This window comes from Pedobacter humicola, from assembly GCF_056490705.1.
On the sequence record NZ_JBWJIG010000016.1, the window covers coordinates 57,672 to 115,217 of the forward strand.

The window sequence follows — 57,546 nt, forward strand, 5'->3', positions numbered from 1 at the left end:
GTCCTTTGGAAGAGTCAGACAACTCACTGATCAGCGACCTTAAAGCCAGGTGCTGTGCATATAGCTGGCAGGTTATAAATGATAGAATAATTATTGGAACTAAGCATTTTTTGATCATAAAATTCTCTTTTTTAGAGGGGCCTATTTTTTTAGGATTCCCTTTGCAACACTTTCATTTAACAGGTTCTGTATAATTTCAGATGGCCAACGAACCTTCTTTTATCGCCATCTTTTTCTTATAAATGACAGTCTTCTATAACAGCTACACGATACATTTAACAGTTTCCATACCAGCTAGCTCAAAAGTAAGATTTACGGAACGCCCGCCCAGCGGCCTGGTCCGATGCTTCACATTTGCCGGGACCGTGAACAGCTGACCAGGTTTAAGTTCAACAGTACGGTCTTCAAGGTCAATTAACAAAATCCCTTCCGTTACCAGGAAAGTTTCATCGCTATTGGGGTGGTAATGCCAGTAAAAAGGTTCCGTCATGATGCCCGCCCTTACCACATGATCGTTAAAAAATGACAGCGGAATATTTTTGTTGCTATCGAAAGCGTCTGTTTCCTGTTTGATATCAATTACGGTTAGGGGTGTCATCATTTGGGATAATTTGATTAAGAATATTAAAACAAATATAATTAATGAGTGGGGTATTTCAACAAAATGGCCGCCTGTTCCGCACATAAGGTCACTCTGATTTTTCCGTCCGCTTTCAAACATTGGTTTTTGGTAAATGAAAGATCGTTGGTGTGAACTATTCTTCAGTGCTTGTTGAATATTTAGTCAAGCTATCGTTAAAGAATGAATGAATGAAATATAAGATGCCATTGCGGAAGTCGTGACCAAGTCGTTACATTTATGCCATTAATAAATATTCTATGAAAGCATTTGTGGATATGGGCCTTTTGGGCGCTAATTTTGTGAAGGCGCTGCTCCGCAGAGGTGAGCAGGTTCAGGTATGAAGAAAATCACAAAAAAGCGCTGAGTGGATTAAGTTGGTAAAACGGTTAAAAGGTACATCTTTCGATGCACTTTTTAACCATTTAAACATAAGTGCCCAATTATAAGCTGTGTGATTATTAATTATGGTATACTTACTTTAAAAAATCATTCAAATAACCTAATATGGTTTCTGCCTGCATCATCAGGCCTACGTGTGTTTGCCCCGGAACAATGGCCAAATGCGATTTTGGCATGGCACCCATATCGGCAAATTTAACACCGCCCAGCAACTGATAGGTTTTGATCAGTTCAATTTTATCCAGGCCATCATTGTCGCCTGCGATGATCAGTACCGGTGCAGTAATTTTTGCAATATTGGCATCGCCCATGTCGAATGGTATATTGGCAAAAGCAATCATCTGTTCTAAGAACTTAGTCCATTTCGTTTTATCCGGCGCTACCGCATCATAGGCCGTTTTCATTGGGGTATTCGCTAAAAATTCAGGTTTCATTCCTTTAAAGGCATTATTTACTTCGGGCATCCAGCCAGTGGTTTTATAGGTAGAAGAAATAATCACCAATTTTCTTAGCCGTTTAGGACTTTGCATGGCGAACTGATAAGCGATAGAACCACCCATGCTATAACCTACAACATCAGCACTGTCTACTTTTAAATAATTCATCACCGCTTCCACATCGCTTGCCATGGTGGGCTGGTCTAATTTACGGTCTGAATAAGCTGTGTGCCCATGCCCCTGCATTTCAATGGCAATTACCTTTCTTGTTTTTGATAATTCGGGTATGAGTTGTCCCCAGTTTCCTGCGATAGTCATAAAAGCACCATGGATTAATATCACTGGTTTGCCCTCCCCGTACACTTCATAATAAACCTTGGTATCCTTAACAGGTGCGTAACCGCTCTGCGCGGGTTTGACCTGTTGCGCGCTTGATTGCGCTGCTGTAATCGTCATGATTGTAATGATGATTGATTTAACTAGCTTACCGGTTTTGAATAATTTTTTCATATGCGATTAATTTTTGTTGATCTGTATTGACAATACAAATATGGAACCCATTAGAGAATTTAGTACGACGTAAAAACGACAACGTTAGATGTGGATTGCGACATAGCCTCATTCTGAAACTCAAATGATAGCAAGTAGGGGGATACCTGCTGTCAATATATTCCGGCGATCTAGTTTAAACAAAACACATCAATCGACCAGTGAGATCGCCTACGCCCTCGGATTTAAATATCCGCAGCATTTCAGTCGCTCATTTTAACAACATGTGGGCAATTCGCCAAATGAATACCGCTCTTTAAACTGATCGTTTCTTTATCTCATTAAAAAATAAACAAGTGCCTTGCATTTTTGTTGAGTTTACCAAAAGACGAGTATGAAAAATGATGAGCGCCCATATATCATATGTTTAATGATGACCTCCCTGGATGGAAAAATCCTCGTAGAAAAGTGGGGAAATAGTCAAAAGATAGAATTGCTTCGGGGCACCTTTGAGAAAATACATGAAAAAATTGGTATTGGCGCATGGATCGTGGGCAGAACGACCATGGAGAAAGATTTCACCAATTTTGCAAAGCCCATATTGAAGAATGGGCACCAGGAAATCGACCGCCGTGATTTTGTTGCTGAAACTGATGCCAAAACTTATGCGATCGCGATTGATGGCCAAGCAAGGCTGGGATGGGAACAATCCACTATGCAGGGCGACCATGTCATCACGATTCTTACCGAAAGTGTTAAAGATGCTTACCTTGCGCATCTGCAAGAGATAGGCGTATCTTATATTTTTGCCGGAAAAGAAGAAGTAGAATTAAAGGTTGCACTTAAGAAACTGCGAAAGTTATTTGGCATTGAAAAACTCATGCTGGAAGGTGGTGCGCACATCAATGGAAGTTTCCTGAATGAAAGCCTCATTGATGAACTACACCAATTGTTGTTACCCATCGCAGATGGTACCATTGCTACTTCTACATTATTTGAGGTGGACCCAAAAGTTAAAAAAGAAGGTGCAACCTTACTCAAACTGGATCGTGTAGAACGAATGGAGAATGATGTGTTGTGGCTAACTTATAAAATTTAATTCCTGATTAAAAGCTACTGATTTTAGCTGATGGAGGTAATATCATTGAGCATCTTTAACCACGACCTGTCCCGATTTCCAAGAGATAAACGCCCAGCCGAACTCTTTAGGCGGGATATAAAAATCCGTGTTTATCAGCGGCAAAAACATGTAGCTTAATGACATTACTCAAACTTCGCTATTGCTTCCGGACTTTGGGGTGTAAACAGATTTACCAGATTGCCATCAGGATCTCTCAGTAAGAGCGACTTGTTTCCCCAGGGCATCACGGTGGGTTCCTGAACAGCTGCTTCTTTTAAAAGAGGGTTTAATCTCCGAAATTCTTCGTCTACGTCTGCAACAAGAAATTCGATAATCACACTACGGTTGTGTGCTGCTTCAGCTACCGAATTGCCGCCGAAAAATCCTAATGTTCTGGTACTTCCTATGGCAAGTGTAGCCGTTTTGGTTTTTACTTCCGCAAAATCTGCGGTGTAGCGGATGGCAGGGCTGCCTGTTATCCGTTCATAAAAGGTGATCATTTCCTCGATGTTGGCGGTAATGATTCGAATAGATACTAAATTCATCGCTTTAAAATTTTATTTGTACAGCGAAATTATAGCGGCCTTATGACAACAGTTTGTCACTGCTTAAAAATTTTTTTTCTTTTTCCTCCAGAAATTGTTGCAGGCTAAGCTGGTGGGGTGCAAACTTAATCTCCATCGGATAAACCTCGCTGATCCTGTCTAACCGAAACATCCTGAAGTCGTTCCGAAGCCTGCAATAGGCAATCAGTGTCCATTGTTGCTGGCCACTGTAATAAAAGGCAAATGGTTCTACCAGTCGCCCGGTATCTTCTGCTTTTCCTTCCGCCTGGTAGCGGATACGCAACAGGGTAAAACTGGTAAGTGCGTTTTGGATCAAGGCTAATGAACTGCTGGTGGAGGGCTCGATATGCATAGGGCTAACCGCCACCCTTGTAGAAAGGAGTTCCAGTTTTTCTTTTGCAGTATAGTTTAGAACGGCTTTAACCTTGTTTACAACCTGATCGAAAGCGATGATTAATGAACTGTCTTTATTTAGCCTAAGCAATTGTCCGGCGGTAATCAAGGCACTGGCCTCCTCTTCCGAAAACATGATTGGCGGGATTTTATAACCTTCGGCAAGCGAATAGCCCTTTCCTTCACTACTGACTATGGGAACGCCAATCTGTTCCAACACCCTGATGTCGCGGTAAATGGTACGAACGCTGACTTGAAATTTTTCGGCAAGGTGGCCCGAGCTTACCACGCTTTTGGTTTGAAGCTGTAATAATATCGCGCTCAGGCGTGTAAGCCTTTTCATATCGTTTGTACTGGCCATGAGGATATTTTATTGCTCAAATATACAACCTGATGTTTAACTGTTTGAAATAAAATGGAACAAGGGAAGAGTAGGTATTTCATTTTTGGATGGTCTGCTGATATAGATTGTTTACTGACTAAAATTAATACCTTGGCACTAAATTAACAATCATAAACTGCTCACAGCAATCAATGATTTATGAAACTATAGTTTCGTAAATTCAAGCAAGCCATAATTCTGAAAAACCGAACTTAAATAAAAGAAAATATGAAACAGCAATACCTGGTTATCGGAGCTTCGCCTAAAGTTTTGTAGAACCAATTGCACATCCGTATGTTTATAGGCTATGTATTTTAACGAATCTACACCAATAACGCTACCTGGCCCCGAAGTGCTCCGCTTTAAATGTGGTAACCTGCGTATTGCTTTTTTAGCTTTCGACATGGTGTTTTGGATGTTTACATTGGTTTTCCTATTTGCAATAGCGTCGCATAATGGTTATCCGGAACTTGCCCAGCGTGCCAGGGCCGTAAATGATTATTTCGGATCGCATACGGCGGCTTTTATGACCGGGCCCGCAATCATCGGCGCTACGCTATTGTATTTTGCTTATGGCCGCAATACGATCAGCTGGCAAGATGGTCTGCTTATTGATGAGAAGCCAAAGCAAATTTTAGGTTATCAGTTTAAATCATTTTTTGGAGGCGTACCCCTTATTTATCTTTCCACGGCTTCTGGGCAATATATCGTGTATCCGGCAACTTCGCAGGATGGAAGGAAGTTCCCCGATACTAAAATCATGCAAAAAGAAATGGCAGAGAACCAGATTAAAGTAGATCTGTTAAAACAAAAGTTCAGCGAATCTGGTATACCCGAAAGGCGGTTCTGGTTTTTCAGCCGGGATGTGGGCTTTTCTTTTGCGGTTTTCTTAATCGTAACGGTAACTGCCTTTATGTTCTAGTATTGCGGTCTGAGATAATTGAGTATTTTTAGCCATAGATAAAGACAGATTATTATCCCTCCCTACCAGCTAGTCAGGCCCGCAGGAATAAGGTAAAAATAAAGTCCTGAAAGATCTTTTAAAGGAAAGAAAACTGCAATATGTAAATGCCTGTTTTAGCCCAAGGGATGAAGCAAGTGATATGAAATAAAGAAGAAAGCACCATATGAAACCGAATATACAGATCATCGATAAAAACGAAGGAGAATTTCTCGGCATAGCTGGCGGTAATTACAGAATTATCATTTCAGGAAAACAGACCAATGGCAACTATGCTGTGATCGAAATGACGGTGCCACCCGGTGGTGGTCCGCCACCGCATGCCCACCCCGATACCCAGGAAATGTTTCATGTACTGGAGGGCGAAGTAGAGTTCAAAACCGAAGCAGGCAAACAAACCGTTACGAAAGATGGCTTTGTAAATATTCCCTTTGGCGGCGCCATCCATTGTTTTAAAAATACCTCTGATCAAGATGCACGATTACTTTGCACGGTAGTTCCGGCCGGCTTAGAAGCACTATTTCAGGAAATCGGTGTGCCCGTACTTCCGGGCGAGCGTCCACCAATACCCGAATTAACCGAAGAACGGAAACAGCTTTTAAAGGAGATGGATCTGAAATACAATCAAAAAACATATCCTATGGATTTCTTGGGATAGGATGAGGTTTCATAGATATTAGATTGCAGTTAAATCGCAATTACTATTAACAATAAAAGTCCATCTTTCGATGAGCTTTTATTGTATTGCTTAATTAAATGATGTCCGGAAAGCCAAAGGCGAAAGTTGTGTTTTTGCCTTGAATAATTTGCTGAACGATTGTGGATGTTCAAAACCCAGTTGATAGGCAATTTCGCTTACTGACAAATCGGAGGTAGACAATTTCTCTTTCGCCTTTTCAATCAACTTATTGTGAATATGCTGCTGTGTACTCTGCCCAGTCAGTACATTAAGCAAACTGCTTAAATACTTTGCCGATACCGCTAAACTATCGGCAATGAGCTGAACCGTTGGCAAACCCTTTGTTACCAGGTTTTCATTGTTAAAATAATCATCAAGCAAGCTTTCTAGTTTGTCGAGAATTTGATGGTTGGTAATTTTCCTTGTAATGAACTGCCTTTCGTAAAACCGTTCCGAATAGTTGAGCAAGGTTTCGATATGCGAAACAATGATGTTCTGGCTAAAACGGTCAATATTTGTATGATACTCTTGTTTGATGTTCGCAATAATTTCGTTAAGGATTACTTCTTCTTTGGTGGAAAGAAACAAGGCTTCATTTACCGAATAATCAAAAAAGTGGTAATGTTTGATGTTTTTGGCAAGTGATGTATTCCAAAAAAAATCAGGATGGATCAGCAGCATATACCCCGATTGTTCGGCTGTTGGGTTCGGTTCGGCTTCTATCCTGAAAACCTGATTGGGCGAAATAAAAAACATAATGCCTTCATCAAAATCGTAAGCCTGTTGCCCGTATTTGATTTTTGCATTCATTCCGCGTTTAATGGAAACAAGATAAAAGTCGAGCACCCAGTTTACTTCGCTAATGTTGGCCGGGCGTTTCATTGTACTGTAATCGATCACACTGATTAAGGGGTGTTCGGGTGCAGATAAATTTCTCAACTTATGGTATTCGATGATCGTTTTTATCCTTTGTGTACGTTTCTGTTCCATGCGCTAATTTAAAATTAGGTTTTTTATTTAATATCTTATCTTTTGAATTTTCAGATATACCCATACTATATCTTTTTAATCCTGAGCATGATAAACCGCTGCAAAATCCTTGGCAAAATCTTTAAGTTTTACTTTGCCCAAAACCGGTTGATTGCGATAATAATCTTCATACAATACGCCACTGCCCTGACTGGCCTGCATTTCTACAAAACCCCTGGCAACCTGTTCGTTGAAACCAATGTTTAACCAATTGGTTAAAAGTTGTTCATCTGGAATTACTTTCCATTGCAGATCAGGTTTGCCAATGGCTTCGCCCAATGCTTTTGCGATTTCGTTTGGCGAAACCTCATCACTGGCCACATAACGGACTGTTCGGCCATCAAAGGGTTTATCCATTTCCTCAGCAATTACATCGGCAATATCTAAAGGCGAAACCCAGGGTTCTTTGCTATCGCCGCCATAATTGGAGATGATTGCACCTTTATATTTGATACTTTGCACAAAGGAGAACATATTGATATAAAAACCAACAGGCCGGATAAATTTAATCGCAACATCATCCGGAAGCGCTTTCAACAGGTTTTCTACCTGGTGATGAAAAATTAAAATACCCGTTCCTTTATCGGTATGCGCGCCAATGCTGCTGAGGTGCACCACTTGTTTTACGCCCGATTGTTCAATTGCTTTTTTATAACTGTTTCCGATTTTGTTGATGCTTCCGATAAAATCTACTTCTTTGTCGAACATATCGCCGGCAGCTTCCATGGTTTCCATGAGGTAAACTAAATCTGCGTCTTTGAATATAATGGATAAAAAATCCGTATCGTAAATATTGCCGATAACTGCTTTTGCCCCCAGTGCTTCTATAGCAGCTAGCCGCTCTTCATTACTGCTGATTACGGTTACATGATGTCCATTTTCTACCAGCCTCTTTGTGAGTGGTTTTCCGATATTCCCCAGGGAACCTGTTAGTATAATTTTCATTATTTTGCTGTTTTTATTTGTTCATACAAAATTGCAGAACAACAGAAAAACAGAAGTAGCCAAATGTCGGTATGTTGTAGTCAAAAAGCAAAACCTATTCAGATCTTAGCATATTGCCAAACCCTATCTGTATCTTATATCAGTTAATAATGTAGTTATAAACAACATAGGCTAACGGTCCAATCACCACACCCTTAAAAAGCAGAATACAGCCAATCTTAGTATTCTGTTCATTCTATTCATTAACTACCTCAACCTTACAACTTTCAGCATTATCAATTAAATTGGTCCTGTATTATAAGTTTGAGCATTGTCGATTTATCCTTTTACTATTCAGAGACCCGAATGATTCTAAATCAAAGCCCTCCCAAGCATTTCCATACCTTTGACGCGATTAGAGGTTTTGCAGCGATAGTCGTTATAATATATCACTGGCAATGTTTTTATTACACAAACGACACTTGGGTAAAAGAAAGCATTGATAAAAAGGCACTTCCTTTTTATCCTTATCTCGCGGCCATTTATAATGAAGGTGCTGTGGCAGTCGATCTGTTCTTTCTCCTTTCGGGATTCATTTTCTTCTGGTTGTATGCCGAGCGCATTGCCACAAAAAAAATGAAATTCGGTAAATTTATGGTCTTTCGCCTGAGCAGGCTCTACCCTGTGCATCTGATTACCTTACTTTCGGTGGCGGTACTCCAATGGCTGATGCTTCGAAACTCCGGTCATTACTTTATTGTCCAATTTAACGACAGTTACCATTTTATATTGAATCTCATTTCGATGCAAAGCTGGGGAATTGAAAAAGGGCCATCATTTAACTCACCATCCTGGTCGGTTTCGGTAGAGGTATTTCTTTATTTGGTATTCTTTGCGATTTGCTACAAAAAATTGGAAAATAAAAAATGGCTGTTATTCCTCCTGATGCCACTGGGTATATTTATACAATATTATTTCTCTCTCATTGGGAAGGGAATGTACTCCTTCTTTTTAGGCGCCCTGGTATATTACGTTTATGTTTGGATGCTTAAAGAAAACAGGGCGAAAAAATACCTCTCAGCCCTTGTTGTTGTCACCGTTTTACTTTGGATATTAATCTCCGCAGAATATTATTTCGACTTTCTACGGGATATTTTCATCAAGCAATACCTGCATACATTCCCCAACAAAACGCTGGTCTCAGCAGAAACAGCTTTTGGGCTGGGCAAGAACTTTACTTTCCGAACCTTGATTTCCCCTCTTACCATCCTTACCCTCACACTTTGGGAAACCAGCAAGGGTGCAATCAGTAAAAAATGGGCTTTGCTCGGCAATTGTAGCTATGCCATGTACTTAACCCATTTTTCGTTACAGATTGCATTCGTACTCGTAGTTGATGCATTCCATATCAACCGTTTGGCATTCCGATCACCAATTATGGTATTGATTTTTTTCCTGATACTGATACCACTGAGCTTAATGATCCACTATTATTTTGAATTACCTGCTCAGGATAAAATAAGAGAGAAATTCTATAAAAATAAACGACCAAAGCTAGGCGTAGCTGAGCTTGAAGCCAAGATATAAATGCTGTAGCGGGAGCCGAATCCTGTCACAGATGAAATAAATGGTAAATGATTGCCTGAGGGTTCCTGCATGCGCAATCGTTTATACAAAACGGCATTAATAAACTAGTGATTACATATGAATTTAAAATTTAGCTTACCATTACTCCTGGCCTTGATCATATGTGCAGGATGTGGTGCCCGAAAACTCACTTACTTTAATGACATTGCAGCGGCCACCGGAACAGATTCCCTTCACCGCATGCAGCAGCTAAAAATACAGCCTGGCGATATTCTGCAGATCACCATCACTACCCTTGATAAAGAAATATCACAGATGTTCAATCCCAATATAGCCACTTCCAGCCCGGCTGCCGGAGGCGGTATCGAACAAGGGTATTTGGTTGATAGTGTAGGCATTATCACCTTACCGTTAATCGGAAAAATTAATGTAAAAGACAAAACAACCGCGGCCATTAACGACCTGGTATCGCTCGAACTGGATAAAACAGTACGCAGCACTTATGTATCTACGCGGCTCGTAAATTTCAGGGTATCGGTGCTGGGCGATGTAGCCCGTCCGGGTTCTTTCCGTATAGGAGCAGAAAGAGCCTCTATACTGGACGCACTGAGTATGGCAGGCGACCTTAATATAAGCGCTAAAAGAGATGATATTATGATTATCCGTGAAGTTAATGGCATCAAAAAGTATACCTCGGTTAACCTGAACAACAGTACAACACTTTCCTCGGATTATTATTATCTCCGAAACAATGATGTGATCTATGTTAAGCCCGGCCCCGACCGCAAGTTTGCCACGTCTAAAACAGTACAGCTCCTACCGGCTATCATAGGCGTAATATCGCTGATTACCACAATTGTCATTTTAAATAAGTGATCCAAGTTATGAATCAACAAAAAACAACAGACAATAAAAACTCGGTAATAGATCTGAATGATCTTTTTCAGAAGATGTTATTCCACTGGCCCTTGTTCATATTGGTGCTCTTGGTAACAACAACCGGTGCCCTGCTTTACATGAAATACAAAAAACCGATGTATATGTCGAGCGCAAAACTATACCTGAAAGATGAAAAAAAGGGAGGTGGAGAAGAAGCCGATGCACTGAAATCACTTTCACTTTTTAACAGTGGTAAAAATATTGAAAATGAAATGGAGGTACTGAAATCTCCTATCCTGGTAGAAAAAGTGATTGCGGCCAATGGCTTTAACATTCGCTATTATACAAAAGGAACTGTAAAAAATGAAGAGATCTATAACCACCTGCCGCTTAGCATCCGCGTACTGAGCGACAGTACTAAAGTAGGCTCCTATGTTTTTGATATCACCAAAGAGAAGAATTTATTAAAAATAAAACAGGTAAATGCTAACGCCAACAGCAGCAGAGAATTGACCGTTAAGCCAGGTGAAGCATTTACGATGGCGAAAGATAAATTCGTGATCACTTATAACCCAGGCCTTACCACCGACCTGGCAAATACTTACCAGATCAAGGTAGATTCGGTACCAGAATGTGCTTACGACAAAATAGAAGAAATAGGCGCCGAGCTTGTAAACCGTGATGCTACCGTGATATTGGTCAGCTACAATGATCCTATACCCGAAAGGGCAGCTAATTTCCTCAATGCCCTCCTCGATGCCTATAATGAATATAGCCTGGACGATAAGAACAGGACTGCATTTAAAGCCATTCATTTTTTAGGCGTTCGGGTCGATTCGTTAAAAGCAGAATTGGCGCTGCTTGAAAAACAGGAAGAAAATTTCAAGATCCAGAGGGGCATCACCGATATTGATGCCAGCTCTAAACTGGCTCTCGAACAGGTAAAGGACGCAGACATTAAGCTTAGTGAAGCCAGTATGCAACTTTCAGTTCTGGATCAGGTGGAAAGATATGTAAACAACCCTTCCAGCAATTATCCTTTTGCACCGGTGCTGGGCAATATTGATCAGACATTAACTTCTATGATCAACCGCTATGAGGAAGCCCTTAAAGAAAAGAAACGCCTGTCGCTCTCTCTCAAACCTACCAGCGAAATCCTGAAAAACATCGAATCACAGATTGCCGATACCCGGAAAACCATCAGCGATTATATTTCCGGATACAGGCGCAATGCGGGTGTGGTACAAAAAGAAACACAACGTAAAGTAAACCAGATACAGGGCAAAATAGCCAATATACCCACCTACGCAAAAGAATATATCAATATCAAAAGGCAACAGGGCGTAAAGGAAAACCTGTATCTCTACCTCTTAAAAAAGAAGGAAGAAGCATCCGTTGCTTATGCCAGCAACGTGGTAGATAATAAGGTAATTGCCCCAGCTTTTGTACCCGAAGACCCCGTTTCACCAAAAAAGACCATCGTATTTATCAGCTTTATCGCCGCTGGCTTAGTACTAGCCAGTGCCTATATTTATTTTAAATATTTCTTAAACCCAAGGGTACTCAGTAAAAAAGAAATCGAACAGGTATTCGATCTCCCAATGGTTGCCGAAATTTACCAACAGGACACCCAGGTACACGATATGTCGCTCCATAACAGGTCGATATTGGTAGAGCAGGCCTTCAACATGCGTACAAACCTCAAATTCCTGCTTACAGGTATTGCGGGCACGCCTGCCATCCTGCTTACTTCAAGCGTTTCGGGTGAAGGAAAAACATTCCTATCGGCCCATCTGGGCAACTCTTTAACGGTAGGCGATAAAAAAGTGGTGTTGGTTGAGCTGGATCTCCGCAACCCCAAGTTATCATTGTTCTTCGGCCTTGATCACAATGTTGGCGTAACCAATTATATCATCGGCAATAAAAACCTGGATGAGATCATTAAAAAAGTACCGGGCACAGAAGAGCTCTATATCGTTTCTTCCGGCGCCATTCCTCCCAACCCAATAGAGCTGATCGAAGGAGAACGTATGGCAGACCTGCTGAAACAGCTGAAGGGAATGTTCGATTACGTGATTGTTGATATGTCGCCCATAGGTATCGTATCCGATGCAAAAAGTGTTGCAAACCTTGTAGACTGTGCTCTTTTCGTGGTGAGGTATAATTTCACATTGAAATCTAAACTAGTAGCAGTATCAGAAAACCTAACAAAAGGATTCTTCAAAAAAATGGGGATCATCTTTAATGGTATTGAACAGGATACGTTCCACTCGTACTACGATCAGTATTCGTATGCAGAAAATAAACAACAAAAAAATTCATGGTCATCATTGATTAAAAAAATAAAACAGCGCATTGTATAAACTATTCGAAAATAGCGGTTGGCTCCTCATTGATAAGCTCAGTAAACTTTTTCCGGGCATTATCATCATGGCACTTATTGGCCGGCACCTGGGTCCTGAAGAATTCGGGATATGGAACTATGCGCTGGCACTCACCACTATTATAGGCAGTGTGGCTATTCTGGGAATGGACAAACTCGCTGTAAAAGAGATTATCAATAATGAGCAAAAACAGGGAACCATTGTAAGCACTATTATTTTAATGAGAATTTGTGCCGGTACAATCTGCATGGCTATTAGTATATGCATCGTACTGTTTGCCAGAAAACACCAGCAGCTTTATTTATACTGCACTATTTTTTCTGCGCTGATCATTATTCTACAATCTTTTGATGTCCTGGATTATTTCTACCAGGCAAAAAACAAGGTAAAAAGAGTAATTATTCCAAAAGTAGTTGTATTCATTACCTTTTGCCTCGTAAAGCTCATCATCATATTTCTTGGCGGTACCTTAACAGCATTTCTATGGGCATCTGTTCTGGAATTGCTCCTCACTTATCTCATCATCATCATGGTATTTAGCCATCATAACAGGGCAGATTTTACCTTTCGGATCGACCGGTCGCTGGTAAAAACCCTATTGGGGCAGAGCTGGCCACTAATACTCTCTAACCTGGTGGTGATATTATTTATGAAAATAGACCTGGTATTGCTGGATGTACTGTCTAATCCTGCAGAGCTGGGCAAATATGTTGGTGCCGCACGGATCTCTGAATTGTGGTATGCCATTCCTACTGTAATATCTGTGGCCATATTGCCTACCCTCCTGCAAAAGAAAAATATCAGCCACGATGCTTACCTGATCACATTAGAAAAGTGGCTCCGCTTATCGTTCTGGCTAAGTGCTGCCATTGCAATATTGGTTACCTTAACTGCACACCTGATTATTCCCTTGCTCTACGGCGAAAGTTACGCGGCAGCTTCCTGGATGCTAATGATCCATGTGTGGGCAGGTATCCCTGTTTTTATGAACATTGTTATCGTGCAATATCTGTTTGTTGAAGGAGAATATAAGATTTATCTCTACGCCCACCTGTACGGCCTGATGGCTAACATCACCATTAATTTCATCCTAATACCTACTTATGGCGGCATTGGCGCAGCCATTTCCACGGTAGTGGCTTACTTTACCGTATACAGCGCTCTGCTTCTGCTCGATAAAAGTGGCCAGGGATACCAGCTTACAAAAAAAATATTTCACCCCGTACTGGTGTTTTCAGACATCAAACAATTAAATAACAGCCTCAAGGATTTTACTGGCAAATTATTCACCAAAAATGTTATATCAAATGAGCAACATTAGAAATATAGCAGGAAGCAAGTTATACGTACAATATGGGAGTGGGCCTTTTTCAGCACCCAAAGGATGGAAAAATTACGATGCATCTCCCACCCTGAAGATCCAGCAGATTCCACTGATCGGGAAATTGCTTGCACCGGTTATGCACGTGTCTTTCCATCCCGATGTACTATTAGGCGATATACTGAAAGGTCTCCCCGGCATACAGGACAACTCCTGCGATGGCATTTACTGCTCGCATGTATTGGAACACCTGGCCTATAAAGACTGTCTTCTGGCGATCAGGAATAGCTTTCGGATGCTGAAGCCGGGTGGCTATTTCCGCTGCGTACTGCCCGATCTGGCTGTTGCCGCCAAAAGATACATCACCCAACTCGCAAATAATGACCCCAAGGCCAATACCGCTTTTATGGAAGAAACATTGCTGGGAAAGCAAGAAAGGATAAGGGGATTTAAACAATTGATACAATTGGCGCTGGGTAACCGCGAACACCTGTACATGTGGGACCATATCTCCCTAACACATCAGCTCGAAGCTGCAGGGTTTAAAAACATCAGGCCTTGTGGGTTTAACGACAGTCCCGACCCCATGTTTAAACTGGTAGAAGAAGAAAGTAGATTTATTAACGCCGTTGCATTGGAGGCAACCAAATAATGTTACATACGCCGATTTTACTTCTGGTATTTAACCGCCCCGAACAGGCAATGCAAATATTCGGGCAAATCAGGCTGCAACAGCCCGAGAGGCTGTTTATTGCCGCCGACGGCCCCCGGGCAGACCGGGCTGGAGAGGCGGCGCTATGTGAAATCACCAGAACCACAATCTTAAATGGCATAGACTGGCCATGTAAAGTAGAAACATTATTCCGTCCCGATAATCTGGGTTGCGGCAAAGCAGTAAGCAGCGCTATCAACTGGTTTTTTAATCACGTAGAAGAGGGTATTATACTGGAAGATGATTGTTTGCCAGACCCCACCTTCTTCTCGTTCTGTACAGCCATGCTCGAAAAACACCGTATAAACGAAAAGGTAATGCACATTAATGGGGGGAATTACCAGGGGGGCATACTGCGTGGTAATGCTTCCTACTATTTTTCGAGGTACGCACATGTGTGGGGATGGGCGAGCTGGCGACGCGCGTGGCAGCATTACGACTTCAGCCTTCAGCGCTACAGGGATGCTTCTACACAGGGCCTCAACTCATTTTTGAAATCAGAACTACAAGCTATATACAAGGGGCAGACAGACACCTGGGATATCCAGTGGTACATGAGCGTATGGTTCAATAAAGGATTGGTGGTTACACCGAACGTTAGTCTTGTTAAAAATATCGGTTATGGTAAAGATGCTACCCACACCCAGCTTGTTCCGCAATGGTTTAACAAAATACAATATGGCAAAATAACAGATATAAAACATCCTGACAATAATAATATTGATGAGGAGGCAGACAGGTATAGTCTTAAAATGCTGTATAGCCCAAACAGAATTTACATGGCGATCAAAAAAATGGCGCAAAACAATACCTGGCTATTTAACCAGTGCAAACGGATTTATAAAATGGTAAGTTAAAATGGAAACCGGATACAGTATTCTTCAAAGCAGTAATTTATTCGTGGAATGTTTCAGGGAAAGCATGCCTCTGGTTGTTGCCATGATACTGTTGTACCTATACTATAACAAACGGATCTCTATTGTAGATACCCTTCTCTATGCTTTTGCAACAGAAGCTTATACCATGCTGGTGATTGGGCCTACCTTTACAGCTACATTTTTTGTTGGCATTTTCATTTTCATTGAACAGGCGCACAAGTTATTTACCGACAGGCAATTCATCCGCAAAGAATACCTCTTTTTATTGGTATTGCCACTCCTATCGAGTATTGTGGTATTCCTGATTACGCAATTTTACAAAGATCCTTTTAATTATCCAGGCGGCAGGTTGTATGCATTTTATACCAAACCGATCTATTTTTACATCAAAACTTATCTGCCTTTTTTTGCCATTGGCGCCAAGATCGTACAGGACCGGAACCAGCTTTCATTTGAAAAATTTGCCAACAGCATAAAAAAAATTGCTGTGATATCTTGTATTATAGCTGCTATCCAGATTGCTGTACAGCTCATTTTCAGGAGTGTAGAACTCAGCGAGCTTTTAGGGCTACAAAACCGTTATCTGTTAATGGAAATCAATGGCCCCCTCGGCATTAGGGTACAGGCCTTGTTTTCGGAGCCTAAAATATTCAGCGCCTTTCTTTCTTTAGCCATTCCTTTTTTCTTGAGAGACCGGAACTACAAGGGGGCAACAGTCATGTTTGTTGTAGGCATACTCACCTCCTCGCAAACCTTTTGGGTTAATATCATGATAGGTGGTCTTTTGTTCTTCTGCCTGCCCAAAGCCTTGCCGGTGAGATGGAAAATAATCAGTACCATGGGTATGATCATTGGTATTTTCCTCGCAGTAGCGGCATCAAAAGAATACTTTATGAAACAATACCTGGCCAACCGCAACCAACCCGTATATCGGTTGCTCCTCGAAAGATCTACTTATCGATATAACAATGATATATGGAGCAAGAACAATGTTATTCTCGGCATTCCGCTTCAGCGCGACATGGAATTACCAGTGGTCGATTTCCTGAGGGATGAGCCCTATCTCTTTATATCCGGTTATGGGGCTGGCAACAGCACATTCATTCCTCCGCGTTATTTTTTCGGGCAGATGAGTTACCAAAACCGGGTGGAAGGCATTGGCGGCCAGAACCTAAATATGCGCTGGTTCTTTATCCTGGCAGAATTCGGTGCCGTTTCTTTGTTCTTTTTCTTTCTGATATTAACCAAAGTGGCACAGAATACTCCGCTCTTTCAACGCAGCTATCTTGCCTTTTTGGCTGCTTGTTTCTTTTTTAGCCAGATCGATCTTTTTCTGGTTATAGTGGCATTACTCTGCGCATATCCTAACGAATCACTAAACGAAAATAGACATGAACAAAGTACGTAATATGCTCTGGGGAGTTCGGTTCCGGCTGTCTTTATTGTATCACTACCTTTTTAATAAAAAGGCAAGAAGCAGAACCGCGTGGTATGAAATGATGTACCATCTGTTTTCGCCACGTATGTATGCTGTAGCCAACGAGAAAGCCACACTTTTAAATAAAGATGAAAAGTATCACTATTATCAGATACAAGGTTACGAAGATACATTTATTTACCCTGCATCCGCACCGTTTTACAGTTTTGCCATGATCATGACGGAAGCAAGACCGCAGCACTGGCATTACTATGAAATTCCGCAAACCGCGGTTTCAGCCGGCGATGTGGTAGTTGATTGTGGCAGTGCAGAAGGCTTCTTTGCCTTCAGACACCAATACACTGCTGGCCGTATTTATGCAATGGAACCGCTGCCCGTATTTATCGATTCCCTGCACAAACTCTTCAGTAAAAAAAACAATATAGAAATCCTACCTGTGGCCGCTGGCGACACGCACGAGAAAGCATATATCAACATTACCTCTGACAATACGATACTGAATGGTACGATCGGGCAACACAGTGCGAATGAAGCCGCCATCGAAGTGGATGTGGTTACCATCGACAGTCTCTTTGCTGAAAAAGGAATCAGTATCGATTACCTGAAGGCTGATATTGAAGGATTTGAAGAAAATATGATCAGGGGTGCGCTGGAAACCATCCGACAAAGCAAACCGAAAATTGCCATCACCACCTATCATGAGGGGCAGGATTATGAAAGGCTGATCACATTGATCAAAAGCGTGGTACCAGAATACAATTACCTCTTAAAGGGGATTCATTACCTATCAGGCAACCCCGTAATGTTACACATGTGGATTTAACAACAATATAAATGATGCAGGTATATCTAGATAATATTGTATTCTCCATTCAGAAAGCCGGCGGCGTATCTGCTTACTGGTATGAGCTCCTGTCTGGCATGTGCAAGAGCGACCTATCGGTCGGTTTTTTAAACGCACGGCCACAATCGGACAATATTTTTGAAAAAAAAATAGATTATAACCGTTTCAATTGTATCCGGGAAAGCCGGATCCCCGATAAATATTTAAGGTACCTGCCCTTGCGTTATTTACTTCCTGCCACAGCCATTTTTCACGGAGGATACCTGCGCGTATCTCCTCAAAAAGATATTCTGAATATCCTTACCGTGCACGACTTTGCACATGAACGGAAGTTAGCTTCAAAGTTTCCGCGCGGACTGGCAAATACCATGCAAAAAGCATATGGCATACGGCGGGCCGATGGCATCATATGCATCTCAGAGAGCACCAGAAAAGAGTTACTTCACTTTTTCCCCGACATTAACCCCACGAAAATAAAAGTAATCCACCATGGTATAGGGAACTTCTTCCCCATGGACAAACAGCAAGCCGTTAACTGCTCGCTTGACATCAACCTTCAGGAAAAATTCGTACTCTATGTAGGTGCACGCAGGAATTATAAGAATTTTCTCATGGCCGTAAAAACGCTGGAACTCCTTCCAACGGCTTTCCGCCTGGTTATAATTGGCGGCGAGCAATGGACTAAAGAAGAAATAACGTTGATGAATGAAAAAATCCCGGGACGTTTCCGCATTTTCTCCACAATAAGCCAAAGCGATTTAAATATATTATATAACCACGCTTTTTGCCTGCTTTATACTTCTGCTTATGAAGGCTTCGGACTCCCACCCGGAGAGGCCATGAAGGCGGGTTGCCCAGTGGTAACCACCAGCATGACATCCATGCCCGAAGTAGTGGGCAAAGCCGGTTTGATGGCAGACATACCTGATCCACAGCTGTTTGCAGAAAAAATCAGATCACTGGAAAATGAGACACTAAAACAACAACTGATTGCCCAAGGCCTGCAACAGGCACAACAATTTACATGGGATAAAAGCGTGCAAGAAACAATTAATTTTTATAAAGACTGCTGGAACCACAAATTTTCGACATGAGCATAATTTTCAAAATCACTTACGCGGCAAAAGTATTCTTAACTTCGGGTAGAAGCCTTAACTCCTTGCTTAAAAAAGGCGCTTCCGTGGCTTCTACACAGATACTCTTCAACTGCAGACATTACATCCCGCAATTGGGTACGATTATAGATGCAGGTGCCAATCAGGGTCAGTTTGCAATAGCTGCCAGTCACTTTTATCCCCATGCATGTATACATTCCTTTGAGCCCCTTCCTGATGTATATCCCATTTTACAGCGCAATACACGCCATGTAAGCAGCATTACTACTTACAACATGGCCCTGGGCAACTCTACCGGAACGCTCGAATTTTACAGCAATGCTTATTCTCATGCCAGCTCTGCCCTGCAAGTATCGGAACTGCAAAAAAACATGCTTCCGAAAACAGCTACCTCCCATAAGATAGAAACACCCGTAGAGCGATTGGACGACCTGTCTAACCAGTTGCATTTAACCGCACCTGTATTACTGAAAATGGATGTACAGGGATTTGAAAAAGAGGTATTGAAGGGAGCTGCGCAAAGCTTAGCACAAATTGATTACCTGCTATTTGAAAGTTCTTTTATTCAGATGTACGATGGTGAACCCTTATTTGATGAAATGCATGATTTTGTGAAAGCACTGGGATTTGAGCTCATCGCACCTGTAGGCTTCCTTCAATCAGAAAAATTACAAATCCTGCAAATGGATCTTTTATATAAAAGAAAAAGCGTATGAAAATTGTAGTTAATGATCACTCCGGCCATGCCTTCACCCTTCAGCTCAGTAAGCAGTTTGCACAGAGCGGACATCGGGTATTACATGCTTACTCCGTTTCGTTCCAATCGCCCAAAGGAAACTTTGAAGACCGTAATGGCCCGGAGTCTAACTTAACTGTACTTCCAATTACCATCAAAGGAATATTCGATAAATATTCTCTCTTAAAAAGACGGAAACAAGAAATTGAATACGCACAACAGCTCATCACTGAGCTGGAAAAATTTGAACCTGATGTAGTGGTGAGCAGTACAACACCATTGTTTGTACAGCAGCATTTGCAAACCTACTGCATCAGGAAAGGAATCAAATTTGTATACTGGTGCCAGGATATCTATTCCATCGCCATTCAGCAAATTGCGAAACAAAAATTGGGCTTTATAGGCTTCCCGTTGTGGTACTACTTCAAAAAGCTTGAAGCTGGGCTGCTGAGAAAAAGCACGCACGTGATCAGTATTACACCAGCCTTTAACCAACTCTTTCAACAATGGAATATCCATCCAGAGCAGGTAACCTGTATCCCCAATTGGGCGCCGCTTCCGGAAATAATGCTTACAGACAAAAAAAATGAATGGGCTAAACGGCATCAGGTGGCCGATAAAACCTGTATTGTTTATTCAGGAACCCTTGGATTAAAACACAATCCATCCATACTGTCTGCCGCTGCAGAACATTTCCGCAGCAATAGAGAAGTACTCTTTATTGTCATCTCCGAAGGTTTAGGAGCAGATTTCCTGCAAAGGGAAAAAGAGAAAAAGCAGTTAGACAATCTCTTGTTACTCCCTTTCCAGGATTTCAAAGATATGAGCCTGGTATTTGGGACCGCAGATATTTTACTGGCTATTCTGGAAAGCGATGCAGGCGCCTATTCGGTGCCCTCGAAGGTACTGTCATACCTCTGCGCAGAAAAGCCCATTGTGTTGGCAATGCCTCCCAACAACCAGAGCGCTGCCATTGTACTGGACAATAAGGCCGGCTATTGCATTACACCGGATAATCTGAAGGGCTTTTTCCAGCAAATTGAAAAACTGGTGGCAGATCCGGTGTTGCGACAGGAAATGGGTATTAATGGCCGCACCTATGCCGAAAAAAACTTCGACATCGCACATATTGAAAATCAATTTATGCAGGTGTTTACTACCAGGCTAAACTGATAAGAATAAGCTGTTCCGTTCATCACTCTCTAAAAACGTTTAATATGAAAACTCACATCCACATTAATTTCCTACTCAGACTCTTATTGGACTACTTCGTTTTGATTTTGGCTTTTTTATGTACGCTTCAGTATACTTCTGGCCTGGGCAACCTCCACTTTTCGTTATTCAACCTATTACTACTGGGTATAAGCATTAGCTCATGGACTGTTATTGGTATGTCTATTCATTTGTATGAAGAATTTAGGACAAGATCGTTCGCCTATGAGTTTATCGCTATTCTCAAAACCACCTTGCTTCACGCCTGTTTCTTCACCTTCCTTTTTTTCTATTGTTTTAAATACTTCCCCTACCCCAGAACATTTACGCTACTACATGCCTTTTTAATCTTTACCGGCATTACCGTGGTTAAATTTTTTGTAAAGCAGTCTTTGCTCCGGCTGAGATCGAACGGCTATAACATCAAAAACGTACTGATAGTAGGCACTGGTAATACCGGAATGAAATTCTATAACACCATTACCTCCAACGATCACTTCGGCTACCGCTGTGTGGGATTTGTAGATGAGCAAAGCAATCCCGAAATCAACGAATATTACCTGGGGAAAATATCCGATCTCTCCGGAATACTCGAAGATTATGAAATAGACGATGTTATTGTAGCCTTGCCAGAAACACAGACTGTTGAAATGGAAAAAATTATTATCGCCAGCGAAAAAGAGGCCAAACGGGTGAGGATTATAGCAGATTGCCATCGTTTCTGCACATCTACAGCCAGTATGAATTTATTCGGTTCATTTCCACTTTTAACCATCCGTACCTCCCCTTTGGATGATTTGACGAAACAAAGGTTTAAACGCATTTTCGAACTTTGCTTCATGACGATACTTTTCTTTACGGTGTTTTGGTGGCTTTTCCCTATCATTGCCGTGCTGATCAAACTGTCTTCTCCCGGTCCGGTGCTGTTTGTACAGGAACGCCAGGGTTTAAACAACAAAAGGATAAGATGTTACAAATTCCGCTCTATGATCAGCAATAGCGCTACCGTAAATGCGAACGGACAATACCTTCAGGCTACGCTCAACGACTCGAGAGTTACCCCGATAGGCCGGTTTCTCAGGAAAACGAATCTCGACGAGCTTCCACAGTTTATCAATGTGTTAATGGGCGATATGGCACTGGTAGGCCCGCGTCCGCATCCCATTCCTTTGCACCAGGAATCGAAAAATACCATTCAAAATTATATGCTCAGACATGTAGTAAAACCGGGAATTACAGGATGGGCACAAGTGAACGGCTACAGGGGCGAAACCAAGCTTTCGGGCCAGATGCAGAAACGTGTCGACTTCGACCTGTGGTATATTGAAAACTATAGTATATGGCTCGATTGCCAGATCATTTTTCAGACATTAATGAATATGATCAAGGGAGATAAAAATGCCTATTAGTTCCTATAAGAGCGCCGAAAGGCGCTCTTATAGGAAAGGTTTAGTTATATAATCCCAGCTCTGCCAAGGAGGCAAACTGTAATCCATCTTGCGCAGAAGTGGCAATTACCTTAAGGTACCTGAACGTTTTGGCACTGCCAAATGCAAAATATTGTACACCCGCAGCGTTCTGTGCAACATAATTATTTACTGCCGTAAAATTTACATTATCGGTACTGGTTAAAACCTGGAAGTTTTTAATCGCCCTGCTTAATCCACTTCTTTGTACTAAACTTAAACCTTTGGCCGATTTGGAAGAACCCAGATCGATCACCACCTGATGCGGATAACTGGTGGCAGAACTGGTCCAACGTGAATGCCAGAAGGTATTTTCGTTGCCATCTATTAGGGTAACCGCTCTACCATTGACAGCACCCTCACCACTGATTTCTTCGGAGCTTACCGAATTGATGCTCCATCCACTTTTACTCAATTCTGTTAAGGGGGCAACATTATCCTGCAGTGTTGATGGATCTGTACCTGGCGCAGGCAAACCTAAAGCAGCCATATCCGAATAAATTTGAGTGGTAGCAGCCGGGCTTGATAGATTCAATCCCCATTTCTGAAAGAAATTACTGAGGTTTTTGCCTGATATATTACAAGCTTTCAACATAAAATAGCGCATCTGGGCATCCTCATTGGCCAATATTGGATTTTCGGTACGCATTTCTTTCGCCAATGTCCTATAAAAATTATCGCCATAAGCGAGCGTTAATTGCTGGAACATGCAGAGCCTGATAAACAGATCGCTTAAAGGATTGGCGTAACCTGTAGCCCCGTTATAATCTTTGGTTCCGGCTGCTTTTCCTAAATAGGCAAAGGCTTTTGGCCAAACGCCATCCTTTACTAACCTGTTAGGGCCGGGTGTAAGCATACGCTGAACATATAAACTGTACAGGTTTACCGAAACTTCGCCCAATGCACCCCAACGCCACTTCATTTGGTGCTGGTGGCCCAGTTCGTGCCATACGCCCCAGCCATCATTTAACGCACTGAGTGTTAAAATGGCGTTTACATCCGAAGTAATGTAGGCCGTACGGTAATCATAGGCGAAAAAATAATAAGCAGGATCCTCATGCTGCGTTAAAAGATAGGTATGCACGCTTTTTGTATGTATGGGTAAGGAATTGTCTAAACCGTTTAAATCATCCTCCAATGCAATGATCTGGGTGATTTTGTTAAGTACGGCATCCTGGTTTTCGCTTTGGTATTGGATGGCTTTTGTCCGCGATACCACTAGCATACAATTGGAACCCTCCAGCACTACATCAGGCGTAGTGTAGGTTTGTAGCTGATTGATCCAGTCTGAATTTGTACTTACGCCAAGCTTGTAATATGGAGCATATTGATAACCGCTGTTAAAAGTCACCTTAGCGGTCGAGCCCGTGGTCGCATTCGTATACCTGATCCACAATAAGCCACCAACTGCATTGCTAATGGTGTTGGTGCCGGCGGTTAACTGTACTGCCGCAGGCTGGGTATTCCAGGTGCCATACCTCGAATAAGTACCGATCAGCAATTTAGGCAGGCGTGTGCCCGCGGTTTGTTGTACGCTTATATTTAAGGTCGCACCAGGTGCCATGTATAAACCTGTAGCCGTAAAATCGGTTAATTGCCAATTGTCTTGTAAACGGTTTCTATCCGCTAATCCGTCTATTTTTTCCGTAACATTAAAGACATTGACCTGGGTGGCAGACTCCACCGTGGCACCATTTGTTGTTTTTGAACTGCTCACAGTTTCTTCGGGCAATACAGCTGCTTTTTTACAGGCCGAAAGGCCTAATGTGGCCAGAACAGTAAAGAGTAATAGTTTCTTTTTCATTGGGTAGGTTTTTAGGTATTTGGTTATAGATGCCAAAAATTCCTGAAGATTAGAATATTTGGATTGATTTAGTAAGTCATGTTTTAGGGGCAACACCGAACCAATGATTTGGCATGAATCAGGTCCCAAAACCTCAGCGTCTGTTTAAATCGTCATTCTAATGTATTTATATTTACAACAGGATACAAAAAAAAAGACTGCGCAAACGTTTGACTATCTCAAGCGGAAATGTACTCATGTCATTATAAGAATCATGATAAACATGAAATAATTGATCCGTTGGATTGGACTTTTCAAACCAGTAAATTTGGACTTTATAACCTAATTAGCTTTATCTTTAAGCTGTAATTTTGCCTTATAGATTTTAACTATGGAAAATTCAGCAACAGTTTTAGTAACGGGTGGAACAGGCTTTATAGGCCTGCAGGTGATCTTCCAGTTACTGCAAAAAGGCTATCGGGTAAAAACCACGCTCCGGTCCTTAGATGCGCAGCACACCATCATGGAAACCCTGGGCCAAAATGGCATCACCTCTTTTGATCACCTCTCCTTTATTGAAGCAGAATTAACAAAAGATGCGCATTGGGCCGAAGCCATGAGGGATTGCAAATATGTGCTTAGCGTGGCTTCGCCTGTATTTTTCGACATTCCAAAAGATGAAACCGAAGCCATGCGCCCGGCCATTGAAGGGACATTAAGGATATTAAAGTTTGCAAAAAACGCGGGTGTAAAACGCGTGGTGATGACCTCAAGCTTTGGTGCCCTGGGTTTTAGCCATACTGATAAAAATACCGAAACCACCGAGGCAGACTGGACAGACCCGAATTTAAAAGGTTTATCCACCTATGAAAAATCAAAAGGGTTATCGGAACGCGCAGCCTGGGATTTTATCAAAAAAGAAGGTGGTGATTTAGAATTCGCGACCATTAATCCCGTAGCCATTTTAGGTCCCTCTTTAAATGCGCATGTTTCGGGCAGTTTTGATATCCTTAAACATCTGTTAGACGGATCGATGAAAGCAGTGCCCAACATTCCATTAAATATAGGCGATGTGCGGGATGTTGCCGACCTGCATATCCGCGCAATGGAAAACCCTGAGGCCAAAGGGCAGCGCTTTATCGCATCGGCAGACGGACAGATTTCGATGCCTGAAATCGCGAAACTCTTAAAGGAGAAAAAGCCCGATATTGCTACCAAGGTATCCTTAAAAACTATTCCAAACTGGATACTCCACCTGGCGGCTTTATTTAATGCACAGGCCAGAGCAGGTGCGATGTTTTTAAGGGTAAACCGTAAGGTAAGTAACGAAAAAGCAAAAAAAATGTTAGGCTGGACACCCATTTCGACCAACGAACAGGCCATCCTCGCTTCGTTGGAGAGTATGATAAAATATGGAGTTGTAAAATGATCAATCTGGCCAAAATACCTGATGCCGAAATTTTATCGGAGCAGTTTATCCCTGATCATGTTTTTGTCTACCTGGCAAAAGGAACGATCAATTGTTATGATGCCCATAAAACCTACACCTTCAAGGCGGGTGAATATTTCATCGCACAAAAAAACCGCCTGGCCAGATATAAAATCAAAAATGATAAAGCCGGATTTGAACCTGTGATGTTCTGTTTTGAAGAAGCCTTTCTCCGCGATTTCCAGCAAAAACACCAGGTATTCACCACACAGGCTAAATCGTCAGATACCTTTCTTAAAATAAAAAATGTGTCCTTCATATCCAGTTTTATCTCTTCCCTGATCCCTTACCAGGATGGCCCCGGAAAGTTAAATGCCGCCTTTGAAGATTTGAAATATGAAGAACTGCTGCTCATTCTTTTACAGGCTGAGCCAACACTTGGAGGCATATTATTTGATTTCGCTATGCCCGAAAAAATAGACCTGCAGAAATTTATGCAAGGTAATTTCACTTTTAATGTAAGTATAGCACGTTTTGCTTTTTTAACAGGCCGCAGTTTATCTGCCTTCAAACGCGATTTTAGAACGGTATTTAACGATACGCCCAACCGTTGGCTGGTGAAAAAGCGATTGGAAGAGGCACATTTCCTGATCTCCAAAAAAGGCAAAACATCATCCGAAATCTACCTCGATCTGGGCTTTGAAGACCTGTCGCATTTTTCATTTGCTTTTAAAAAGCTGTTTGGCTTTAGGCCAACGACACTTGGTAAGGATACAAATAGGTAGTTTCTTTTATTAATATATTAGATTTATACGGACTAGTTGGATTAACATAATACTTTAATAATGGCTTATCGATAAAAATTTATCATTGTTTTCAACCTTATGATTTGAAACCAAATTCATCTTCATTTTCCTGAACCCCGCTTTGGTGCAAAGGAGTTTCAGCGACAATTGCATTAAGCACTACTTGGCATTTGGATTTTGCCATGAAATATCTAATTATCAGGATCAAAATACCACATGTCAACGCAAAAAGAAATGGATCTGCTTTAAAAATGCTTATTACGATTAATAGTGTTATCCAAAACAATTCAAATGTTAATGTTAAATAGTAGCTGAACCTTATTATTCTTTCTTCACCAGATTCAATAATCTCAAATGTTCCTCCGTTTATTTTGTCAAATTGTTTACCGTTTGATCCCCAACCTTGAAGGTCAAAGGAAATGCTATCGTCTTTTTGCTTAATTAAATTATAATCGGCTTTATTTAACCATAAAAAGTATTTTTTCTTTTAAAGCATTTGCTTTCAGTTTTGATGTGCGTTCTATTTTATAATGAAGTTTCATTTTTGTTGATTTTCAAGACTTTCAGATGCTCATTTTTGGATTTAATTTTTAAATGCCATACAATAGTTCTACGCCTCCCTCAAAATCTTCTCCATCTTCCTGCCCTTGGCCAGCTCATCAACCAGTTTATCCAGATAGCGCACCTGTTTGGTTAAAGGATTTTCGATTTCTTCTATCCGGTACCCGCAGATTAATCCGGTGATGAGGTGGGCCTTGGGATTTAAAGTAGCTTTTTGGAAGAATTCTTCAAAGGTTACTTTTTTATCGATGAGCGCCTGTAGTTCTGCGTCATCAAAACCCGTTAGCCAGGTCATCACCTGATGCAATTCTGTTTTTGTTCTGCCTTTCTTCTCCACTTTAGCTACATACATCGGATAAACCGAAGAAAAGGTCATTTTGGCGATGCGCTCGTTATGCGTGTTAGCAGTATTCATACCCTCATTTAATGTTAATTTCCCGATTGTTTTTACCGAATACCAAATTAACACTTATTTTTCTGGAAGCCAATATCAGCCCCATCCATGCTGGAAAAAACTGAAATTATCCTCAGTATTTCCCACTAAGATGGGACTGAACCGGTTTTTTTTTATTGGTTTAAGCTTTTCAGGAACATTTCGGGATAACGTGTACCTGCAACAATCCCCGCGGGCATAATGGCTTCAATACTTTCCAGCTCTTTATTATCGAGCCGAACATGTTCAGCAGCAATATTCTCTTCGAGGTATTTGATCCGCTTGGTTCCCGGAATCGTAATGATGTCTTCCCCCTGGGCAAGCACCCATGCAATAGCCAGCTGGGCAGGGGTACACCCCTTCACCTCAGCCATCGTTTTAATTTTTTCTACGAGCGCCAAGTTTTTGTAGAAATTCTCGCCCTGATAACGGGGCATGTTGACCCGGCTATCTTTAAGGTCTTCGGGTGTTTTAAATGCACCGCTTAAAAAACCCCGGCTTAAAGGGGCATAGGCAACCAGTCCGATACCCAGTTTACGGATGGTGGGCAATACTTCTGCTTCAATGTCGCGGCTCCACAAGGAATACTCGATCTGCAGTGCCGTGATGGGATGAACGGCAGCCGCTTTTGTAATGCTTGCCGAAGATGCCTCCGAAAGACCGACATAACGGATTACCCCATTTTGAACCAGGTCGGCCAATGCGCCCACCGTTTCTTCTATCGGGATATTGGGGTCTACCCGCGCTGGTGTATACAGGTCAATATAATCGGTTTTGAGGCGTTGCAAACTATACATTACCGCATTACGGATGTAATCGGGATGGGTATATACAGGACCGCGTCCCATGGCCCCATTCGGTCCGGGGGCAATAAGCTGACCGGTTTTTACGGAGAGGAATGCTTTGTCGCGCCTGCCCTTGATCGCCCGGGCAATCAGCTCTTCGTTGTGCCCCATGCGGTAGTAATCGGCCGTATCTAAAAAATTATGCCCGAGTTCAAGGGCTTTTACGATAATGGAGATCGATTCTTTATCGTCGCTTTCTCCGTAAGCGCCCGACATTCCCATACAGCCCAGGCCTACTGCCGATACTAGGGGTCCGTTTGTTCCAAGTTTTCTGTTCATCAGTCAAGTTTTTATAATTAACCAAAGATCAATAGCCTGGCACAAAGGAGGCCTGACAAAACAAATTAGTTCCCTGACAAATCCTGAATGAAAGCAGCGATCGGTTTGCCTGTCACCTTTTTAAATAAACGGGAGAAATATTCCGGATCGTTGAAACCCAGTGTAAAGGCCAGTTCTTTAATCGATGAACTTTCAGCATAGTAGATACGGCGTTTGGCTTCTAATATTAGCCGGTTGGTGATAAATGTTTTTGGCGAAAGCCCGGTATAATGTTTAACGATATGGTACAAACTATTTGGATTAAGACCGAGCTGGCTGGCAATATCGATAACGGAAGTATGGTCGGTGAGGTGGTTTTCTATAAAACGTTTAAAACTGATGTATTTAGAGAGTTTATCGTCGGTAAGGTTTTGATCATTCGCAAAATAAGCGGCATTAATTTCTGCCAGCAGACTGTTGAGGTGGGCAAGGATCAATTCGTAACCGGTATCCATTACCTGCAATAAACCGAGTAATATTTCGAAAACCGATTTTACCCTTGCAGCAACAGCTGGGGTAAATTGAATCTTTTGATTGTTAAGCGGGTTAACCAGAAAGGGGTATTGCCTGGGCAAAAGAGAAAGACAATCCTCATCAAAACCAAGTTTATAATAGGCAATGCCATGATTCGTGCCTGGTAATTTATGGATCTGGTGCGGCAAAACAAATAAGAGTTCGTTGTTGCCAACATCAAATTGTTGAAGATCTACACCATGATGGGCCTTGCCTTCTACCATAAACAGGAGAAAGTAATAGGGCTTGCGGTGTGTAAGGCCATATTTATCGATCGATTCGCCTGGAAGATGACCGAATGTAGGGGAAATAATCCGGATACCAAGTTTATGATTCTGCTTAAAGAGATCGGGAAACGAATCAAGATTTAACATCAGGTAAAAATAGCTAAAATTATTGCGGGTTTGATCAATGATACGGCGTCTAAACTCAATAATCCTCCTGTTGTTCACCTGATCATTGGCATAAAGATTTCATGACACATGAAAAGCAATTTTGGCTGCTAAAGGCAGGTACAAGGTTCGATTCAGATACGGAGCAAGACCGGAGCTCCATCGGACAGTTTGGGTTTTGGTCCGAAAAAACTTAGATTGAGGTCTTTATTATTTTGTGCTCAATACCCGGGTTGTTTACATCCAGATCAACCCTTTTTTAGCGGATGTAATCGCCCATTAATCCTTTACAAAATGGTTAGAACCAATCATTTTACGTTACACTCCGATCGTGGACCGCGGCTTATTATTATTAGTCCTGTATTGTTCCAGTCAAAAGAAAAACCATCATTACTCCCGCCGATCAAAGCCTATCTATATGAGCACCTGATACTGGAAGAGTTTTGGGCACACGCAGCAGACTATAAAATAGAAATACCAAAGGAATTCGAAAGAAAGGACCTGGTGATTAAGCACGATCAGGATTTCGAAAAGGCCTATTTAGGCTACTTAATTTCAAGTGGTGATGAAAATCTACAATGGAAATGGGAAGGTGCCGTCATCAATCTCAGTAAAATTGAAATCAAACAAATAGAATATTTCTTCAATAGTTATCCTGAAAATGATGAAGAAATGGTGCCTGTAAAGTCCTAATGTTTCATCAAAGTATCAATCAAAAAGCCCAGAAACATCACCGACAAGCTGAAAGTAATCATTCCTAAACCGTAAGCCACAAGTGCCTTGAAATAGTTTACCGTTCTCTTTTTGTCAAAAAACTGTGCAATGGCCCAGGTACAGTAGGCTACCCCTGCGATTCCTGCAATCTTCATCAGTCCGGATTTTGTCAGACCTTCTACAAAAGCGAAAACCGCAAAGACGAGCATCCCCATGCCCATTACAAAACAGAGCAGGATTAAGATTTCGAAAAAATTGTACCCGTATTTACTAAAAAACAGTTTCAGCCAAAAAGCAATGTACATGCCCATAATCATGTTGCCATAGCCATAATGGTTTTGCACCCAGCCGAAAATTAAACCTGCGGTTGATACTTTGTTGTTGCTGTAACTTACATATCCTTGTTCGATATGAAAGAAATGATCGATTACAGTATAAATTAATGAGGTGATGATGATAAAGAGAATGGGTTTTACCAGCCTGCTCCGGTTGTCGGCAATAAACGCCCTGATGTTATGGCCTGGCCTTACCATTAATTCTTTTATTGTGTACAATATGCCTTTTTCAAAATGCAGCACATGCTGAATTTCGTGCAGCACATAATGCCAGTCGACCCTTTTAAGCTGCGCGGGCTGGCCACAATGGCCACAGAAATGATTATTTACAACATGGTTGCAGTTTCTGCAATTTATCAGCTCGGGAAGCATACACTTTATTGATTAATATTTTCCGTTTGACGTAACCTGATCTCATCACTCACCGATTTAAAGGAGATATAGACCGGTAACCAGGTGATGGGCAACACCATTACCGGGATAAAGGTTACCAGTTTTGCCTTCAGAAAAAACAAGGTTAAACAGATCAGCAGGCCTAATATGATAAATCCAATTAAGGCACCTTTTAACTTTGACCTGGTTTTGTTTAATTCTTCCAGGCTCAATTCAGACCATTTTTTCATCGTTCAAAATCTTTTCCGTAAAAGTGGATACAAAAATATTTTCAAAGGCTACACTTTAGTGTAAATTTGTGTAAAGCCATCCCGTAAATGACACACAACAAGCTCTCCGGTCTGCTTACCAAAAATAAGGTTGAAAAAATATCAGACGACGACTATCTTCAACAGCAAAATTATCTCGAAGTGGTAAAAGCTTTTGCCAGGTTAACCTATGAGAGTGTGTATGTGATTGATTATGAAAAGATGGCTTTTGAGTATGTGTCAGAAAACCCATTGTTTTTATGTGGTTATCCGGCAGAAGAGGTACTCAAACTGGGCTACGGATTCTATTTTAGAAATGTGCCGGAAAAAGATTTAATCCTGTTAAACCTGATCAACGAAGCTGGTTTTGATTTTTTTGCCAAAGTGCCCGGCGAGGAGAAAAAACAGTACAGTATCTCCTACGATTTCCATTTACTCAATCAGGAAGGCAAACCTATGCTGATCAACCACAAGCTTACCCCATTGTTTTTAACCAGCGAAGGAAAGATGTGGAAGGCGATATGTATTGTTTCCATTTCACATCACCAGCAGGCAGGCAATATCAGTATCTACAAACAGGGAACCGAAGACTTCTGGAAACTGGATATCCAAAGTAAAATCTGGTACAGATCGGAGAAACCAAAACTCAGCAAAAGGGAAATAGAAGTATTGCGCCTGCATGCACAAGGTTTAACCATTAACCAGATTGCCGATAGAATATTTGTAGCGCCCGATACCGTGAAGTATTACAGAAGGCGGATTTTTGAACGCCTGGAAGTGAGCAGCATGGTAGAGGCGCTTTCGTATGCGGTTAACAATAAGATGATTTAAGTACTGTTACCCATGGATTTTTTAGTCCTATCTTATATTACCCTTTTAATATGCTTAGCCGGGCCTGCCATATATCACTATTTTATTTGATATTGTCTTTTCAGTTCCATTTCTACGGCAAGCATAATTTTCAGATCACCCTGTACAACAATCCGTTCATTTTGCATAAGGCTTTTTTTAACCGCATCTAACAACTCGTTTGCTTTAATAATTCTGATCTTTTCCAAAATCGGCCTTAACTTCTCCGAATTGATGGCGTTTTGAAAATCGGGGATCAAAGATCCGCCTTTTAAATAGGCCGAGGAAGTACTTTTCCAATTTTTAAAATCTATTTCGCTGCTTCGGAGCGGGTAATTGCTAAATGCCAAATGTTGCATAACCGCTTTCCAGAAATCTCCATAGGTATCAAAATTTCGAATGCTGCACTGTTTTCTGATTAGATTGTACAGTACTATGGTGCTATAAACTTCCTGCTGGGGATAAAGTATTTTATCATGTCTGCTTATCTTTTCCTTAGTTGATGCAAGCGCGTAATACAGATAGCTTAAGTCCCTTTCCCAATTCTTTAGCTGAATTTTTTCATCCATCGCAATCTGCCTGAGCAAGCCTGATTCTCCTACCACTTTATTAGGAGCGACTGTGCTATTGGCTATGTCTCCAAAGCCCTCAACCAGAATTTCTCCAGGCCTGAAATAGGTTACTTTTTCTTTTAACGCAGCATCCATCTGTTGATAACTTCTCCATTGATCATCGGTTCGTCCGCAGAATAAAACTTTCTTTTTCCCTAGTACAAGTTCTTTGATGTAAAGTTCCTCCTCTCCTAATCTGGGTATATTACCAAGATCAGACAATGAGGTTATTTCTGGCGAAGCTTTTAAAGCTGTCCTATTATTTAAATATGAGCTGAGTACTATACGCATTGAACCCAGGTGTGCAGCACCACAGATGATAAAAATTTTATTGTGGGTTTTAAGTATCCTTGCAATAACCTGTAGCATATTTTGGTCTCTGAGCAGGAGATTTCGGTTATTTATAATATTATAAATGCCATTTTTGAAAACCTTATGGTACTGCTCTTCATCACTTTTGCTTGGTGTAGTACTATAAGTTTGCAAAAAATGTTTTTTATATAACATCAAAAAATATGCTGGGCTTGATTCCTCAACGGTTAACGGATAGCCCATACTTCCCATCATCGTAATGATATTACTAAAGAAGGCCCCGAATGAAATGCCACTTGCGGGCGTATATGCTTTTGCTAAAAAAGATACTATTGTGATATATACATCTTCGCGCTTATATTCTTTGAGCAGCTGGTTGGTAACAGCACCAAATTTGGCATTATCCCAAAGATGGGTTTCAGCACCTCTTTTAAATGCTTCAAAAATACCGAAACCGCTTTCGCCCCCAAAAGCTGTTGTTATTTCAACTTCAGGGAAAGCAATGCTATAAGCCTCGGTAAGGATGACACTTGGGTTGATCTGATCAAGTTCAAGCCGTAGACTTTTATACATGGGATCCTCAACATTCGAAACAGTGTGGTTTGTTCCAAATATTTCAATGGTCTTGCCCTTAACATTAAATACCGTATGCGCTGTTTTTAGTTTATTTTGGTCGAGTGTGTCGTAATAATGTGCAATTTCCCTGGTGATTTTTTTTTCTATACTGTTTTGTGCGTTGCATTGCTTATTCGGGAAAATTAAAGTACCTGCAGATAAAACAGCACGAATAAACATTGGCCTACCAAGCCGGCAAAGATATTTGGTTAGAAGCATAAAAATTAGAGGTTAATTTATAGCCTAAGATAGAAAATCAATTTCCAAAATATACAAATTTTGTTGAGGCAGATTTACTGATCCCAACCTATATTAACCTTTCAGACATTATCCTAGCAATTAAGTTATTGGCCAGGATCTTTTAAATCCCGGCCAGCGCAAGCTTGACCACCCCAATTCTTAAGCGTTCAGCCCACCATCAATCGTTAAAAATGAACCCGTAATGTACTTCGCTTCATCACTGGCAATAAAGTTTACAAATGCCGCGATATCTTCAACAGCACCATACTCGGGCAATGCCAGGCGCGTTCTCAGGAAATCGGCCAGCGGTGCATTTGCGGGGTTCATATCGGTGTCAATCGGTCCTGGCTGAATCAGGTTTACGGTAATTTTCCGTGCACCCAGGTCGCGTGCCAATCCACGGGTAAAACCTTGCAGTGCCGATTTGCTCATGGTATACAAAGTGGTTTCGGGACCTATAGCGTTATCGCCCATATTGCTGCCAATCGTAATAATCCGGCCACCTTCAGGCATTCCTTTTACTGCCGCCAAAGCCGCTACAAAAACCGCCTGTACATTCACGGCCATAATTTCGTTATAATCTTCGAGTGTGTGTTCGGTAAAAGCTTTACCCACATAAATACCTGCATTGTTGATCAGGATATCGATATGGCCAAAATCGGTAATCGTTTTAGCTACCGCTGCAGTTACTTCTGCTGGTACAGCACTGCTTGCTCTAAGGGCAACGGCCACGCCACCCGCAGCCTCAATTTCGGCTACAATAGCCGAGGCCTTCTCAGGCGAACTGGCATAAGTGAATACTACTTTTGCGCCTTCGGCAGCCAATTTTTTTACAATTGCTGCACCTATACCCCGGCTTCCTCCGGTTACCAGGGCGACTTTATCTGTTAATTTTTTCATGATTTTCTTAAATTTTCTGCTAAAGTAAAAGAGATACTCTACATTTGCAGGTAAGCAGCAAATTGTTAGGTACTAACAAATAAGTAAGAAATGAGAAAAGAAACTTCAACCAATGCTTTAAACGAAAGAATGATGATCGACAGTTGTGGTATGTCTTCTTCATTAGCCGTAATCGGCGGACGCTGGAAACCGGCCATATTGTGCCGTTTATCCTATGGCACCATGCGCTATGGCGAACTTAAAAAAGACATTGAAGGCATTTCCGAGCGCATGCTAGTGGCGCAATTGAGAGAACTGGAGAAGGACCAGATCATTACGCGTGTGGTTTTCCCCGAGGTGCCGCCAAGGGTAGAATATCAGCTAACCGATTTGGGCCGATCGATGAAACCCATGCTGGATGCCATGTCTAACTGGGGAAATATGTACAGGAAGCAGATCAACCAGAAAGAAGATTTGTCAGTTCCGCAAATAGTATAAAATTCGAGATTTCATAGTTATTTGGAAAGCAGTTGCAAAAGCTTTTTTTTAGCGTTAATCCTGCTATCCGCTTTATCTCACTACGTTCGATGCCTGCTCCTATCACCCACCTGCAACGGCCACTATTAGGGCACATCTTTGTAAACTAAATTTGCTTTGAACACACATTCTTAAGACGATCGTCTAGATATTAAATGATACTAATTCTAAAAAATTAGTATCTACCTATAAATATTGTTTTTTTCCGCTCTATGCCGCGGAGGCATGGTACTTTGGAGCGCCAAAGTACCCAAAGCGCTTTGTCAATCCAGCAAGGGGCCTTTTGCACAATCCCTACACATCAAAAAAACAGCGGCACTTTGTTTTGTGTTCAAAATTCTTGGATAAGTTGAATACTACTCATGAACACAAAACCACTGCGTTTCAGGTTTGCAGTTGCCAATTGTCCTATTCTGCAACTGTTTTTTTGATTCTTCCGGCCCTTGGGATTGACGGTGTTCTTCGGTAAAGCCATTGGTTTATTAACGGGAGCTAGCAAAATGCCTAAAAACCAATACAAGACAGGTGTGTACTAATGGTAGCTATAATAGGCAGGGGGTTTAAGTCGAAGTGCTGTTGCTAAATTGAAGGTTCAATGACATGCTGCCCGATAATCCATTTCTTTTTTCTGCCCTGCAGTCCCTAATACAACCACTTACCACGCCACCTAAACCCGATCGAAGCGAGATGCCTGTTATTTCAACCGGCAGAAGCGGGAGCGGGACTGTATTCACCCAAAAGCACCTGTTCCTGCTTTCCAAGAATAACAAACCCAGATAGCAAAAAATGATATACTTCAATGGCATGCTGCCCAATAACCAATTTCATTTCAGCGCCCTGCAGTCCCTGATAGGACGACTTACCCTGCCATTTAAACCCCTGCCTGCAGCAGGCAGGCGATCGAAGCGGGATGCCGGTTTTTTCAACCGGCAGAAGCGGGAGCGGGACTGTATTCACCCAAAAGCACCTGTTCCTGCTTTCCAAGAACGATTATAACGCAGATTGCGACTAAATTGACATCCTATTATGCTAGGCACCTATCTTAAAGATTATCATCCCTTTTCACCACAGCCGCCGTCACCATCAGCTGCCCGACATGGCGCATCGTATGCTCTGCTGCATGGAACAACAAACCAATCACGGTTGATGGAAGCCCTGCGCGGCCTACACCTCTAAAATCGGGCAAGGTTGCTATATCCGTATTTTTTAACTGTTCTAATGCGAGATCTACCTGGGTATTGAAACGGTTGACCAGATCGGCTACGGTATAGCCACCTGTCTTGTCGGTGCCTTCTTCGGCCAATTGTGCAAACTGAAATTCGGAAAGGCCTTGTGCCCGGGCGTAGGTAAATACCCGATCGAGTACGCCACTTAAATGCTGAAGGTGAAAACCTGTAGCGGCCATTCCGGCAGGCCGGATCCACAATAGAGCTACGGGAAACCCCTCCATGTACTCCGCAATCTCTTCCCTGGCCTGTAACAGTGCATGGGCAACCGGCTGGAGTAAGGGATCAATTTCGGGCAGTGTTCCTCTCTGCCATACTTCTAATTTTTGCGACATCCCTTAATATTGCTGTTAAACATAGGAGATGGTTACAATCAGCAGCCAGATTAAGCTAAACACACCCCCAAAATAAACCATCGGCATATTTTGTTTCAGGTTTTTCTTTACAAAGGCGGCATACAAGATCCAACCGAAAAAGGCAATAAAATATAGCGGAACTGCGAATAACAACATAACTTAAAATATATACTCAAATATAAACAAAACGAAGTAGATTCCTTTAATAACCGCTGGAATTGCTCAGTAGCGATAACCCAAAGAATTTGTTACACAGGGTATGGATACTTCCATGGGATTAAATTTATATTTGAGTTCACGCCGAAGCCAAATCCTCAATTACAACATGAAAGGAAACCAATACCTTAAGCTCCTGTTTTTAGTCTGCAACCTTCTTTTAACAAATATTTTGTTTGCACAAACCAAAACCACAGCAACTAAAAGACCTTATGACGTAGCTGCTTTTCTCTATCCTGCCTATGCAAGCGACGACCCCAGGTTGCGCCCGTTCTGGCCGGCAGGAAACGGGGAGTGGGAAACGGTGCTGAATATGCAGGAACGTTTCCCTGGTCATTACTGGAACAGAAAACCATTATGGGGACCGGTTAACGAGGCAGATCCTGCTGTAATGTCGATGGAAATTAACCAGGCGGTAACACATGGGGTAAATGTATTTATTTTCGACTGGTACTGGTATGATGGCAGGCCCTTTATGGAAACTACTTTGGATAACGGTTTTTTAAAAGCCGGCAATAAAGATCAGATGAAATTTTACCTGATGTGGGCCAACCATGATGTGGTAAATACCTGGGATACCCGTTTAAATAAATACAATGAAAATAATGTGATCTGGACAGGAAAGGTGAGTCGTGCAGACTTCGAAAAAATATGTAAGCGGAATATTGAAAAGTATTTCAAACTGCCGCAATATTACAAAATAGACGGGAAACCGGTTTTTATGATCTATGATATGCCGCAGCTCATTGAGGGGCTGGGTGGAGTGGAACAGGCTGAAGACGCATTAAAATGGTTTAAACGCGAAACAAAAAAAGCAGGCTTTCCTGGACTGGAATTGCAGTTAACCATGTGGTCGATCAATATGAACCATAGTGGTTTTGATGGGAGTAAAACCCAGAACCCCGAAAATGCATTTGTAAAGAAACTGGGTTTCACCAGCGCAACGCATTATCAGTTCTGTCATTTCGCCAATGTAAACGATGATTATCTAAACATCCTTGAAGGGGTAAAAAAAGAATGGGCACGCATCGATACCACTTTCGAATTTGTGTATTACCCGCACATCAGCGTAGGCTGGGACAATAGTCCGCGTACCGGGAAAAGCGCGGTGGTGAGAAACAATACCCCCGAAAATTTCGAAAAGGGCTTGCGCATGGCCAAAGCCTATGCCGACGCGCATCCAAAACAGGTGCCCTTAATTACCATCAACAGCTGGAACGAATGGACGGAAACCAGTTATCTCCAGCCTGACAATGTTTTTGGTTATGGATACCTGAATGCGGTAAAGAAAGTATTCGTAGATGAACAGCGGTAACTGATGTTATAAAGAAACCGTAAGTCCAAAGTTCCAGCCCAACCAGCCTTGTGCACCATTACTAAAATCGCGATGCCGACTGGGTGCAAATTCTTTTTTATAATGATTGGCAGAGGTACTACTTGGTGTACCCATTACATAATAAGAATAAGCGGGTCCGGCGAAAACGGTAAGTCGCGATAATACATTCACCTGAAAATGGCTTTGCAGCCTAAACAGATTATTCACTTCCTCAAAACTCCCCAGGTATATCGATTGGATGGTGCCTTCTGCTGCGATGGAGAAGCGTTTGTTCAGTACGAAATCGTGACCAAGGCCCAAACCAAATGTAAGCACCTGGGCGGTGTCTGAAAAGTTTTTACCGGCAATGAGTAAACTGTACAGATTGGCATTCCCGGTTTTAAAGGCAATATTGGTATTGATCACCTCATTGGTATAAACACTTATGTTACGATAGCCGTTGCCGGACAGGTTGATTAAACCGATGCTGACGCCTGATGAGGAATCGGCCAGATTAACCACACCCAATTGAAAGCCATCCATCTTTTTGGCATAATTAACAAGCCCCGCAATTTGCGCTCCCTTTAAACGGCCGTAAGTTTTATTGAGCACACCAGTCAATTGCACACCGGCTATATTTTTACCCAGATTGATCAATCCTGCTACCTGTGCCCCATTTACATCTTTTGCAGCATTGCCTGCCCCGGCCAGTTGAACGCCCCGAACCTTGCCATCTGTCCTGTTTAACAGGCCCGCTATCTGCACACCATCCATATCGAGGTTTACGTCGTTATAAGCGCCCGAAAGCTGCGTTCCCTCCACCGATCCGCCCACGATATTGAACAAACCTGCCATTTGGATTTTTTTGATATCGCCCTTGGTTAAGTTGAAAACACCCGCAACCTCTACACCATCTGTGCCGGCAGTATAGCCTCCAAGGATATTTAAGGAGGCCTTATTGATTACACTCGAGCTCATGCTGCCATGTGAGCTTAGTCCTGGTGTAAATGAAGCCTGAAAAGGGGTCTGTGCAAAAAAATCAGGGATATTCAGGTTCTGGATCCGTTGTTTGGAAGAGAGCAAAAACCGCCAGATTCCCCGTCCACCGAAGGTGTTCGAAAAGAAGGCACCACGCTCTTTATTGGGATCCTCATACTTTGTGGGTTTAATGTTGATATCGGCCAAAAAAACCAATGCGGTATCGCGGTAAGTTTCTTTACTGGCCGTTAAAACTACGCCACTGTGTTCGCCCCGAAAGCGTAGCGTAAAATATCCCATGTTATCGGTAAGTGCTGCCTGGAGTAATCTCTTTTCGTACACACTGGCCTGTTTTACCTTATTTCCAGTGCGGGTATCGATCACATAGCCACTGATCGCATATTCATTGTCGCCATTGGCAATATGTTCTGCTTCGATGGTAAAATGATTCACAGCATAACGCAAAATAATATATTCGGCGTTTTCTTTATAATCTACCTTCCCCTCAAATAGCTGGTCTAAAACTTCACGGACGGGGACATTTTTAACATTCAGACTTACCAGACTGTCTTGCCTGAACAAAACGCCATTGTAAGAAAAATAGAATCCTCCCGCCTTACTCATCATCTGCAAAACAGTGCTTACCCGCTCTTGCTTAACGTTTAGCGTAACCCCTTTTGATAAATTCCTGCGGTAATCTACCATAGTAACCTGTGCCATACAGTAGCCCGAAATAAAGAGCAATAAAATAACCAGTATATTTCTCATTAATGTTTATCAGACAGCAAAATGTTATCGCCGTTACGGGTAATGCTTAAATTTAAAGTTTCACAGATAATATTCAGGTTCTCGTTTATAGAACCCATTCTCAAAGTGGTACTGATCGTTAATGACTTTGCCTTTTGATCTAAAGTGATATTGGTTCCATAGGCTTCATTCAAGGTATTTATCAGTTTTGATAATGGGATATTATTGGCCTGGAATATTCTGGTTCTATAATAGTTATACAACTGATCGGTGCTTTGTTCTTTTGCCAGTTTACCTTCATTGCTGGTAATGAGGATTTTTTCGCCTTTGTAAAGTTTGATTTCCTGATTCGCAAAGCGGACCCTAACTATTCCGCTTTCTACATTAATTTCGGTATCTTTTTGGAGGTGTTTGATGTTGAAGGAGGTACCCACCACTTCTACACTTACCCGGTCGATACCGATTACAAAAGGATGGGTTTTATCTTTGGCCACATCAAAAAACACCTCGCCCTGCACCAGTTTCAGCTTTCTGTTGTTCTTAAAATTACCGGCATAACTGATATTGGTATTCTTGTTCAGCGTCAATGCTGATCCATCGGGCAAGGTATCCATACGAATCTCTTGTTTAGTCGTTAATTCAGTATAATTTCCGGGGCCGAATAAACTGTATCCCAGCCATCCCCCCACAGCAATACACAATACCGCAGCAATCCTTAACCAAAGCCTGGGGGCATTTAACGGTTTTATGGTTCCTCCCTGTGGTTTTAAACCTTCTCTCCTTGCCTTAAAGCTTGTCCAGGCCAGCTCTTTGTCCCTTTTGCCTTCATTTTTTAACGTATTGCTTAGCTGCCAGATGGTTTCCAGCTGCGCAAAATGTTTTGTATTGGCCTCCGTAGCTTGTAGCCACTTTTCTACCTTTTTGTTTTCTTCTACAGTACTTTCTTTTAGAAGAAATTTCATCAATAATTCATCAGTCATGCGCTTTCTTCTTTCTAATTAAAAAAATCCTTATAGTACCATAGCCCCAGTAAAACCAATATCAGGAAATCGGCCAGTTTAAGCCTTAAAATCTTTAAGGCCTTACCCATCTGGTTTTCTACCGTTTTGATCGAGAGGCCTAAATGATCGGCTATTTCGCGGTATTTCAGTTCCTCAAACCTGCTCATTTGAAAAATGGTACGGCATTGTTCGGGCAGATGGTTTAAGGCTTCTCTTAAATGCTGTTGCAGCTCGCTTAGTTCGACTTTTAGTGAGGCAGGCTCATGTTCTGTGTTCATGGTGTGTACAGTAAAATCCTGGTATTTACTTTTGGTTTTTTCCTGCTTAAGGTAATTTAAGCTGTCGTTGTAAACGCATTTATAGAGATATGCTTTTATCGATTGTATGTTCAGGCCAGCCCTTTTCTCCCAAAACTTCAGGAACATGCCCTGTACAATCTCTTCGGCAACATCTTCATCTTTTAAGATCACCTGTGCATAAGCATGCAGGGCATTATAATGCGTTTTGAATAATGTTTCAAATGCGGTTTCATCATCGTACCGATGTGCAATTCCGGAAGCTACTGCTGTTAAGGCCACTGAATTAATTGTAATCAAATATATGTTTGTTTTTGTAATGAGTGAATTTTGAAGGCGAGAATGATGGAGTCGCGCAAGACCAACATTCTCTCATCCAATAATTACTAAAAGCTTATCGCCAAACCACCTGTATAACCCAAGAATAAACCGTGCAGACTATTGTCTTTTCTATCCCAGGTTTTTACATAATGTTTTTGCAGGGTTTTGCCTTCTTCGGTATTGGTGGATACAAAATTGAATGATGGCCCGGCGAATATTTCCAGATTAGGACCTATTCTAAATGAAGGCATCAGCTGGAAGGTAGATTTAAAATAATTACCGCGTTTAAAATTCTGCAATGAACCTCCAAGAAGTTCAGCATTTAACCTGAAATGTTCTGACTGGAAAAAATGTGCCCCTAAGCCGGCTTCGAAAGCATAAACCTCGTCGTTGTTTTTAAAGTTATAACCCGCACCGATAATGCCATACAGTACTTTACCGCCCGACCTGAAAGTGGCCATGGTCGTTAAATTTTGATTGGTGGTTAAAGCAATACTCTTTTCGCCGTTTTTAACAATGTTGATGATCCCGATCGGGTAGTCGCTGCTATCGGCAATATTAATAAAACCAGCCAGCTGAACACCCTTCACTTTCCTGGCGATATTGATAAAACCTGCAATCTGTGATCCCGTTACATCCGCAGCCTTATTCATAAAACCGCCAATTTGTACGGCAGACACATTTTTAGCGGCCCAGTTCATAAAACCAGCGATTTGAGCGCCGCTATTTCCTGTAGAGATATTGGTAAAACCGGCTATTGCCACACCATTGCCGCCACCGTACGTATTCATAAATCCCGCAAATTGTGCGCCCTGTGCCTGGCCACCAACGTGATTGGAAAAACCGGCCAGCTGCGTACCATTGGCATTTTTACGGATGATATTGGAAAGGCCGGCAAAAGAGATTCCCTTTTCTGCTGCCGAAACACCAGCCAACAGGTTCAACGAAAATACATTTGTATCCAGCGCGGCGCGTGTACCGTTTGTACTGATCGGATATACCAAACCGATATTTACCCTATTTTTTTTGTTTTCCTGCCCAAAACTGTTTAAGCTGGTGCTGATCAATATTACCAAACCCAATACCTTAATCCCTGCTATTTTTTTCAGGGTGGTATTTGTGGCGAATCTGTTTTTAATTTTTGTCAAAGTGCTGTTCATTTTTGTCTATTTTTAAAATGAGACAACGAACTGCACACTTACCCCTATGGGAGAGAAAAATAAATATTTTATACGGAAATGAGGAATGAATGATGGAAGATGGAATGGACTAATTGTTCTACATTTTGATAATCCCGGCTTGCGCTAGTTTCCCAACAAGCGCATCAATAGCTGAACGGTTTTATCATTTTAAACGATTAACCAGTCAACGCTCGTTGGAAACGAGCATTAGCAGAAATAACCTGGCTTGCGCTCGTTTCCAAACGGGTACGTCAATAGCTAAACGGTTTTATCGTCTTACAATATCGATCTCACCAAACCACCCTCTACCCTGATCGCTGCGCCATTGGTTCCAGAAGCCAGCGGACTCACGTAAAAAGTAACGGCGTTGGCAATTTCGCTTACATCCAAAAAGCGTTGCAGTAATGAAGTTGGCCGCATATTTTTGAAGAAATCGGCTTCTACTTCTGCTATGCTAATGTTTCCTTTTTTGGCCAGATCTTCGATAAAACCGCCCACACCTTTTGACTTTGTAGGGCCGGGCAGAATTGAATTTACGGTTACCTGGGTACCTTGTGTCAGTTCAGCCAAACCACGGCTAACGGCCAGCTGTGCGGTTTTAGTCATGCCGTAGTGAATCATTTCATCCGGAATAAATACGGCCGATTCGCTGGAGATAAAAATAATCCTGCCCCAGTTTTTCTTTAACATTTTTGGGAACAACTCGCGAGACAAGCGGATGCCGCTCATTACGTTAACTTCAAAAAACCTGAACCAATCTTCATCACTGATTTCTTCGAATGCTTTAGGCTCGAAGATTCCGGCGTTGTTGATCAGGATATCGACTTCCGGCAATTTTGCAATGAGGTTGCTTACTTCTTCGGCTTTAGAAAAATCGGCGGCAATGCCCGACACCAATCCGTTCCCGGCAATACCTTCTAACGCCTTAACCGCTTCCTCTACCCCCTCTTGCGATCGGCCATTGATAATTACTTTTACACCTTCCTTTAACAAACTTTCGGCAATTGCGAATCCAATACCAGCGGTAGATCCGCTGATAAAAGCTGTTTTATCCTTTAATTGTAAATCCATTTTTATTCTTTTAAATCATGTTGATGATAAAATGATGATTGCCCTGTGGCTAATACAAACTGAACAATTTTCTGGTTAAAATGTGTCATAGAAATATGCTAAATTCGGTATCAGGTCTACAACAATCTGGCCATCGTTCCTACTGGCAATTATCTGTCTAAAAATGGGGTCAAAACAAAAACAGACCTTGCTGTGCAAAGTCTGTTTTGTTCTTGTTTTACGGTAGATGTAACAATAGAACAACTCCCCTATGTATATTGTTTTAAAAAATGTAAAAAAATATTGATGAATAATAACTTGCTCTTGATTTGAGATTAATCTCCCCATTTTGGAAAGCTTTATGGCGAACTGCTTGTCACTGAAACACAAAAAATGAATCATGTTCTCTGTTAATCAGTGTCACCGTGGCTAATGCTTTGCGTCTCAACTGAAGGCAGTCCTTACAATCTGAGGTCATTTATCATGATTTAGAGGGGCAGACTAAAATAAAAGGTAGATCCTACACCAAGTTCGCTTTCTACCCAGATTTTTCCGCAGTGCCCTCTGATGATTTCATCACACAGATAAAGACCGATGCCAAAACCACTGATGTTGGCCATCTGCTTACTATTTACCCGATAAAAACGATCAAATAATCTCTCCTGATCGGTAGGCAGGATCCCCATGCCTTCATCTTTAACGCTTACCTGGGCAGTTTGATTTATGGTAACGCAGGCTACGTTAATGGTAGAACCCGGTAAAGAATATTTTACCGCATTGTTAATGAGATTCGTAATTACCTGTCCTATTTTATCTCTATCGGCGTTAACAGGGGTATGTTCTACAGGTGCAAAAATAATACGGTGTGAGGATATGGTAGCCAGCGATTCGATCTCTGCCTCTCTTACCAGATCGGCCATATCAAATAGCCTCAGGTTGATGGGTATTTTTCCGGTTTCTGCCCTTTTCATGTTCAGAAAACCATCTATCAGGGTACTCATCTTTTTGGTTTGGATGTAAGCCCTATCCAGAATGTTCCCGCTAAAAGTATCCTTGATCTTATGGGCACGCATTTGTAATACCTGAATATAACCACCCATTGAGGTTAGGGGTGTTTTGAGTTCGTGGCTTACCATGCTGATAAAATCATTTTTACGCTGATCATTTTCTTTTTGTTCCGTAATGTCCATCACGGTACCGGAAAAATAAGATTTTTTCCCCTTTCTGGTTGGGTTCAGTTTCCCTGTCGATCTTACCCAACGTTGCCGTTTGGTTCTTAATTCGATAATCGGATATTCCAGATCATATGATTTATTGCCTAAGAAAGCCTGATTAATTTCCTCGATTATTTTCGCCCGATAATCTTCCCTTATCTGTTCTGCAGCAGCTTCGTATGGCATGGTTTCATGTTCCTGATAACCAAAAAACTGTTTTAAGCGCAGTGAAGGAATAAATGCTCTTGTTTCGTCGTCAATATACCATATCCCCAAATCGGCCTGCTCTATAGCCATATTTTTTAGGTTTTCGCTTTCGGCCAGTTTTGCGTTTAACAACAGTAAACTATTCTGGGTTACGTTTAATGCATCGTTCGCCGATAAAAGCGCTTCATTGGCAACCTTAATTTCTTCATTGCTTTCGGATAACTCGACATTAAGTCCCTCTATTTCCTTTTGACTACGCATCAGTTCTTCGTTAGCGGCCAACAGTTCTTCGTTAGCTGCCGCAAACTCTTCCATTAACTCGTGCTGTTTTTCTATTTCACTAATCGAAGAAAGACGGAGCTCAATTTCATCCATCACTATTTTGGCCATGCGTTCCATAATGGCCCTTTCCTGTGCATCGAATTTCCGTGGTGTTTTATCTATAATGCACAGTGTGCCAATCCTGAAACCATCGGCTGTAGTTAATGGCGCGCCTGCATAGAATTTTAAACCAAAGCTACCCGCTACATTCGGGTTGGTGAGCAAACAGGGTTCTTCCGGTGCGTTTTCAAAAACCGTTACTTCCTGGTCCAAAACAGCGAGTGAACATACACTTACCCCCCTTTGAGCAGTTCGGGCACTGCCCATGCCCACATTGGCCTTAAAATAAACCTGTTCGGCATCAACTAGTGAAATTAATGAAATGGGCACATTAAATATTTGCGTGGCCAGCTTCGCAATATTATCAAAGGCATTTTCGGGTGGTGTATCTAATATTCTGTAACGTTTGAGGGCTTCAATACGCTCGATATCATTATCGGGAATAATATTCTTTCCGAACGTATTTTCCATTGTTGTTATTACGGTTTATAGTGATCGATAGACGTTAAAGTGAAGGGTTTCTATATTTAGAAGGAGCATTTTAATGTTCAGTCTACCTTTTGTAACAGCAAGGTTATACAAATGTTTGATACCTGTAAGTATTATTCCGAAAAAGAGTATTAAGGTTAGCGATCAGTATAGTGGGTTAATTGGAAATCAACTTTTTTAAGCAGGTCAAAAATATCAAAGGGTTTGGCAATAAAATCTTCTGCCTTGCAGCTTCGCCGCATTTCATTTAGGCCTGCGTGGGCACTCATCATCATAATGGGTATGCGTTTTGTTTCTTCATTACTTTTTAGGTTATCGCAAACCTTCAAGCCATTGCCATCAGGCAACCTAACATCAAGCAGATATAAATCCTGTGAAGCCTTACCCTCGAAAGCCATGAAATCTTTAACATTAGAGAAACCATATACTTCATACTGTTCATCGGTCAATATCATTTCGATAATCTCACGTATGCCCTCATCATCTTCCAATAAACAAATTTTCTTTCCCATAAATATAAAGCCCTGACCTATTAGCTGATTAGCACTAATTTTTAACACCGAATAAGTGATAATGTTTTAGATTATTCACGATTTGCCAAATCAACAGATATATTGATCCAATTAGATCTGCCTTCTGATCCGGGATAAGGATTGAGGGGTGATACCAAGATAAGAAGCGACATCGCTTAACGATACCCGATTTGCAATATCGGCCTGCTTGTTAAGAAACAGGCGGTACCTGTTTGTAGAATCCTGCCCTAAATAAAAATTGCGCGTATTGATCTTATCGATTAAAGCTTGCTGCGTAATCTGATCAATGAGTATTTTGAGATAGGGCACCTGTTCATAGAGCGCTAAAAGTGCCGTTCTGCTGACCGCGAATACCGCACAATTACATGCACATTGTATGCATTCTTGCGCGGGCACCTGATGGCGGAAACTATTTAAAATGGTACAGAACTGGTTCTCCTTTAAAAAATAATGGGTTACCTCATTTCCTTTTTCATTTCGGATAACGATGCGGAGCACACCATCCACAATAAAAAAGAGCTCTTTACAAACACTGCCTGGCTGCGTGAGTTCTTCCCCTTCCTTAAAGGTTTTGTGTTTAAAAGCTTCCATGATGAGTTTCGCTTCTGTTGCCGAAATCGGGTGATGCAGATTCAGGTAGCTAATGAGTGTATTGTACATGGATATTTATACGGGGGATTGGATTGCACAAAAATAGAAGCCCCGATCGATTTTACCAATTGGTAAGTGGATTGAGGACTGATATCTTAAAATTTGCACTTCAATTTACAACATCATGAAAATAAAAGCAAATGAATTTACACTGGAAGGAAAAACAGTGATCATATTGGGGGGCAGCTCAGGTTTAGGTCTTGCAACCGCACAGGCCGCAGCACAAGATGGTGCTAAAGTAATCATCGTATCCGGAAATCAAAGCAGGATCGATGATGCCTTAAAGTTTTTACCTGAAAATTGCAGCGGATCTGCAGTAGATCTGAGTAAGGAAGAAAACATTAAAGATTTTTTCGATTCAGTAACACCTTTCGAGCATCTGGTATACACCGCAGGCGAAAATCTGACCTTGAATACCATTAACGAAACCAATATTGAAGAAGCCCGTAAATTTTTCAACTTAAGGTATTGGGGCGCCTTTGCAGCGGTGAAGTATGCGGCAAAGAAAATCAAAGCAGGTGGTTCTATTAATTTAACCGGAGGAACCGCAAGTCCACGGCCGGGCGCTGGCTGGGGCATAGCCGCAAGTATATGCGCGGCGATGGAAGGTTTTACCCGTGCAATGGCAGTAGAGCTTGCACCCGTACGTGTAAATTTGGTTGCACCAGGCGTGGTGAAAACCAATTTATGGAACAGCATGAGCGAGGAAGACAGAAATAACCTCTACACAGGCCTGAGCGAAAGTTTGCCTGTAAAACGTGTTGGCGAGGCCAGCGATATTGCGCAGGCATTTTTATATACCATGAAACAGCAATACGGCACCGGACAGGTCATTTATGTTGATGGTGGCTCGGTATTGGTGTAAAAATGTAATCTGGAAGTAGCCTTTATTACTTCCAGATTAATTACGATAGTATTAACCTATTGAATCTGCCGCTTCACTGCTTTAAGCTGCGTGGCCAGCAATACGCCCCCAAGGGCAGCCGTTAGAAAAACACCCTCTAAAATCCATAAACGTTTTTTCTTTTTAAAACCACGGTAAAAGGTATGCGCTGCCATCACCCCAAGGCCAACAAACTCAATATTCCGTTGTACCCTCTTCGATGAGTCTTTGTTCTTAATTAAGGCAATCCGTAAAAGTTCGTCTATTAAACTAATGTTTTTAGAAACACTCTTTCTAATCTGCGCCTTACTTGCCGAAGCACCCAGTTTCTTTGCTGCGGTTTGTAATCCGCTAGTGGTAATTTCATTAATCAAACGTGTCTTAGTATCTTTTCTTTCCATATCGCTTTCCATAAGTCCTATTATTTCAACCCTGCTTGTCAGATATAGTTTTGACTAATTTGAGAAATTATAGGCCTTTCCTAAACCTAGCGGTTGTTATTGGCAGAAACAGAAGTACATTAGAGGCAGGGTAATCTTTTTTATTAGAAAATGAACGTGTTTAGCAATTGGCTGTCTTCGGCCCCGCTTTTCATTACAAGTCCTCGCTGCGCTGTGGGCTTTTCATTGCAATCGGGTTTAGGAACAAAGGTTCTGCGCCCTGCAACCGCCCAAATGAAATACAACTGTGGCCACCTGGCCCAGGCTGAAGCGATACCCTTCGGCAACGAGGTATTCCGAACCTTTGGAAAAGCGTATAAGCGGAGGACGGGAAGAAACCAAGTGTTGTGTACAGGCCTCTCGCTCCAAAGAAATAAGCATTTTAAAATCAGGGGAATGAATTGTCTGTCGTTCTTCACCGTCTGCAACCCGGCTTCACCCTTTACTCCGTTACACTTCAAGTCCGCTCCAATCGGGTCTGGGAACGGGGACTGTGCTATGCAATACGCGCGGAGTGTAACCGAAGGAGTAATTATGATCATCAATATTGTTTAGGAGAGAATAACCAGATCGATATCTTTCATCGCCAGGTTTTTGAGTAAACCGTTAAAAACTGCCGTGCGGAGGATCACCTGAAAAATATTGAGATGGGGCTTGCCAATACAAATGGTGGTAATTTCTTTTTCGGTCGCCAGATCGATGATGGTTTTGGTGATGGCATTGCTTTTTACTTTGATCACTTCGGCACCCAGTTCGGTAGCCAGTTTAAAATGGTTAATCAGGTATCGCTGCTTATCGAGTTTAATGCGTTCCATGCTTTCGCCATCACTTTGCACATACAATACAATCCATGGCGAGCGGTAGTAGGAAGCCAATCTTGCTGTTTTGCGGATCACTACACCTGCCGTTTCTGCGTTGGAAGAAATACAGGCTAAAAAACGCTCGGGCCTGAGTTTTATAGATTTGGGGATTTCGGTCTGTATTTTTCTCTCTACCTGATGCACCACCTCTTTAAGGGCCAGTTCGCGCAGCTGAAGGATTTTGTCAGACTGAAAAAAATTACTTAATGCCCTTTCAATTTTCGATTGATCGTAGATTTTACCTTCCTTGAGCCGGGTCACCAGTTCATCTGCGGTAAGATCGATATTGACGATCTCATCGGCGATCTCCAGTATCTTGTCCGGAATACGCTCCGTAACGGCTATCCCGGTAATCTGTTCAATCTCCTCGTTGATGCTTTCTAAATGTTGGATATTTACCGCAGAAATTACACTGATCCCGGCTTCGAGCAGATCGAAAACATCCTGCCAGCGTTTGCTATTTTTGCTGCCTTCAGCATTGGTGTGAGCAAGTTCGTCTACGATAACAATTTCAGGGTGGCGGTTTATGATCCCTTTCAGGTCCATTTCCTCTATTTCTTTACCCCTATAGAAGATTTTTCGCCGCGGGATGATCGGAAGGCCGGCAACAAGTGCTTCTGTTTCTGCTCTTTTATGGGTCTCCACATAGCCGATGCAAATATCTACCCCATTGCGCAACAACGCATGAGATTCCTGAAGCATCCGGTAGGTTTTACCTACGCCCGCACTCATACCAATATAGATCTTGAGCTTTCCGCGTCTGGATTTTTTGACGAGATCTAAAAAGTGTCTGACAGATTCTTCTTTTTGTTCTTCTTCCATGATCTTTTTTACCAGGTAACGCTCATAATTCCTTTTTCTATCAATACAGTAATGGCAATAATCAATACCAGGGTGAACAATACCACCATAAATCTAAAAGAAATCTTTTTAGAAAGCAGCTTGAGATGCTGCTCTTCTGCATAACTTCTTTTGATGGAGGATGCCCTACCCTTTTTTAATGCGCTTAGTTTTCTAATCATCAGCGTTCCTGAGATTGCTAAAAATAAGCTGAACAGGATTTCTATGTAAGGATGCATTGTTGTGTGATTAAAATTTATCTAATCCGCTACGCTGAGCCTGTCGAAACGCTTTCAACAAACTCAGCATGACAGATATTAAAGGTTGATGGTCATTCCCGCGCAGCAGAATCGCCTAATTCATCCCCCTGTCCCCTTTAAAGGGGACTATAGCAGGACTAAAACGAAACTGCAATACTTGCAGTAAGTGTGGCATTGGCGTTAACCGCTGCCGCGTCTCTTGCAAATATTTTGTCTTTGCTATCATAAGCCTTTCCTTCCAGTCTGATTACTGCGTTTGCTATTGGCGCATAATCCAGGTTTAAAGAGTAACCCTTGGTTTTAAAACCATTTGGTGTTCCGGTAGCAATGAAAACTCCGTTTTTATCTTCATAATATTCGAACCTTCCGGCTATAGCCCATTTAGGTGCAAATTTGTATTGTAGGATGGCCACTGGCGAGATCACCTCGTTTTTATCGTCACTGCCTTTTTCCTTTTGTTGGGTGCCATAATCAAATCCAACAGTCACATCAAATTTATCGGTCAGTTGGAAAATCCCATAAATGTTGTGGTAAAACCTGTTTACCCTAACCGAATCGGCACCCTCAGTACCCAGATAATTGCTGTAGTTCACGGTGATTTTATCAGTCGGTTTCCAGCTGAGTTGAAGTCCGCCGGCAGGTTTATCATTTCCGTTCACACGGGTAATGCGTTGCCATCCATTGAGGTAAAGCGCCGTTGCGGTAAATTTTCCATCTTTGGTACCATAAGTAATTTTAGCACCCGACTCATAATATGGGGTATTCTCCGAAGAAATATTTCTGGTGAGTACCCAACAGTCTTTTGAAACTGCACCTTCGAAACCGATATGCGAAGAAAAAATTCCGGCATCTATCCAAAGATTTTCCGATTTGGATAATTTTACACCTGCATTGGCCTCAAAGATATTTTTTAAGACGCCAGGCTCCGCAGCAAGGTTGGCATTGGCATACGTTCCTGCCATTACCGCTAAATTTGCACGGATATTTCCGCTATCGTAAGCGGCCTTGATAAAGCCAAGGTTCAGGTTCACTTCGTTTGCACGGTTATGCGAATAAATAAAAGCCGGACGGTTATGATCTGCTGGTTTGTTAAAATCGTATCCATAATAGGCTTCAAGGTAACCGCTTACTTTAATTTTTGGTTCTTCCTGTGCTTTCGCGAAGAATCCTGTAGTCAGTGTAGCGGCTAGTAATAGTAGTTTTTTCATTTTTTATTATAATTATTTTGTATTGGGCAAAGCCAATGCGGGCCATATCCTTTTATGACCCCATCCTGCTTTGTTATTGTTATTGTTATTTTGGGTATTATTTGTTAAAAAAATAAAAGCACTGCGGAGAATATTATTCATTAACATTAACCTAAGTCGCTGTCAGTCTGAGTTTGTCGAAGTCTTATTACTTATTAAAAGAAATACTTTTTTTGTTCTTCGACAGGGTCAGGATAACAGTCTCTCCGCATGCCCATCTTTAAAGTTGATCAAGCGCCAGGTTTAATTTCAGCACATTTACTGATGAAGGGCCAAAAACACCCATAAATGGCTTAAGCGTATTCATGGCAATCAGTTCTCTTACTTTTTTCTCATCCACTTTTCTTGCTTTTGCCACTCTTGCAACCTGAATGGCCGCACCTTGCTCAGAAATATTCGGGTCGAGCCCGCTTCCTGATGCAGTAACCATATCTGCAGGGATATCTGATTTTTTGATTCCAGGGTTGTATTTTAATAAAGTATCGATACGCGACTGTACCTCCTTTAAATAATCGGGGTTAGACGGGCCTTTGTTAGAACCTGCAGAACCTGCCGCATTATAAGCCACTGCTGATGGTCTTCCCCAGAAATATTCTGGTTTGCTAAAAGACTGGCCAAGCAATGCATAACCAACAGTTTTACCGTTCTTTGTGATTTTTTCTCCACCACCATTTCCTTTAGACATTTTGCCGATAAAGGCCACGGTGATTGGATATACTACGCATAACAGCACCAGTAATACAAGGGTTAAGCGGATGGATTGAATGATGTACTTTTTCATTTTCTTTTAATTTTTATTGTCATTCTGAGCTTGTCGAAGGAATTTTTAATGCGTTCGACTAATGTCCCGGTTTATCGGGAGACTCAACTTGACAGGATTTTTATATAAATAGTCCGACCAATAAGTCGATTATTTTAATGCCTATAAATGGCGCCACTACCCCACCAATACCATATATAAACAGGTTACGGCGTAATAATGCAGTTGCACCGATAGGTTTGTAAGCCACACCTTTTAATGCCAGTGGGATCAGGATCGGAATAATGATGGCGTTAAAGATCACTGCCGACATGATGGCTGATTCTGGTGAGTGCAGGCCCATGATGTTCAGGCTTTGCAAAGCAGGGATTGAAGCGATAAATAATGCCGGAACGATTGCGAAATATTTGGCCACATCATTCGCAATAGAGAAAGTAGTTAAGGTACCACGGGTGATCAACAGCTGTTTCCCGATTTCTACGATTTCGATCAGTTTTGTAGGGTCGTTATCTAAATCGACCATGTTACCAGCCTCTTTAGCAGCCTGTGTTCCACTGTTCATCGCTACGCCAACATCGGCCTGCGCCAAAGCGGGTGCATCATTGGTACCATCACCCATCATCGCTACCAGCTTGCCCAGTGCCTGTTCGTCTTTGATGTAGTTCATTTTATCCTCAGGTTTAGCTTCTGCGATAAAGTCATCTACGCCGGCTTTTTCAGCAATGTATTTAGCGGTCAATGGATTATCACCGGTTACCATTACGGTTTTTACACCCATTTTCCTTAGACGTTCGAAACGTTCGCTGATGCCAGGTTTAATGATATCCTGCAATTCGATTACCCCAAGGGCTTTTTCATTTTCAGACACCACCAGAGGCGTTCCTCCATTGGTAGCGATAGCCTTCACATGGTTTTCGATATCGGAAGGAAAAATATTCCCTGCTTTCTCTACCATATTCCTGATCGAATCGAAAGCACCTTTTCTGATCCTTCTTCCATCAGCGGTATCTAATCCACTCGAGCGTGTTTCAGCGGTAAACTTAATAAAGGTAGATCCCTCTGGTGTTCCGGCAGATTTTAAACCCTGTTCGGCTGCCAGTTCGATGATCGATTTCCCCTCTGGCGTTTCATCGGCCAATGAGCTCAGCATGCAGGCATCGGTAAAAGCTTTAATGTTTACACCTGCTGTTGGATAAAAATTAGTCGCTTTACGGTTACCGATAGTGATGGTTCCGGTTTTATCTAAGAGCAATACATCAATATCACCCGCTGTTTCTACTGCTTTACCAGATTTAGTGATCACATTAGCTCTCAACGCTCTGTCCATTCCGGCAATACCAATGGCTGATAAAAGTCCACCGATAGTGGTTGGGATTAAACACACAAAGAGCGAGATCAATGCGGCAATCGTAATCGGCGTATTGGCGTAATCGGCAAAAGGTTTCAAGGTTACGCACACAATGATAAATACCAGGGTAAAACTCGCCAGCAAAATGGTTAAGGCAATCTCGTTTGGTGTTTTCTGGCGTGAAGCACCTTCAACCAGGGCAATCATTTTATCTAAAAAGCTTTCTCCGGGAGCTGTACTCACCTGAACTTTAATTTCATCAGACAAAACTTTTGTACCACCGGTGACCGAAGATTTATCACCTCCGGATTCGCGGATCACCGGAGCAGATTCACCGGTAATGGCCGATTCGTCGATGGTGGCAATACCTTCAATAATCTCACCGTCTGTTGGGATGGTATCGCCTGTTTCGCAAACAAATACATCTCCTTTTTTCAACTGGTTAGATGAACGGATTTCGATGATTCCGTTTGCCAAAAGCACTTTGGCTGGTGTTTCTTCTCTTGTTTTGCGAAGGCTGTCGGCCTGTGCTTTACCTCTTGCCTCCGCAATGGCTTCGGCGAAGTTTGCAAACAGCACGGTAAGCAACAAAACTAAAAAGATGAAGAAATTGTATAAGGGAGATCCTTGTCCGCTATGGCTGAAAGAATACACGGTAACGTAAGCCATCACCAGTGTTCCGATTTCTACGGTAAACATGACCGGGTTACGGACCATTACCCTTGGATCGAGTTTGATGAAAGATTGTTTTAGTGCGGTCTGCACCAGGGCAGGTTCGAACAATTTATTATTGGGTTTCATATTATTTATTTATGTATAATGGAAGATGTGTGATGGATGATGGAGGGCTTAATGCCCATTTTCCATCATCCCTCTTACCTTTTCCATCTTAGTGAGTAAAATATTCTGCCAATGGACCTAATGCCAGTGCAGGGAAATAAGAAAGTGCATTTAACACGATGATTACGGCAAAAGTCATCAGTGCAAAAGTTTTGGTATCTGTTTTAAGTGTACCGGCTGATTCAGGGATGAATTTTTTAGCGCCTAATAATCCAGCAATGGCAACTGGGCCAATAATCGGTAAGAAACGGCCAAGGAAAATCACAATGCCGGTTGATAAGTTCCAGAACATATTGTTATCACCTAATCCTTCAAACCCCGAACCGTTGTTGGCATTTGATGAAGTCATTTCGTAGAGCATCTCAGAAAATCCATGGAAACCAGGGTTATTAAGCCAGTTTTTTGGCTGAACGGCCCAGGCGGCATCGCCATGACTGGTAAAGATGTAACTCGCTACAGCTGTTCCTGCGAGGATTAAAAATGGACTTAATAAAGTGATAATGGCAGCGATCTTGATCTCTCTGGCTTCTACCTTATGTCCGAGAAACTCTGGTGTTCTACCCACCATCAGTCCCGAAATAAATACGGCAACGATCAGATAAATAAAATAGTTTAATAAACCTACACCGCAACCTCCATAAAAAGAGTTGATCATCATTCCAAGCAACTGCCAGGTACCCGACATCGGCATGGTACTATCATGCATACTGTTTACCGAGCCGGTAGAAATAATGGTAGTTACCGTTGCCCAATAAGCAGAGGCAGCCGGGCCAAACCTAACTTCTTTACCTTCCATTGCCCCCGTAGTTTGAGAAATACCCATTTTTGCCAGGGCCGGACTTCCACCTAACTCTGAGCTTAGCATAGGGAGCAACAGCATAAACAAACCAATAGTCATTACCCCAAAAATGGTCCAGGCCAGTTTTTTCCTGCGGATGAAATAACCGAATGCAATGACCATGGCAATTGGAATAATGACCTGTGCAATCAGCTCAACCATATTGGTCAAGTAGCTTGGGTTTTCGAATGGATGTGCCGAGTTGGCGCCAAAATAACCTCCGCCATTGGTACCCAAATGTTTAATGGCTATCAATTGAGCGGCTGGTCCTCTCGACACATTAACTGTATCGCCCTGTAAGGAGATAAACTGATCTTTACCATCGTAACTTGCCGGCGTGCCGTTAAAAGTTAAGATTAAGGCCACTACAACTGATAATGGCAATAATAAACGGGTAATTGATTTGACGAAGAACTCCCAAAAGTTACCCAGTTCAGTCGTTGTCTTATCTCTAAAGGCTTTAAAAAGGACTACCGCAGCGGCGATACCTGTTGCCGCACTCACAAACTGAAGAAACATCAGTACATATTGCTGGGTGAGGTAACTTACGCCACTTTCGCCCGAATAATGCTGAAGGTTACAGTTGGCAACAAAGCTGATAATGGTGTTAAAGGCTAAATCTGGAGTCATCCCAGGGTTTCCGTCCGGATTAAAGGGAAGTTTATCCTGGAAAATGAGTACAAAGAAACCGTAAAACAACCAGAGTATATTAATGGTAAGCAGTGCTTTTAACTGCTGCTTCCAGTTCATCTGTTCTTTAATGTTAATTCCGGAAAGCTTGTAAATACCAGTTTCCAATGGTTTTAAAAAATCTGTCCAGACTTTTTCTCCTGCAAAAACCTTTGCCAGGTATTTTCCCAGTGGTATGGCAATCACCAGGGTGAGCAGGAATGTGGCGATAATGCCTGTTAATTCAGTGTTCATTTTTTGATTTGTTAATTGTCCCCTATAAAGGAGAAAGGATTAAAATTTTTCGGGTTTGATCAGCACGTAAATCATATAGATAAATACGGCGATGGCGATAATAAATAATGCGATCATAGTGTTAGATTTTTTCGAACCAGTCGATTGATTTGTAAGTTGCCCAGCAGAGCAGAATTAGGATTAAAAAAATAAGTATTGTCATGATTGTATAGCTTTTGCTTGCCATTAGCCAACTCTTATACCACAAAAAAGAAACAAAACATAATCAATTGATTTACAGCTACTTAAATACAATACATTTTACTTAATTTAAATCAGGCATAAAAAAACCCTTCCATTTTGGAAAGGTTTTTTTCATTTGGGGAAATGAGGAGCGCTCATATTGTTTATACTGAGCGGAGCGAAGAATCTGTTTTTGCTTAGCACATGCTCAAATAAGCCTATAGCTTTGAACATCGCGTGAGAGGGATATCCTGGCACGGCCCCTTTATTATAAATCCGATAGCAGTGAATGCCGGTTTTTCATTGGCTGGAACGCATAGCGGGACTGCTGCCTGCTATGGAATAGTGCCAGTCATTTCCAAAACACAAAAGAGCCGCACACGTTTTTTATATCGATTTTCATTAAATAAATTAACACTCAGAATGACACGCAGGTACTTAGAAATGTCCTTTCAGCTCCAGCCCTTCCAGCAGGCTGATATAAATATCAATCCCTTCTTCAATTTCTTCGATGCCAATAAATTCATCCGCAGTAT

56 protein-coding genes (2 of these 56 running past the window's edge) are annotated in these 57,546 nt (G+C 41.9%); 22 read left to right on the plus strand and 34 right to left on the minus strand.

Going from position 1 to position 57,546, the window contains the following annotated elements:
• The 3 genes from bla to AC04Q1_RS21380 all read right to left on the minus strand — a co-directional run.
• Positions 1-118: the 5' end (the start) of a class A beta-lactamase gene (bla, locus tag AC04Q1_RS21370; RefSeq protein ID WP_478366572.1), read on the minus strand. The gene continues 773 nt to the left of window position 1, outside the view; 118 of the gene's 891 nt are visible here — the first part of the coding sequence; its start codon is at positions 116-118; its stop codon lies off the left edge, out of view.
• A gap of 144 nt (positions 119-262) precedes the next feature.
• On the minus strand, positions 263-601 hold the full coding sequence (locus tag AC04Q1_RS21375) for a cupin domain-containing protein (RefSeq protein WP_478366573.1): 339 nt from the start codon (positions 599-601) through the stop codon (positions 263-265).
• A 494-nt stretch (positions 602-1,095) separates the two neighbouring features.
• The gene (locus tag AC04Q1_RS21380) at positions 1,096-1,968 is read right to left on the minus strand and encodes an alpha/beta fold hydrolase (RefSeq protein WP_478366574.1); all 873 of its coding nucleotides are present in this window, start codon (positions 1,966-1,968) and stop codon (positions 1,096-1,098) included.
• Between the two features lie 373 nt (positions 1,969-2,341).
• Between AC04Q1_RS21380 and AC04Q1_RS21385 the strand changes: the two genes are divergently transcribed.
• The gene (locus tag AC04Q1_RS21385) at positions 2,342-3,046 is read left to right on the plus strand and encodes a dihydrofolate reductase family protein (protein ID WP_478366575.1); all 705 of its coding nucleotides are present in this window, start codon (positions 2,342-2,344) and stop codon (positions 3,044-3,046) included.
• A 164-nt stretch (positions 3,047-3,210) separates the two neighbouring features.
• Here AC04Q1_RS21385 and AC04Q1_RS21390 read toward each other — a convergent pair whose 3' ends face one another.
• Together AC04Q1_RS21390 and AC04Q1_RS21395 are read right to left on the minus strand one after the other, a co-directional pair.
• A complete protein-coding gene (locus tag AC04Q1_RS21390; RefSeq protein WP_478366576.1) occupies positions 3,211-3,612 on the minus strand; it encodes a VOC family protein in 402 nt (133 codons plus the stop codon).
• A 40-nt stretch (positions 3,613-3,652) separates the two neighbouring features.
• A complete protein-coding gene (locus tag AC04Q1_RS21395) occupies positions 3,653-4,387 on the minus strand; it encodes a helix-turn-helix transcriptional regulator (RefSeq protein ID WP_478366577.1) in 735 nt (244 codons plus the stop codon).
• Between the two features lie 328 nt (positions 4,388-4,715).
• Between AC04Q1_RS21395 and AC04Q1_RS21400 the strand changes: the two genes are divergently transcribed.
• Entirely contained in the window at positions 4,716-5,330 is a 615-nt protein-coding gene (locus tag AC04Q1_RS21400) for a hypothetical protein (protein ID WP_478366578.1), read from the plus strand.
• 205 nt (positions 5,331-5,535) lie between these two features.
• On the plus strand, positions 5,536-6,027 hold the full coding sequence (locus AC04Q1_RS21405) for a cupin domain-containing protein (RefSeq protein WP_478366579.1): 492 nt from the start codon (positions 5,536-5,538) through the stop codon (positions 6,025-6,027).
• Positions 6,028-6,117: 90 nt separating this feature from the next.
• Here the strand turns inward: AC04Q1_RS21405 and AC04Q1_RS21410 are convergent, their stop codons facing one another.
• Both AC04Q1_RS21410 and AC04Q1_RS21415 read right to left on the minus strand, forming a co-directional pair.
• Positions 6,118-7,038: a helix-turn-helix domain-containing protein gene (locus AC04Q1_RS21410; protein ID WP_478366580.1), complete on the minus strand. Its 921-nt coding sequence runs from the start codon at positions 7,036-7,038 to the stop codon at positions 6,118-6,120.
• A gap of 75 nt (positions 7,039-7,113) precedes the next feature.
• The gene (locus tag AC04Q1_RS21415; protein ID WP_478366581.1) at positions 7,114-8,022 is read right to left on the minus strand and encodes an NmrA family NAD(P)-binding protein; all 909 of its coding nucleotides are present in this window, start codon (positions 8,020-8,022) and stop codon (positions 7,114-7,116) included.
• A 345-nt stretch (positions 8,023-8,367) separates the two neighbouring features.
• Here AC04Q1_RS21415 and AC04Q1_RS21420 point away from each other — a divergent pair, with 345 nt between their 5' ends.
• The 12 genes from AC04Q1_RS21420 (at position 8,368) to AC04Q1_RS21475 (ending at position 22,516) form a co-directional block, all read left to right on the plus strand.
• Positions 8,368-9,588 (plus strand): acyltransferase family protein, encoded by a 1,221-nt coding sequence (locus tag AC04Q1_RS21420; RefSeq protein ID WP_478366582.1) that lies wholly within the window; start codon positions 8,368-8,370, stop codon positions 9,586-9,588.
• 117 nt (positions 9,589-9,705) lie between these two features.
• Positions 9,706-10,464, plus strand: a complete 759-nt coding sequence (locus AC04Q1_RS21425; protein WP_478366583.1) for a polysaccharide biosynthesis/export family protein — start codon at positions 9,706-9,708, stop codon at positions 10,462-10,464.
• An 8-nt stretch (positions 10,465-10,472) separates the two neighbouring features.
• Positions 10,473-12,830, plus strand: coding sequence for a GumC family protein (locus AC04Q1_RS21430; RefSeq protein WP_478366584.1), 2,358 nt, complete (start codon positions 10,473-10,475; stop codon positions 12,828-12,830).
• Positions 12,823-14,172 carry a flippase gene (locus AC04Q1_RS21435; RefSeq protein ID WP_478366585.1) on the plus strand — a complete coding sequence of 450 codons (1,350 nt, stop codon included), beginning with the start codon at positions 12,823-12,825 and terminating at the stop codon, positions 14,170-14,172. The genes AC04Q1_RS21430 and AC04Q1_RS21435 overlap by 8 nt, the downstream gene beginning before the upstream one ends.
• Positions 14,159-14,824: a class I SAM-dependent methyltransferase gene (locus tag AC04Q1_RS21440; RefSeq protein ID WP_478366586.1), complete on the plus strand. Its 666-nt coding sequence runs from the start codon at positions 14,159-14,161 to the stop codon at positions 14,822-14,824. Before AC04Q1_RS21435 ends, AC04Q1_RS21440 begins: the two co-directional genes overlap by 14 nt.
• Positions 14,824-15,741 carry a nucleotide-diphospho-sugar transferase gene (locus AC04Q1_RS21445; RefSeq protein ID WP_478366587.1) on the plus strand — a complete coding sequence of 306 codons (918 nt, stop codon included), beginning with the start codon at positions 14,824-14,826 and terminating at the stop codon, positions 15,739-15,741. Before AC04Q1_RS21440 ends, AC04Q1_RS21445 begins: the two co-directional genes overlap by 1 nt.
• 1 nt (position 15,742) lies before the next feature.
• Positions 15,743-17,170 (plus strand): hypothetical protein, encoded by a 1,428-nt coding sequence (locus AC04Q1_RS21450; protein ID WP_478366588.1) that lies wholly within the window; start codon positions 15,743-15,745, stop codon positions 17,168-17,170.
• Positions 17,154-18,023, plus strand: a complete 870-nt coding sequence (locus AC04Q1_RS21455) for an FkbM family methyltransferase (RefSeq protein ID WP_478366589.1) — start codon at positions 17,154-17,156, stop codon at positions 18,021-18,023. Before AC04Q1_RS21450 ends, AC04Q1_RS21455 begins: the two co-directional genes overlap by 17 nt.
• Before the next feature lie 11 nt (positions 18,024-18,034).
• Positions 18,035-19,138: a glycosyltransferase family 4 protein gene (locus AC04Q1_RS21460; RefSeq protein ID WP_478366590.1), complete on the plus strand. Its 1,104-nt coding sequence runs from the start codon at positions 18,035-18,037 to the stop codon at positions 19,136-19,138.
• Positions 19,135-19,875 carry an FkbM family methyltransferase gene (locus tag AC04Q1_RS21465; protein ID WP_478366591.1) on the plus strand — a complete coding sequence of 247 codons (741 nt, stop codon included), beginning with the start codon at positions 19,135-19,137 and terminating at the stop codon, positions 19,873-19,875. Before AC04Q1_RS21460 ends, AC04Q1_RS21465 begins: the two co-directional genes overlap by 4 nt.
• Positions 19,872-21,068: a glycosyltransferase family 4 protein gene (locus tag AC04Q1_RS21470; protein WP_478366592.1), complete on the plus strand. Its 1,197-nt coding sequence runs from the start codon at positions 19,872-19,874 to the stop codon at positions 21,066-21,068. The genes AC04Q1_RS21465 and AC04Q1_RS21470 overlap by 4 nt, the downstream gene beginning before the upstream one ends.
• A 44-nt stretch (positions 21,069-21,112) precedes the next feature.
• Positions 21,113-22,516: an undecaprenyl-phosphate glucose phosphotransferase gene (locus AC04Q1_RS21475; protein WP_478366593.1), complete on the plus strand. Its 1,404-nt coding sequence runs from the start codon at positions 21,113-21,115 to the stop codon at positions 22,514-22,516.
• 40 nt (positions 22,517-22,556) lie between these two features.
• Here AC04Q1_RS21475 and AC04Q1_RS21480 read toward each other — a convergent pair whose 3' ends face one another.
• Positions 22,557-24,377 (minus strand): M60 family metallopeptidase, encoded by a 1,821-nt coding sequence (locus AC04Q1_RS21480; RefSeq protein ID WP_478366594.1) that lies wholly within the window; start codon positions 24,375-24,377, stop codon positions 22,557-22,559.
• A gap of 370 nt (positions 24,378-24,747) precedes the next feature.
• Here AC04Q1_RS21480 and AC04Q1_RS21485 point away from each other — a divergent pair, with 370 nt between their 5' ends.
• Positions 24,748-25,785 carry an SDR family oxidoreductase gene (locus tag AC04Q1_RS21485; protein WP_478366595.1) on the plus strand — a complete coding sequence of 346 codons (1,038 nt, stop codon included), beginning with the start codon at positions 24,748-24,750 and terminating at the stop codon, positions 25,783-25,785.
• A complete protein-coding gene (locus AC04Q1_RS21490) occupies positions 25,782-26,570 on the plus strand; it encodes a helix-turn-helix domain-containing protein (protein WP_478366596.1) in 789 nt (262 codons plus the stop codon). Before AC04Q1_RS21485 ends, AC04Q1_RS21490 begins: the two co-directional genes overlap by 4 nt.
• Before the next feature lie 631 nt (positions 26,571-27,201).
• Here AC04Q1_RS21490 and AC04Q1_RS21495 read toward each other — a convergent pair.
• From AC04Q1_RS21495 to AC04Q1_RS21505, 3 genes are all read right to left on the minus strand, one after another.
• Positions 27,202-27,567 carry a DUF2200 domain-containing protein gene (locus AC04Q1_RS21495; RefSeq protein ID WP_478366597.1) on the minus strand — a complete coding sequence of 122 codons (366 nt, stop codon included), beginning with the start codon at positions 27,565-27,567 and terminating at the stop codon, positions 27,202-27,204.
• A gap of 152 nt (positions 27,568-27,719) precedes the next feature.
• On the minus strand, positions 27,720-28,709 hold the full coding sequence (locus tag AC04Q1_RS21500) for an aldo/keto reductase (protein ID WP_478366598.1): 990 nt from the start codon (positions 28,707-28,709) through the stop codon (positions 27,720-27,722).
• Between the two features lie 65 nt (positions 28,710-28,774).
• Positions 28,775-29,635, minus strand: a complete 861-nt coding sequence (locus AC04Q1_RS21505; protein WP_478366599.1) for an AraC family transcriptional regulator — start codon at positions 29,633-29,635, stop codon at positions 28,775-28,777.
• Positions 29,636-29,947: 312 nt separating this feature from the next.
• On the opposite strand from AC04Q1_RS21505, the gene AC04Q1_RS21510 reads away from it, so the two are divergent.
• Complete coding sequence (locus tag AC04Q1_RS21510; protein WP_478366600.1) at positions 29,948-30,346, plus strand: hypothetical protein; 399 nt, start codon at positions 29,948-29,950, stop codon at positions 30,344-30,346.
• Here AC04Q1_RS21510 and AC04Q1_RS21515 read toward each other — a convergent pair.
• Together AC04Q1_RS21515 and AC04Q1_RS21520 are read right to left on the minus strand one after the other, a co-directional pair.
• On the minus strand, positions 30,343-31,074 hold the full coding sequence (locus AC04Q1_RS21515) for a DUF3667 domain-containing protein (RefSeq protein ID WP_478366601.1): 732 nt from the start codon (positions 31,072-31,074) through the stop codon (positions 30,343-30,345). The genes AC04Q1_RS21510 and AC04Q1_RS21515 overlap by 4 nt on opposite strands.
• A gap of 5 nt (positions 31,075-31,079) precedes the next feature.
• Positions 31,080-31,325, minus strand: a complete 246-nt coding sequence (locus AC04Q1_RS21520; RefSeq protein ID WP_478366602.1) for a hypothetical protein — start codon at positions 31,323-31,325, stop codon at positions 31,080-31,082.
• Between the two features lie 87 nt (positions 31,326-31,412).
• Here AC04Q1_RS21520 and AC04Q1_RS21525 point away from each other — a divergent pair, with 87 nt between their 5' ends.
• Positions 31,413-32,174, plus strand: a complete 762-nt coding sequence (locus tag AC04Q1_RS21525; protein ID WP_478366603.1) for a response regulator transcription factor — start codon at positions 31,413-31,415, stop codon at positions 32,172-32,174.
• Between the two features lie 77 nt (positions 32,175-32,251).
• Here the strand turns inward: AC04Q1_RS21525 and AC04Q1_RS21530 are convergent, their stop codons facing one another.
• Together AC04Q1_RS21530 and AC04Q1_RS21535 are read right to left on the minus strand one after the other, a co-directional pair.
• The gene (locus tag AC04Q1_RS21530; RefSeq protein ID WP_478366604.1) at positions 32,252-33,949 is read right to left on the minus strand and encodes a hypothetical protein; all 1,698 of its coding nucleotides are present in this window, start codon (positions 33,947-33,949) and stop codon (positions 32,252-32,254) included.
• 180 nt (positions 33,950-34,129) lie between these two features.
• Entirely contained in the window at positions 34,130-34,870 is a 741-nt protein-coding gene (locus AC04Q1_RS21535; protein WP_478366605.1) for an SDR family NAD(P)-dependent oxidoreductase, read from the minus strand.
• A gap of 90 nt (positions 34,871-34,960) precedes the next feature.
• On the opposite strand from AC04Q1_RS21535, the gene AC04Q1_RS21540 reads away from it, so the two are divergent.
• Positions 34,961-35,347: a winged helix-turn-helix transcriptional regulator gene (locus AC04Q1_RS21540; protein WP_478366606.1), complete on the plus strand. Its 387-nt coding sequence runs from the start codon at positions 34,961-34,963 to the stop codon at positions 35,345-35,347.
• Between the two features lie 1,081 nt (positions 35,348-36,428).
• Here AC04Q1_RS21540 and AC04Q1_RS21545 read toward each other — a convergent pair.
• Together AC04Q1_RS21545 and AC04Q1_RS21550 are read right to left on the minus strand one after the other, a co-directional pair.
• Positions 36,429-36,947, minus strand: a complete 519-nt coding sequence (locus AC04Q1_RS21545; RefSeq protein ID WP_478366607.1) for a DinB family protein — start codon at positions 36,945-36,947, stop codon at positions 36,429-36,431.
• Between the two features lie 15 nt (positions 36,948-36,962).
• Positions 36,963-37,124: a hypothetical protein gene (locus AC04Q1_RS21550; RefSeq protein WP_478366608.1), complete on the minus strand. Its 162-nt coding sequence runs from the start codon at positions 37,122-37,124 to the stop codon at positions 36,963-36,965.
• Between the two features lie 169 nt (positions 37,125-37,293).
• Here AC04Q1_RS21550 and AC04Q1_RS21555 point away from each other — a divergent pair, with 169 nt between their 5' ends.
• Positions 37,294-38,499: a glycosyltransferase WbsX family protein gene (locus AC04Q1_RS21555; protein ID WP_478366609.1), complete on the plus strand. Its 1,206-nt coding sequence runs from the start codon at positions 37,294-37,296 to the stop codon at positions 38,497-38,499.
• Positions 38,500-38,505: 6 nt separating this feature from the next.
• Here the strand turns inward: AC04Q1_RS21555 and AC04Q1_RS21560 are convergent, their stop codons facing one another.
• The 8 genes from AC04Q1_RS21560 to AC04Q1_RS21595 all read right to left on the minus strand — a co-directional run bounded on the left by AC04Q1_RS21560 (position 38,506) and on the right by AC04Q1_RS21595 (position 47,557).
• Entirely contained in the window at positions 38,506-40,245 is a 1,740-nt protein-coding gene (locus AC04Q1_RS21560; RefSeq protein WP_478366610.1) for an STN and carboxypeptidase regulatory-like domain-containing protein, read from the minus strand.
• The gene (locus tag AC04Q1_RS21565) at positions 40,245-41,204 is read right to left on the minus strand and encodes a FecR family protein (protein WP_478366611.1); all 960 of its coding nucleotides are present in this window, start codon (positions 41,202-41,204) and stop codon (positions 40,245-40,247) included. Before AC04Q1_RS21565 ends, AC04Q1_RS21560 begins: the two co-directional genes overlap by 1 nt.
• Positions 41,205-41,218: 14 nt before the next feature.
• Positions 41,219-41,821 carry an RNA polymerase sigma-70 factor gene (locus tag AC04Q1_RS21570; protein WP_478366612.1) on the minus strand — a complete coding sequence of 201 codons (603 nt, stop codon included), beginning with the start codon at positions 41,819-41,821 and terminating at the stop codon, positions 41,219-41,221.
• 86 nt (positions 41,822-41,907) lie between these two features.
• The gene (locus tag AC04Q1_RS21575) at positions 41,908-43,002 is read right to left on the minus strand and encodes a hypothetical protein (RefSeq protein ID WP_478366613.1); all 1,095 of its coding nucleotides are present in this window, start codon (positions 43,000-43,002) and stop codon (positions 41,908-41,910) included.
• 297 nt (positions 43,003-43,299) lie between these two features.
• Entirely contained in the window at positions 43,300-44,094 is a 795-nt protein-coding gene (locus AC04Q1_RS21580; protein ID WP_478366614.1) for an SDR family NAD(P)-dependent oxidoreductase, read from the minus strand.
• 467 nt (positions 44,095-44,561) lie between these two features.
• The gene (locus tag AC04Q1_RS21585) at positions 44,562-46,346 is read right to left on the minus strand and encodes an ATP-binding protein (protein ID WP_478366615.1); all 1,785 of its coding nucleotides are present in this window, start codon (positions 46,344-46,346) and stop codon (positions 44,562-44,564) included.
• 155 nt (positions 46,347-46,501) lie between these two features.
• Positions 46,502-46,876 (minus strand): response regulator, encoded by a 375-nt coding sequence (locus AC04Q1_RS21590; RefSeq protein WP_478366616.1) that lies wholly within the window; start codon positions 46,874-46,876, stop codon positions 46,502-46,504.
• A 111-nt stretch (positions 46,877-46,987) separates the two neighbouring features.
• Complete coding sequence (locus AC04Q1_RS21595) at positions 46,988-47,557, minus strand: Crp/Fnr family transcriptional regulator (RefSeq protein ID WP_478366617.1); 570 nt, start codon at positions 47,555-47,557, stop codon at positions 46,988-46,990.
• Between the two features lie 115 nt (positions 47,558-47,672).
• Between AC04Q1_RS21595 and AC04Q1_RS21600 the strand changes: the two genes are divergently transcribed.
• Positions 47,673-48,413 (plus strand): SDR family oxidoreductase, encoded by a 741-nt coding sequence (locus AC04Q1_RS21600; protein WP_478366618.1) that lies wholly within the window; start codon positions 47,673-47,675, stop codon positions 48,411-48,413.
• A gap of 56 nt (positions 48,414-48,469) precedes the next feature.
• On the opposite strand, the gene AC04Q1_RS21605 is transcribed toward AC04Q1_RS21600, so the two are convergent.
• From AC04Q1_RS21605 to AC04Q1_RS21645, 9 genes are all read right to left on the minus strand, one after another.
• Entirely contained in the window at positions 48,470-48,832 is a 363-nt protein-coding gene (locus AC04Q1_RS21605; protein ID WP_478366619.1) for a hypothetical protein, read from the minus strand.
• Between the two features lie 590 nt (positions 48,833-49,422).
• Positions 49,423-50,553, minus strand: a complete 1,131-nt coding sequence (locus AC04Q1_RS21610) for a sensor protein KdpD (RefSeq protein ID WP_478366620.1) — start codon at positions 50,551-50,553, stop codon at positions 49,423-49,425.
• Between the two features lie 8 nt (positions 50,554-50,561).
• The gene (locus AC04Q1_RS21615) at positions 50,562-50,810 is read right to left on the minus strand and encodes a hypothetical protein (protein WP_478366621.1); all 249 of its coding nucleotides are present in this window, start codon (positions 50,808-50,810) and stop codon (positions 50,562-50,564) included.
• Positions 50,811-50,968: 158 nt separating this feature from the next.
• Positions 50,969-52,039 carry a porin gene (locus AC04Q1_RS21620; protein ID WP_478366622.1) on the minus strand — a complete coding sequence of 357 codons (1,071 nt, stop codon included), beginning with the start codon at positions 52,037-52,039 and terminating at the stop codon, positions 50,969-50,971.
• 259 nt (positions 52,040-52,298) lie between these two features.
• Positions 52,299-52,859, minus strand: a complete 561-nt coding sequence (locus AC04Q1_RS21625; RefSeq protein ID WP_478366623.1) for a K(+)-transporting ATPase subunit C — start codon at positions 52,857-52,859, stop codon at positions 52,299-52,301.
• A gap of 100 nt (positions 52,860-52,959) precedes the next feature.
• Entirely contained in the window at positions 52,960-54,987 is a 2,028-nt protein-coding gene (kdpB, locus tag AC04Q1_RS21630; RefSeq protein WP_478366624.1) for a potassium-transporting ATPase subunit KdpB, read from the minus strand.
• 88 nt (positions 54,988-55,075) lie between these two features.
• The gene (gene kdpA / locus AC04Q1_RS21635; RefSeq protein WP_478366625.1) at positions 55,076-56,788 is read right to left on the minus strand and encodes a potassium-transporting ATPase subunit KdpA; all 1,713 of its coding nucleotides are present in this window, start codon (positions 56,786-56,788) and stop codon (positions 55,076-55,078) included.
• Between the two features lie 39 nt (positions 56,789-56,827).
• The gene (locus AC04Q1_RS21640; RefSeq protein WP_082035969.1) at positions 56,828-56,905 is read right to left on the minus strand and encodes a potassium-transporting ATPase subunit F; all 78 of its coding nucleotides are present in this window, start codon (positions 56,903-56,905) and stop codon (positions 56,828-56,830) included.
• 543 nt (positions 56,906-57,448) lie between these two features.
• A protein-coding gene (locus AC04Q1_RS21645) for a M20/M25/M40 family metallo-hydrolase (protein ID WP_478366626.1) crosses the window boundary here: on the minus strand, positions 57,449-57,546 show its 3' end. Its footprint extends 1,015 nt past the window's final position; only the last 98 of its 1,113 coding nucleotides appear in the window; the start codon falls outside the window, past its right edge — the gene reads right to left on this strand; the stop codon is at positions 57,449-57,451.

Excerpts from the sequence above, each read along its gene's own strand:
- AC04Q1_RS21555 (WP_478366609.1), top strand. The coding sequence starts at position 37,294 with ATGAAAGGAAACCAATACCTTAAGCTCCTGTTTTTAGTCTGCAACCTT.
- AC04Q1_RS21520 (WP_478366602.1), bottom strand. The coding sequence starts at position 31,325 with ATGAAAAAATGGTCTGAATTGAGCCTGGAAGAATTAAACAAAACCAGG.
- AC04Q1_RS21615 (WP_478366621.1), bottom strand. The coding sequence starts at position 50,810 with ATGCATCCTTACATAGAAATCCTGTTCAGCTTATTTTTAGCAATCTCA.
- AC04Q1_RS21575 (WP_478366613.1), bottom strand. The coding sequence starts at position 43,002 with ATGAACAGCACTTTGACAAAAATTAAAAACAGATTCGCCACAAATACC.
- AC04Q1_RS21475 (WP_478366593.1), top strand. The coding sequence starts at position 21,113 with ATGAAAACTCACATCCACATTAATTTCCTACTCAGACTCTTATTGGAC.
- AC04Q1_RS21375 (WP_478366573.1), bottom strand. The coding sequence starts at position 601 with ATGATGACACCCCTAACCGTAATTGATATCAAACAGGAAACAGACGCT.
- AC04Q1_RS21525 (WP_478366603.1), top strand. The coding sequence starts at position 31,413 with ATGACACACAACAAGCTCTCCGGTCTGCTTACCAAAAATAAGGTTGAA.
- AC04Q1_RS21505 (WP_478366599.1), bottom strand. The coding sequence starts at position 29,635 with ATGTTAAATCTTGATTCGTTTCCCGATCTCTTTAAGCAGAATCATAAA.
- AC04Q1_RS21620 (WP_478366622.1), bottom strand. The coding sequence starts at position 52,039 with ATGAAAAAACTACTATTACTAGCCGCTACACTGACTACAGGATTCTTC.
- AC04Q1_RS21455 (WP_478366589.1), top strand. The coding sequence starts at position 17,154 with ATGAACAAAGTACGTAATATGCTCTGGGGAGTTCGGTTCCGGCTGTCT.
- AC04Q1_RS21385 (WP_478366575.1), top strand. The coding sequence starts at position 2,342 with ATGAAAAATGATGAGCGCCCATATATCATATGTTTAATGATGACCTCC.
- AC04Q1_RS21600 (WP_478366618.1), top strand. The coding sequence starts at position 47,673 with ATGAAAATAAAAGCAAATGAATTTACACTGGAAGGAAAAACAGTGATC.
- AC04Q1_RS21395 (WP_478366577.1), bottom strand. The coding sequence starts at position 4,387 with ATGGCCAGTACAAACGATATGAAAAGGCTTACACGCCTGAGCGCGATA.
- AC04Q1_RS21440 (WP_478366586.1), top strand. The coding sequence starts at position 14,159 with ATGAGCAACATTAGAAATATAGCAGGAAGCAAGTTATACGTACAATAT.
- AC04Q1_RS21560 (WP_478366610.1), bottom strand. The coding sequence starts at position 40,245 with ATGAGAAATATACTGGTTATTTTATTGCTCTTTATTTCGGGCTACTGT.
- AC04Q1_RS21445 (WP_478366587.1), top strand. The coding sequence starts at position 14,824 with ATGTTACATACGCCGATTTTACTTCTGGTATTTAACCGCCCCGAACAG.
- AC04Q1_RS21490 (WP_478366596.1), top strand. The coding sequence starts at position 25,782 with ATGATCAATCTGGCCAAAATACCTGATGCCGAAATTTTATCGGAGCAG.
- kdpA (WP_478366625.1), bottom strand. The coding sequence starts at position 56,788 with ATGAACACTGAATTAACAGGCATTATCGCCACATTCCTGCTCACCCTG.
- AC04Q1_RS21470 (WP_478366592.1), top strand. The coding sequence starts at position 19,872 with ATGAAAATTGTAGTTAATGATCACTCCGGCCATGCCTTCACCCTTCAG.
- AC04Q1_RS21515 (WP_478366601.1), bottom strand. The coding sequence starts at position 31,074 with ATGCTTCCCGAGCTGATAAATTGCAGAAACTGCAACCATGTTGTAAAT.
- AC04Q1_RS21430 (WP_478366584.1), top strand. The coding sequence starts at position 10,473 with ATGAATCAACAAAAAACAACAGACAATAAAAACTCGGTAATAGATCTG.
- AC04Q1_RS21540 (WP_478366606.1), top strand. The coding sequence starts at position 34,961 with ATGAGAAAAGAAACTTCAACCAATGCTTTAAACGAAAGAATGATGATC.
- AC04Q1_RS21465 (WP_478366591.1), top strand. The coding sequence starts at position 19,135 with ATGAGCATAATTTTCAAAATCACTTACGCGGCAAAAGTATTCTTAACT.
- AC04Q1_RS21485 (WP_478366595.1), top strand. The coding sequence starts at position 24,748 with ATGGAAAATTCAGCAACAGTTTTAGTAACGGGTGGAACAGGCTTTATA.
- AC04Q1_RS21640 (WP_082035969.1), bottom strand. The coding sequence starts at position 56,905 with ATGATCGCATTATTTATTATCGCCATCGCCGTATTTATCTATATGATT.
- AC04Q1_RS21415 (WP_478366581.1), bottom strand. The coding sequence starts at position 8,022 with ATGAAAATTATACTAACAGGTTCCCTGGGGAATATCGGAAAACCACTC.
- AC04Q1_RS21390 (WP_478366576.1), bottom strand. The coding sequence starts at position 3,612 with ATGAATTTAGTATCTATTCGAATCATTACCGCCAACATCGAGGAAATG.
- AC04Q1_RS21610 (WP_478366620.1), bottom strand. The coding sequence starts at position 50,553 with ATGGAAGAAGAACAAAAAGAAGAATCTGTCAGACACTTTTTAGATCTC.
- AC04Q1_RS21530 (WP_478366604.1), bottom strand. The coding sequence starts at position 33,949 with ATGCTTCTAACCAAATATCTTTGCCGGCTTGGTAGGCCAATGTTTATT.
- AC04Q1_RS21450 (WP_478366588.1), top strand. The coding sequence starts at position 15,743 with ATGGAAACCGGATACAGTATTCTTCAAAGCAGTAATTTATTCGTGGAA.
- AC04Q1_RS21380 (WP_478366574.1), bottom strand. The coding sequence starts at position 1,968 with ATGAAAAAATTATTCAAAACCGGTAAGCTAGTTAAATCAATCATCATT.
- AC04Q1_RS21625 (WP_478366623.1), bottom strand. The coding sequence starts at position 52,859 with ATGAAAAAGTACATCATTCAATCCATCCGCTTAACCCTTGTATTACTG.
- AC04Q1_RS21545 (WP_478366607.1), bottom strand. The coding sequence starts at position 36,947 with ATGTCGCAAAAATTAGAAGTATGGCAGAGAGGAACACTGCCCGAAATT.
- AC04Q1_RS21400 (WP_478366578.1), top strand. The coding sequence starts at position 4,716 with ATGTATTTTAACGAATCTACACCAATAACGCTACCTGGCCCCGAAGTG.
- AC04Q1_RS21595 (WP_478366617.1), bottom strand. The coding sequence starts at position 47,557 with ATGTACAATACACTCATTAGCTACCTGAATCTGCATCACCCGATTTCG.
- AC04Q1_RS21480 (WP_478366594.1), bottom strand. The coding sequence starts at position 24,377 with ATGAAAAAGAAACTATTACTCTTTACTGTTCTGGCCACATTAGGCCTT.
- kdpB (WP_478366624.1), bottom strand. The coding sequence starts at position 54,987 with ATGAAACCCAATAATAAATTGTTCGAACCTGCCCTGGTGCAGACCGCA.
- AC04Q1_RS21500 (WP_478366598.1), bottom strand. The coding sequence starts at position 28,709 with ATGAACAGAAAACTTGGAACAAACGGACCCCTAGTATCGGCAGTAGGC.
- AC04Q1_RS21510 (WP_478366600.1), top strand. The coding sequence starts at position 29,948 with ATGGTTAGAACCAATCATTTTACGTTACACTCCGATCGTGGACCGCGG.
- AC04Q1_RS21605 (WP_478366619.1), bottom strand. The coding sequence starts at position 48,832 with ATGGAAAGAAAAGATACTAAGACACGTTTGATTAATGAAATTACCACT.
- AC04Q1_RS21460 (WP_478366590.1), top strand. The coding sequence starts at position 18,035 with ATGATGCAGGTATATCTAGATAATATTGTATTCTCCATTCAGAAAGCC.
- AC04Q1_RS21425 (WP_478366583.1), top strand. The coding sequence starts at position 9,706 with ATGAATTTAAAATTTAGCTTACCATTACTCCTGGCCTTGATCATATGT.
- AC04Q1_RS21405 (WP_478366579.1), top strand. The coding sequence starts at position 5,536 with ATGAAACCGAATATACAGATCATCGATAAAAACGAAGGAGAATTTCTC.
- AC04Q1_RS21565 (WP_478366611.1), bottom strand. The coding sequence starts at position 41,204 with ATGACTGATGAATTATTGATGAAATTTCTTCTAAAAGAAAGTACTGTA.
- AC04Q1_RS21420 (WP_478366582.1), top strand. The coding sequence starts at position 8,368 with ATGATTCTAAATCAAAGCCCTCCCAAGCATTTCCATACCTTTGACGCG.
- AC04Q1_RS21550 (WP_478366608.1), bottom strand. The coding sequence starts at position 37,124 with ATGTTGTTATTCGCAGTTCCGCTATATTTTATTGCCTTTTTCGGTTGG.
- AC04Q1_RS21580 (WP_478366614.1), bottom strand. The coding sequence starts at position 44,094 with ATGGATTTACAATTAAAGGATAAAACAGCTTTTATCAGCGGATCTACC.
- AC04Q1_RS21590 (WP_478366616.1), bottom strand. The coding sequence starts at position 46,876 with ATGGGAAAGAAAATTTGTTTATTGGAAGATGATGAGGGCATACGTGAG.
- AC04Q1_RS21585 (WP_478366615.1), bottom strand. The coding sequence starts at position 46,346 with ATGGAAAATACGTTCGGAAAGAATATTATTCCCGATAATGATATCGAG.
- AC04Q1_RS21535 (WP_478366605.1), bottom strand. The coding sequence starts at position 34,870 with ATGAAAAAATTAACAGATAAAGTCGCCCTGGTAACCGGAGGAAGCCGG.
- AC04Q1_RS21410 (WP_478366580.1), bottom strand. The coding sequence starts at position 7,038 with ATGGAACAGAAACGTACACAAAGGATAAAAACGATCATCGAATACCAT.
- AC04Q1_RS21495 (WP_478366597.1), bottom strand. The coding sequence starts at position 27,567 with ATGAATACTGCTAACACGCATAACGAGCGCATCGCCAAAATGACCTTT.